At 72.1% G+C, this 56092-nt stretch carries 54 protein-coding genes and 1 riboswitch (1 of these 55 running past the window's edge); of the genes, 31 read left to right on the plus strand and 23 right to left on the minus strand.

Features of this window, described 5'->3' with window-relative positions:
* Positions 1–366: the start of an SDR family oxidoreductase gene (locus tag ABZ454_RS20170; RefSeq protein WP_359539611.1), read on the minus strand. Its footprint begins 555 nt before the window's first position; the window shows 366 of its 921 coding nt (coding positions 1–366); it begins with the start codon at positions 364–366; the stop codon falls past the left edge of the window.
* A gap of 200 nt (positions 367–566) precedes the next feature.
* Here ABZ454_RS20170 and ABZ454_RS20175 point away from each other — a divergent pair, with 200 nt between their 5' ends.
* The 4 genes from ABZ454_RS20175 to ABZ454_RS20190 are packed head-to-tail and all read left to right on the plus strand — an operon-like array spanning position 567 to position 4025.
* A complete protein-coding gene (locus ABZ454_RS20175; RefSeq protein WP_359539613.1) occupies positions 567–1322 on the plus strand; it encodes an enoyl-CoA hydratase family protein in 756 nt (251 codons plus the stop codon).
* A 14-nt stretch (positions 1323–1336) separates the two neighbouring features.
* Positions 1337–2185, plus strand: a complete 849-nt coding sequence (locus ABZ454_RS20180) for a CoA-transferase (protein ID WP_359539710.1) — start codon at positions 1337–1339, stop codon at positions 2183–2185.
* Positions 2182–2961, plus strand: a complete 780-nt coding sequence (locus ABZ454_RS20185; RefSeq protein ID WP_359539615.1) for a CoA-transferase — start codon at positions 2182–2184, stop codon at positions 2959–2961. The genes ABZ454_RS20180 and ABZ454_RS20185 overlap by 4 nt, the downstream gene beginning before the upstream one ends.
* A complete protein-coding gene (locus ABZ454_RS20190) occupies positions 2958–4025 on the plus strand; it encodes a nitronate monooxygenase (protein WP_359539617.1) in 1068 nt (355 codons plus the stop codon). Before ABZ454_RS20185 ends, ABZ454_RS20190 begins: the two co-directional genes overlap by 4 nt.
* A 139-nt stretch (positions 4026–4164) precedes the next feature.
* On the opposite strand, the gene ABZ454_RS20195 is transcribed toward ABZ454_RS20190, so the two are convergent.
* On the minus strand, positions 4165–4626 hold the full coding sequence (locus tag ABZ454_RS20195) for a nuclear transport factor 2 family protein (RefSeq protein WP_359539618.1): 462 nt from the start codon (positions 4624–4626) through the stop codon (positions 4165–4167).
* Between the two features lie 87 nt (positions 4627–4713).
* Here ABZ454_RS20195 and ABZ454_RS20200 point away from each other — a divergent pair, with 87 nt between their 5' ends.
* Positions 4714–5280 (plus strand): TetR/AcrR family transcriptional regulator, encoded by a 567-nt coding sequence (locus ABZ454_RS20200; protein WP_359539619.1) that lies wholly within the window; start codon positions 4714–4716, stop codon positions 5278–5280.
* Between the two features lie 37 nt (positions 5281–5317).
* Here the strand turns inward: ABZ454_RS20200 and ABZ454_RS20205 are convergent, their stop codons facing one another.
* Complete coding sequence (locus tag ABZ454_RS20205) at positions 5318–6754, minus strand: helix-turn-helix domain-containing protein (RefSeq protein ID WP_359539620.1); 1437 nt, start codon at positions 6752–6754, stop codon at positions 5318–5320.
* A gap of 236 nt (positions 6755–6990) precedes the next feature.
* Between ABZ454_RS20205 and ABZ454_RS20210 the strand changes: the two genes are divergently transcribed.
* The gene (locus tag ABZ454_RS20210) at positions 6991–8358 is read left to right on the plus strand and encodes a M64 family metallopeptidase (RefSeq protein ID WP_359539621.1); all 1368 of its coding nucleotides are present in this window, start codon (positions 6991–6993) and stop codon (positions 8356–8358) included.
* A gap of 99 nt (positions 8359–8457) precedes the next feature.
* Here ABZ454_RS20210 and ABZ454_RS20215 read toward each other — a convergent pair whose 3' ends face one another.
* The gene (locus tag ABZ454_RS20215) at positions 8458–8901 is read right to left on the minus strand and encodes an ATP-binding protein (RefSeq protein WP_356317520.1); all 444 of its coding nucleotides are present in this window, start codon (positions 8899–8901) and stop codon (positions 8458–8460) included.
* Positions 8902–9120: 219 nt separating this feature from the next.
* Here ABZ454_RS20215 and ABZ454_RS20220 point away from each other — a divergent pair, with 219 nt between their 5' ends.
* Positions 9121–9996, plus strand: coding sequence for a helix-turn-helix transcriptional regulator (locus ABZ454_RS20220; protein WP_359539624.1), 876 nt, complete (start codon positions 9121–9123; stop codon positions 9994–9996).
* Positions 9993–10193 carry a DUF397 domain-containing protein gene (locus ABZ454_RS20225; protein WP_359539627.1) on the plus strand — a complete coding sequence of 67 codons (201 nt, stop codon included), beginning with the start codon at positions 9993–9995 and terminating at the stop codon, positions 10191–10193. The genes ABZ454_RS20220 and ABZ454_RS20225 overlap by 4 nt, the downstream gene beginning before the upstream one ends.
* Before the next feature lie 16 nt (positions 10194–10209).
* On the opposite strand, the gene ABZ454_RS20230 is transcribed toward ABZ454_RS20225, so the two are convergent.
* Genes ABZ454_RS20230 through ABZ454_RS20245 form a run of 4 tightly spaced genes read right to left on the minus strand, consistent with a single transcriptional unit; the run spans position 10210 to position 13983 of the window.
* Positions 10210–11367 carry an acetyl-CoA C-acetyltransferase gene (locus tag ABZ454_RS20230; protein ID WP_359539630.1) on the minus strand — a complete coding sequence of 386 codons (1158 nt, stop codon included), beginning with the start codon at positions 11365–11367 and terminating at the stop codon, positions 10210–10212.
* 32 nt (positions 11368–11399) lie between these two features.
* On the minus strand, positions 11400–12002 hold the full coding sequence (locus tag ABZ454_RS20235) for a TetR/AcrR family transcriptional regulator (RefSeq protein ID WP_359539632.1): 603 nt from the start codon (positions 12000–12002) through the stop codon (positions 11400–11402).
* Positions 11999–12784 carry an SDR family oxidoreductase gene (locus ABZ454_RS20240; RefSeq protein WP_359539634.1) on the minus strand — a complete coding sequence of 262 codons (786 nt, stop codon included), beginning with the start codon at positions 12782–12784 and terminating at the stop codon, positions 11999–12001. Before ABZ454_RS20240 ends, ABZ454_RS20235 begins: the two co-directional genes overlap by 4 nt.
* A complete protein-coding gene (locus ABZ454_RS20245; protein ID WP_359539637.1) occupies positions 12781–13983 on the minus strand; it encodes an acyl-CoA dehydrogenase family protein in 1203 nt (400 codons plus the stop codon). The genes ABZ454_RS20240 and ABZ454_RS20245 overlap by 4 nt, the downstream gene beginning before the upstream one ends.
* A 46-nt stretch (positions 13984–14029) precedes the next feature.
* Between ABZ454_RS20245 and ABZ454_RS20250 the strand changes: the two genes are divergently transcribed.
* The 12 genes from ABZ454_RS20250 to ABZ454_RS20305 all read left to right on the plus strand — a co-directional run bounded on the left by ABZ454_RS20250 (position 14030) and on the right by ABZ454_RS20305 (position 28199).
* Positions 14030–14878, plus strand: a complete 849-nt coding sequence (locus ABZ454_RS20250) for an enoyl-CoA hydratase (protein WP_359539639.1) — start codon at positions 14030–14032, stop codon at positions 14876–14878.
* Positions 14878–16053 (plus strand): acyl-CoA dehydrogenase family protein, encoded by a 1176-nt coding sequence (locus ABZ454_RS20255; RefSeq protein WP_359539642.1) that lies wholly within the window; start codon positions 14878–14880, stop codon positions 16051–16053. Before ABZ454_RS20250 ends, ABZ454_RS20255 begins: the two co-directional genes overlap by 1 nt.
* A complete protein-coding gene (locus ABZ454_RS20260) occupies positions 16053–17045 on the plus strand; it encodes an acyl-CoA dehydrogenase family protein (protein ID WP_359539644.1) in 993 nt (330 codons plus the stop codon). Before ABZ454_RS20255 ends, ABZ454_RS20260 begins: the two co-directional genes overlap by 1 nt.
* Positions 17042–18115: an acyl-CoA dehydrogenase family protein gene (locus ABZ454_RS20265; protein ID WP_359539647.1), complete on the plus strand. Its 1074-nt coding sequence runs from the start codon at positions 17042–17044 to the stop codon at positions 18113–18115. Before ABZ454_RS20260 ends, ABZ454_RS20265 begins: the two co-directional genes overlap by 4 nt.
* Before the next feature lie 35 nt (positions 18116–18150).
* Positions 18151–18939: an SDR family oxidoreductase gene (locus ABZ454_RS20270; protein ID WP_359539649.1), complete on the plus strand. Its 789-nt coding sequence runs from the start codon at positions 18151–18153 to the stop codon at positions 18937–18939.
* A 207-nt stretch (positions 18940–19146) separates the two neighbouring features.
* Positions 19147–19344: a hypothetical protein gene (locus ABZ454_RS20275; RefSeq protein WP_359539650.1), complete on the plus strand. Its 198-nt coding sequence runs from the start codon at positions 19147–19149 to the stop codon at positions 19342–19344.
* A gap of 82 nt (positions 19345–19426) precedes the next feature.
* Entirely contained in the window at positions 19427–20242 is an 816-nt protein-coding gene (locus ABZ454_RS20280; protein WP_356317496.1) for an ABC transporter ATP-binding protein, read from the plus strand.
* On the plus strand, positions 20239–22743 hold the full coding sequence (locus ABZ454_RS20285) for an ABC transporter permease (protein ID WP_359539652.1): 2505 nt from the start codon (positions 20239–20241) through the stop codon (positions 22741–22743). The genes ABZ454_RS20280 and ABZ454_RS20285 overlap by 4 nt, the downstream gene beginning before the upstream one ends.
* A gap of 208 nt (positions 22744–22951) precedes the next feature.
* Entirely contained in the window at positions 22952–23572 is a 621-nt protein-coding gene (locus ABZ454_RS20290) for a TetR family transcriptional regulator (RefSeq protein WP_356324807.1), read from the plus strand.
* Positions 23573–23728: 156 nt separating this feature from the next.
* Positions 23729–25330 carry an MDR family MFS transporter gene (locus ABZ454_RS20295; protein WP_359539655.1) on the plus strand — a complete coding sequence of 534 codons (1602 nt, stop codon included), beginning with the start codon at positions 23729–23731 and terminating at the stop codon, positions 25328–25330.
* A gap of 178 nt (positions 25331–25508) precedes the next feature.
* A complete protein-coding gene (locus tag ABZ454_RS20300) occupies positions 25509–27674 on the plus strand; it encodes a prolyl oligopeptidase family serine peptidase (protein WP_359539657.1) in 2166 nt (721 codons plus the stop codon).
* Positions 27675–27746: 72 nt separating this feature from the next.
* Positions 27747–28199: a Rieske (2Fe-2S) protein gene (locus ABZ454_RS20305; RefSeq protein WP_359539659.1), complete on the plus strand. Its 453-nt coding sequence runs from the start codon at positions 27747–27749 to the stop codon at positions 28197–28199.
* A 27-nt stretch (positions 28200–28226) separates the two neighbouring features.
* Here the strand turns inward: ABZ454_RS20305 and ABZ454_RS20310 are convergent, their stop codons facing one another.
* The gene (locus tag ABZ454_RS20310) at positions 28227–28877 is read right to left on the minus strand and encodes a cysteine hydrolase (RefSeq protein WP_356324799.1); all 651 of its coding nucleotides are present in this window, start codon (positions 28875–28877) and stop codon (positions 28227–28229) included.
* A 112-nt stretch (positions 28878–28989) separates the two neighbouring features.
* Here ABZ454_RS20310 and ABZ454_RS20315 point away from each other — a divergent pair, with 112 nt between their 5' ends.
* Entirely contained in the window at positions 28990–29466 is a 477-nt protein-coding gene (locus ABZ454_RS20315; protein ID WP_359539660.1) for a pyridoxamine 5'-phosphate oxidase family protein, read from the plus strand.
* 33 nt (positions 29467–29499) lie between these two features.
* Here the strand turns inward: ABZ454_RS20315 and ABZ454_RS20320 are convergent, their stop codons facing one another.
* Positions 29500–30420, minus strand: coding sequence for a LysR family transcriptional regulator (locus ABZ454_RS20320; RefSeq protein ID WP_359539662.1), 921 nt, complete (start codon positions 30418–30420; stop codon positions 29500–29502).
* Positions 30421–30494: 74 nt separating this feature from the next.
* Here ABZ454_RS20320 and ABZ454_RS20325 point away from each other — a divergent pair, with 74 nt between their 5' ends.
* The gene (locus ABZ454_RS20325; RefSeq protein ID WP_359539663.1) at positions 30495–31751 is read left to right on the plus strand and encodes a DMT family transporter; all 1257 of its coding nucleotides are present in this window, start codon (positions 30495–30497) and stop codon (positions 31749–31751) included.
* Between the two features lies 1 nt (position 31752).
* Here ABZ454_RS20325 and ABZ454_RS20330 read toward each other — a convergent pair whose 3' ends face one another.
* Entirely contained in the window at positions 31753–33084 is a 1332-nt protein-coding gene (locus tag ABZ454_RS20330) for an aminotransferase class I/II-fold pyridoxal phosphate-dependent enzyme (protein ID WP_359539664.1), read from the minus strand.
* Between the two features lie 35 nt (positions 33085–33119).
* On the opposite strand from ABZ454_RS20330, the gene ABZ454_RS20335 reads away from it, so the two are divergent.
* Positions 33120–33815, plus strand: a complete 696-nt coding sequence (locus tag ABZ454_RS20335; protein WP_359539665.1) for a pyridoxamine 5'-phosphate oxidase family protein — start codon at positions 33120–33122, stop codon at positions 33813–33815.
* A 53-nt stretch (positions 33816–33868) separates the two neighbouring features.
* Here the strand turns inward: ABZ454_RS20335 and ABZ454_RS20340 are convergent, their stop codons facing one another.
* From ABZ454_RS20340 to ABZ454_RS20350, 3 genes are all read right to left on the minus strand, one after another.
* The gene (locus ABZ454_RS20340; RefSeq protein ID WP_359539667.1) at positions 33869–34825 is read right to left on the minus strand and encodes an EamA family transporter; all 957 of its coding nucleotides are present in this window, start codon (positions 34823–34825) and stop codon (positions 33869–33871) included.
* 159 nt (positions 34826–34984) lie between these two features.
* Positions 34985–35989 (minus strand): EamA family transporter, encoded by a 1005-nt coding sequence (locus ABZ454_RS20345; protein WP_359539668.1) that lies wholly within the window; start codon positions 35987–35989, stop codon positions 34985–34987.
* 99 nt (positions 35990–36088) lie between these two features.
* Positions 36089–36622 carry a Clp protease N-terminal domain-containing protein gene (locus tag ABZ454_RS20350; RefSeq protein WP_359539669.1) on the minus strand — a complete coding sequence of 178 codons (534 nt, stop codon included), beginning with the start codon at positions 36620–36622 and terminating at the stop codon, positions 36089–36091.
* A gap of 357 nt (positions 36623–36979) precedes the next feature.
* Here ABZ454_RS20350 and ABZ454_RS20355 point away from each other — a divergent pair, with 357 nt between their 5' ends.
* The 3 genes from ABZ454_RS20355 to ABZ454_RS20365 all read left to right on the plus strand — a co-directional run bounded on the left by ABZ454_RS20355 (position 36980) and on the right by ABZ454_RS20365 (position 39770).
* Complete coding sequence (locus ABZ454_RS20355; RefSeq protein ID WP_359539670.1) at positions 36980–37411, plus strand: SRPBCC family protein; 432 nt, start codon at positions 36980–36982, stop codon at positions 37409–37411.
* 834 nt (positions 37412–38245) lie between these two features.
* Complete coding sequence (locus ABZ454_RS20360) at positions 38246–39103, plus strand: hypothetical protein (protein WP_359539672.1); 858 nt, start codon at positions 38246–38248, stop codon at positions 39101–39103.
* Between the two features lie 49 nt (positions 39104–39152).
* On the plus strand, positions 39153–39770 hold the full coding sequence (locus tag ABZ454_RS20365) for a class F sortase (protein ID WP_359539673.1): 618 nt from the start codon (positions 39153–39155) through the stop codon (positions 39768–39770).
* A gap of 242 nt (positions 39771–40012) precedes the next feature.
* On the opposite strand, the gene ABZ454_RS20370 is transcribed toward ABZ454_RS20365, so the two are convergent.
* Positions 40013–40645 carry a PadR family transcriptional regulator gene (locus ABZ454_RS20370; RefSeq protein ID WP_359539674.1) on the minus strand — a complete coding sequence of 211 codons (633 nt, stop codon included), beginning with the start codon at positions 40643–40645 and terminating at the stop codon, positions 40013–40015.
* Positions 40646–40812: 167 nt separating this feature from the next.
* Here ABZ454_RS20370 and ABZ454_RS20375 point away from each other — a divergent pair, with 167 nt between their 5' ends.
* Positions 40813–41634: a PhzF family phenazine biosynthesis protein gene (locus ABZ454_RS20375; RefSeq protein ID WP_359539675.1), complete on the plus strand. Its 822-nt coding sequence runs from the start codon at positions 40813–40815 to the stop codon at positions 41632–41634.
* Between the two features lie 64 nt (positions 41635–41698).
* On the opposite strand, the gene ABZ454_RS20380 is transcribed toward ABZ454_RS20375, so the two are convergent.
* On the minus strand, positions 41699–42478 hold the full coding sequence (locus tag ABZ454_RS20380) for a type II CAAX endopeptidase family protein (RefSeq protein WP_356324776.1): 780 nt from the start codon (positions 42476–42478) through the stop codon (positions 41699–41701).
* Between the two features lie 184 nt (positions 42479–42662).
* Here ABZ454_RS20380 and ABZ454_RS20385 point away from each other — a divergent pair, with 184 nt between their 5' ends.
* Positions 42663–44450, plus strand: a complete 1788-nt coding sequence (locus tag ABZ454_RS20385; RefSeq protein ID WP_359539677.1) for a substrate-binding and VWA domain-containing protein — start codon at positions 42663–42665, stop codon at positions 44448–44450.
* 242 nt (positions 44451–44692) lie between these two features.
* On the opposite strand, the gene ABZ454_RS20390 is transcribed toward ABZ454_RS20385, so the two are convergent.
* The gene (locus ABZ454_RS20390) at positions 44693–46198 is read right to left on the minus strand and encodes a glutamate-cysteine ligase family protein (RefSeq protein WP_356324772.1); all 1506 of its coding nucleotides are present in this window, start codon (positions 46196–46198) and stop codon (positions 44693–44695) included.
* 480 nt (positions 46199–46678) lie between these two features.
* On the opposite strand from ABZ454_RS20390, the gene ABZ454_RS20395 reads away from it, so the two are divergent.
* A complete protein-coding gene (locus tag ABZ454_RS20395) occupies positions 46679–47272 on the plus strand; it encodes a hypothetical protein (RefSeq protein WP_359539678.1) in 594 nt (197 codons plus the stop codon).
* Between the two features lie 318 nt (positions 47273–47590).
* Positions 47591–47797, plus strand: coding sequence for a DUF5999 family protein (locus ABZ454_RS20400; protein WP_148015119.1), 207 nt, complete (start codon positions 47591–47593; stop codon positions 47795–47797).
* 85 nt (positions 47798–47882) lie between these two features.
* On the opposite strand, the gene gcvP is transcribed toward ABZ454_RS20400, so the two are convergent.
* Complete coding sequence (gene gcvP, locus ABZ454_RS20405; RefSeq protein ID WP_359539680.1) at positions 47883–50768, minus strand: aminomethyl-transferring glycine dehydrogenase; 2886 nt, start codon at positions 50766–50768, stop codon at positions 47883–47885.
* A 193-nt stretch (positions 50769–50961) separates the two neighbouring features.
* Positions 50962–51059: riboswitch (glycine riboswitch) on the minus strand.
* Between the two features lie 113 nt (positions 51060–51172).
* Here gcvP and ABZ454_RS20410 point away from each other — a divergent pair.
* Positions 51173–51541: a PRC-barrel domain-containing protein gene (locus tag ABZ454_RS20410; protein ID WP_356325573.1), complete on the plus strand. Its 369-nt coding sequence runs from the start codon at positions 51173–51175 to the stop codon at positions 51539–51541.
* Here ABZ454_RS20410 and ABZ454_RS20415 read toward each other — a convergent pair.
* The 5 genes from ABZ454_RS20415 to ABZ454_RS20435 form a co-directional block, all read right to left on the minus strand.
* A complete protein-coding gene (locus tag ABZ454_RS20415) occupies positions 51466–52926 on the minus strand; it encodes a DNA polymerase IV (RefSeq protein ID WP_359539681.1) in 1461 nt (486 codons plus the stop codon). The genes ABZ454_RS20410 and ABZ454_RS20415 overlap by 76 nt on opposite strands.
* Before the next feature lie 94 nt (positions 52927–53020).
* Positions 53021–53638, minus strand: a complete 618-nt coding sequence (locus tag ABZ454_RS20420) for a MerR family transcriptional regulator (RefSeq protein ID WP_359539683.1) — start codon at positions 53636–53638, stop codon at positions 53021–53023.
* A 166-nt stretch (positions 53639–53804) separates the two neighbouring features.
* A complete protein-coding gene (locus ABZ454_RS20425) occupies positions 53805–54278 on the minus strand; it encodes a bifunctional nuclease family protein (protein WP_006123076.1) in 474 nt (157 codons plus the stop codon).
* Positions 54279–54331: 53 nt separating this feature from the next.
* The gene (locus ABZ454_RS20430) at positions 54332–55075 is read right to left on the minus strand and encodes a MerR family transcriptional regulator (protein WP_359539685.1); all 744 of its coding nucleotides are present in this window, start codon (positions 55073–55075) and stop codon (positions 54332–54334) included.
* 40 nt (positions 55076–55115) lie between these two features.
* The gene (locus tag ABZ454_RS20435; RefSeq protein ID WP_359539687.1) at positions 55116–55904 is read right to left on the minus strand and encodes an FHA domain-containing protein; all 789 of its coding nucleotides are present in this window, start codon (positions 55902–55904) and stop codon (positions 55116–55118) included.
* Positions 55905–56092 lie beyond the last annotated feature (188 nt).

The following is a 56092-nucleotide window of genomic DNA, read 5'->3' on the forward strand; positions in this document are numbered from 1 at the left end:
GGCGTCCCAGTCGTCCTCGTCCAGGTTGACCAGCATCCGGTCGCGCAGGAAGCCGGCGTTGTTGACGAGCGTGTCGAGCCGGCCGAACGAGTCGAGCGCGGTGGCGACGAGCGAGGCCGCGCCCTCGGAGGTCGCGATGTCCCCGTCGTGGGCGACCGCTTCACCCCCGGCGGCGCGGATCTCCCGCACGACCTCCTGGGCGGGACCGGTGCCCGGGCCCGAGCCGTCGAGGCCCACACCGAGGTCGTTGACGACGACTTTCGCGCCCTCGGCGGCGAGGGCCAGGGCGTGGGCGCGGCCGAGCCCCCGGCCGGCGCCGGTGACGACGGCGACACGTCCGGCACACAGGGCGGTGGGTGAGGTCATGACGAGAGTCCTTTCGACGGGCGACAGCCGGTGCGCGGCGGCCGGCGGGCGGCGCGTGACGCGGACGCACGAGGGGCGCCGCCCGCTGTGCGGGAACCGGGGCGCCGGTACCACTGCGGCATGACGCCCTCCCGCGGCGTTCGTATCGCTGCTATCTTCGGGCCTAACAAACGTTTGGTGGAAAGGTAGCTGATCCGCTCATGGGTGTCTCCACCTCCGTCCCACGCGACGGCGTCGCCGTCGTCACCGTGGACTTCCCTCCGGTCAACGCCCTGCCCGTCCAGGGCTGGTACGACCTGGCCACGGCGGTACGAGCCGCCGGGGCCGACCCGGACATCCGCTGCGTGGTGCTCACCGCCGAGGGACGCGGATTCAACGCGGGCGTGGACATCAAGGAGATGCAGCACGCGAGCGGGCCCGAGGCGCTGATCGGCGCCAACCGGGGCTGCTTCGAGGCGTTCGCCGCGGTCTACGAGTGCGAGGTCCCGGTGGTCGCCGCCGTGCACGGCTTCTGCCTGGGCGGCGGAATCGGCCTGGTGGGCAACGCGGACGTGATCGTGGCGGCGGACGACGCGTCCTTCGGGCTGCCGGAGCTGGACCGCGGCGCGCTCGGCGCGGCCACGCACCTGGCCCGGCTGGTCCCGCAGCACCTGATGCGGACCCTCTACTACACCTCGCGCACCGTGACGGCCGCGGAACTGCACCGGCACGGCTCGGTGTTCGGCGTCGTGCCGCGGAACCGGCTCACCGGGGCCGCCCTGGAGCTGGCCGGGGAGATCGCCGCGAAGGACGGCTACCTCATCCGTCTGGCCAAGGCCGCCATCAACGGCATCGACCCCGTCGACGTACGCCGCAGCTACCGCTTCGAGCAGGGCTTCACCTTCGAGGCCAACCTCAGCGGCGTCGCCGACCGGGTGCGCGACACCTTCGGCTCGGACAAGGAGCAGCAGACGTGACCCAGGACAAGACGATGACGGCCGACGACGTCGTCGGCCGGCTGGAGAGCGGCATGACGGTCGGCATCGGCGGCTGGGGCTCGCGCCGCAAGCCGATGGCCCTGGTGCGGGCGCTGCTGCGCTCGGACATCACCGACCTGACCGTGGTCTCGTACGGCGGCCCCGACGTGGGCCTGCTCGCGGCGGCGGGGAAGATCCGCAAGCTGGTCGCGGCCTTCGGGACGCTCGACTCGATACCGCTGGAGCCGCACTTCACGGCGGCCCGGCAGCGCGGCGCCTTCGAGATGGCCGAGATGGACGAGGCGATGATGATGTGGGGGCTGACGGCGGGCGCGCAGCGGCTGCCGTTCATGCCGGTGCGCGCCGGACTGGGCTCGGACCTGATGGAGGTCAATCCGGCGCTGCGCACGGTCACTTCGCCGTACGAGGACGGGGAGAGGCTGGTCGCGGCTCCGGCGCTGCGGCTGGACGCGGCCCTGGTCCACCTCAACCGCTGCGACGCGCAGGGCAATGGCCAGTACCTGGGCCCCGACCCGTACTTCGACGACCTGTTCTGCGAGGCCGCCGACCAGGGTTTCGTCTCCTGCGAGCGCATCGTCGAGACGGCGGACCTGCTCAAGGAGCACGGCCCCCAGACGCTGCTGGTCAAGCGGATGTTCGTGGACGGGGTCGTCGAGACGCCGAACGGCGCGCACTTCACCTCCTGCGTGCCCGACCACGACCGGGACGAGGCCTTCCAGCGCGCCTACGTCCGGGCCGCCCGCGACCCCGAGACCTGGCCCGCCTTCGTCGAACGGTTCCTGTCCGGGGACGAGGCCGCCTACCAGGCCGCCGTCACCGCGTTCCACCAGGAGGAAGCATGAGCGGCACCGAGACCACCGGCATCCGGACCGTGAGCCGCGCCGAGTACTGCGTGGTGGCCTGCGCCGAGGCGTGGCGGGACGCGGGCGAGATCCTCGCCAGCCCCATGGGCACCGTCCCGGCCATCGGGGCACGCCTGGCCAGGCTCACCTTCTCCCCCGAACTGCTGCTGACCGACGGGGAGGCGCTGCTGATGGCCGACACCCCGGCGGTGGGGGTGAAGCCGGGGGCCGTCGAGGGCTGGCTGCCGTTCCGCCAGCACCTGACGCTGACCGCCACCGGCCGGCGGCACGTGATGATGGGCGCCAGCCAGATCGACCGGCACGGCAACCAGAACATCTCCTGCATCGGCGACTGGGCGAGGCCCGCGCGCCAACTGCTCGGGGTACGGGGTGCTCCGGTCAACACCCTTAACAATGCGACGAGTTACTGGGTACCCAAGCACTCGGCGCGGGTATTCGTGGAGCACGTCGACATGGTCTCCGGCGTCGGGTACGCCCGGGCGGCGGCGGCCGGCGCATCCGCGACCCGCTACCACCGCATCCCCGAAGTCATCAGCGATCTGGGCGTCTTCGACTTCGAGACCCCCGATCGGACGATGCGGCTGCGCTCCCTGCACCCCGGGGTGAGCCTCGAACAGGTCACGGCGGCCACCGGGTTCGCGCTCACCGTCCCCGCCGACGTCCCGTTCACCCGGGAGCCCACGGAGGCCGAACTCCGCCTGATCCGCGAGGTCATCGACCCCCAGGGGCTGCGCGAGCGCGAGGTCCCGGCGTGAGCGGCCCCGTGTCGTTCCCGACCGCGCTCACCGAGCTGACCGGGGTGCGCTACCCGATCGTGCAGACGGGCATGGGGTGGGTGGCCGGCCCCCGTCTGGTGTCCGCCTCGGCCGACGCGGGGGCGCTCGGCATCCTGGCCTCCGCGACGATGACCGTCGAGCAGCTCCGCGCGGCGGTCCGGGAGGTCACGTCCCGTACGGACGCGCCGTTCGGCGTCAACCTGCGGGCGGACGCGGGAGACGCGGGCGAGCGGGTCCGGATCATCATCGACGAGGGCGTACGGGTGGCGTCCTTCGCGCTCGCCCCCTCCAAGGACCTGATCGCCCGCCTCAAGGACGCCGGCGTCGTCGTCATCCCCTCCGTCGGCGCCCGCCGGCACGCGGAGAAGGTCGCCGCGTGGGGCGCGGACGCGGTGATGGTCCAGGGCGGTGAGGGCGGCGGGCACACGGGCGACGTGGCCACCACCGTGCTGCTGCCCCAGGTGGTGGACGCGGTCGGCATTCCGGTGATCGCGGCGGGCGGCTTCCACGACGGCCGCGGCCTGGTCGCCGCGCTCGCCTACGGGGCGGCCGGGATCGGCATGGGCACGCGCTTCCTGCTCACCTCGGACAGCACCGTGCCCGCCGCGGTGAAGGCGAAGTACCTGGCCGCCACCGTCAAGGACGTCACGGTCACCACACAGGTCGACGGTCTGCCGCACCGCATGCTGCGGACCGCCATGGTGGACTCGTTGGAGCGTTCCGGCCGCGCCACCTCGACGCTGCGGGCGCTGCGGCACGCCTCGGCCTTCCGGAAGGAGACCCGCGCGAGCTGGCCCCAGCTGATCCGCGACGGACTGGCGATGAAGCACGGCAAGGACCTGACCTGGAGCCAGGTGCTGCTGGCCGCCAACACGCCGATGCTGCTGAAGGCCTCGCTGGTCGAGGGGCGCACGGACATCGGGGTGATGGCCTCGGGCCAGGTGGCGGGCCTGATCGAGGACCTGCCGTCCTGCTCGGAGCTGGTCGAGCGGATCATGGACGAGGCGCGGGCGGCACTGAAGTCACTGCCGGGGGCCGGCTGACGTCCCGGTTGTACGCGGGTGGTGGGGCGGTCCGGACCCTCGGGCCGCCCCACACCATGGGGCCACCGCCGGCCACCGCCGCCCCCGTCAGGCGATCGCGCCGACCGCTCCCGTGCTCCCACGCTCCCGCGACGGCGTGTCACTCGAGCGGGAGGTCCACCCCGTGCTCGTCCGCGGTCCGGGGACCGCGGATGCGCCGGTCGGTTTCCGCGATGCGGACGTCGTTGATGCTCGCCTCACGGCGTCGCATCAGACCGTGCCGGTCGAACTCCCACAGCTCGTTGCCGTAACTGCGCCACCACCGGCCTTCCGCATCGTGCCACTCGTACTGGAATCGGACGGCGATGCGGTCCTCGTGGAACGCCCAGAGGCTCTTGCGCAGCGCGTAGTCGCGCTCGCGCTCCCACTTCCGTGTCAGAAAGCGGACGATCTCCTCGCGGCCGTTGACGAACGTGTCCCGGTTGCGCCAGACCGAGTCCGGCGTATAGGCCATCGCCACCCGTCGGGGATCGCGGGTGTTCCACGCGTCCTCCGCGGCCTGGACCTTCCGCAGGGCCGTCTCCCGTGTGAACGGCGGGTAGGGCGGGCGATCCTCCGACATCACTGCCTCCTGGCATCGAGAACGTTCGTTCCCTATCGACGGAGGCTAAGGTAGGGAACGAACGTTCTCAATGTCAAGGAGCCCCCCATGCCGGCCCCCCTCACCGAGGAACAGAACCGCCTGGACCGCGAAGCGCTGCTCGACGCGGCGGAGGAGCTCTTCTACCAGCGGGGCATCCAGGCGGTGGGCATGGACGCGGTGCGCGCGGCCTCCGGTCTGCCGCTGAAGCGGATCTACCGGTTCTTCGCGGCGAAGGAGGACCTCGTCGTGGCCGTGCTCAGACGTCGTGACCAGTGCTGGAGGGGGGACCTCGCCGCCCACGTGGAACAGGTCGCGGATCCCCACGAGCGCGTACTCGCGGTCTTCGACTGGCTCGCCGAGTGGTTCGCACAGCCGGGTTTCCGCGGCTGCGCCTGGGTCAACGCCCACGGCGAACTCGGCCCGTCGTCCGAGGCGGTGCTGACCGAGGTCCGGTCGCACAAGCGGGCGTTCCACGACCAGGTCGCCACCTGGGTCCGCGCCACCGGGACACCCGTGACCGAGCCGGTCTTCCTCCTCGCCGAAGGAGCCATCGTGACGGCGGGCATCAGCGGCGACCCGGCCCCTGCCCGGCACGCCCGCGCGGCCGCCGCGACGCTCCTCGGCGCTTCGTGACCCACCGGCCACGAAGCCGGCGGCCGGCCGGCCCGCGTCAGGCCCAGGGTGCGAACGGCGGCCGGGCGGGGGCGGGGCCGAGGGTGGTGGTGCCCGGTTCGGCGCGGTGCCCGAGGCCCGTCCGGTAGGCGTTCAGCGCTGCTTCCGTCCGGCCCTCACTGCGCAGCAGGTCTCCCAGCAGCCGGCAGATGTCGGCGACGTCTCCGGCCGCTCCCGTCTGTTCGAGCAGGGAGAGCGCGGTGGCGTAGTGCAGCTCGGCCGCCTCGGCGTCCCCGGCCTCCTCGGCGATCAGTCCGAGGAGCCGGTGCGCGCCGCCGGCGTGCAGCGCACCGCGCCCGGGCTTGAGGCCGGCCAGCAGACTGTGCAGGAGCTCCGCGGCCTCCGTGGACTTCCCCCTTCTGCGCAGGACGTCGGCGAGTTCCACCTCCACCTGCGAGACGTACAGGGCGGCGCGCTTGGACACCAGCATCGAGTGCGCGGTGCGCAGTTCCCTCTCCGCCTGCGCGAGGTCGCCGTGCTGGGCGCAGACATAGCCCCGCATCCAGTGGCAGTGGGCGAGTTCGGTGCGGATCTGCAACTGCTGGTACAGCTCGGCGGCCCGCGCCAACGACGTCTGGGCGGCGTCGACCCTGCCTTCGGCGATCAGGGTGCGGGCCACCGTCCGGTGCATGTGGGCGACCAGGGCGGGGTCGGACACCTGCGCAACCAGGGCGAGCGCGAGTTCGGCGGCCTGCGCGGCGCGGGCATGGGCGCCCATGTCCATGTACGGGGCGATCGACGCGGTGTAGAGCTGGAGCAACGCGCCCGGGTCGTGCAGCCCCGACGTGTTCAGCTCGTCGATCGCGCTCTCCAGCACGTAGCACGCGTAGCGCAGTTCACCGGCCAGGTAGTGGGCGACCGAGCGGCCCCGGACCGCCCGCGCCCGGGCGGGGAGCGGTTCCCCGGCCAGCATGCGTTCAGCGGCCTCGAACCGGGCCAGGGCATCGGCCAGTTCGCCCGACTCCAACGCGCACTCCCCGAGGCCCACGAGCGCCGCCGCCCGTTCCTGCGTGAGTCCGTACTCCTCGGCCTGGTCCAGCACCCGTCGGTAGGCGGCCCGCGCGTCGTCGGCGTCCTCGACGGCCAGGACCCGATGGGCCTCGGCCAGCTCCATGCGCAGGGTGGCGGCGAGATGGGTGGGCTTGCCCGTGGCGAGTTCCTCGGGAGCGACGCCGAGCCGTTCGGCGATGTGCCGGAGCGCCGCTTCGGAGGGCCGCACCTTGCCCGCTTCCAGGGTGGAGACGTAGGCGGCGGTGTACACGGGCTCGGCGAGCTGCCGCTGCGTCAGCGCGCGTTCCTTGCGCAGGCGCTTCACCCGGCGGCCGATCGCGGCCGGCCCGGCCTGCTCCCCCGCCTGTTCCGGCAAAGGATGGGCGGGAGCTTCACCCCCGGGCGTCCGCTCCGGATCGCCCGTCGCCCTTCTGGTTTCCGCCATGGCTCCCCCTCGTCCTGCGTCCGTGACCACTGAGCGGGGATGTCGCCGATCGCCCCTGGCCCATACTGCCTGCCGGCCGGCGTCGCGGGCACCGCCGACCCCGGTCTCCCTCACCGCCGGAGCCGACGGGAGTGTTGCCAACAGCGCGCCGCCCAGCCTAGGTTATGCCGCACGTTAAGCATATTTACGTTGTCGCTTTCCTTCGCCCCGGGCCGGACAGCACAGTGAGGATTGGCATGCGCACATCCAGAGCGGCCGCGATATCCGTGGGTCTCACGCTCACGGCGCTCCTGGGGGCGGCCGTCGCCGCTCCCGCGTTCGCCGTGGACCCGGAGCCCACCCACGAACAGCGAGTCGGCGTCGAGTACTTCCCCCAGCCCGGCGGCGAGGGCCGGCGGACCGAGGTACCGCTCACCACAGAGGCGGCCACCGGCCGTGCCGCAGCCCGTAGCGCGGCACCCGCCGGGGCCACCACGGACGGGCAGGTCGGCAAGCTGTCCGTGACCGGCCCCTCGGCCGACCGGCTCGACGTGGTGATCGTCGGCGACGGCTACACCGCCGGCCAGCAGGACGCCTTCCACACCGCGGCGGCCACCAAGTGGGCGGCCATCACCGGCATCGAGCCCTATTCGAGCTATCAGGGCCTCATGAACGTGTGGACCGTCGACGCGGTGTCCGCCGAATCCGGCATCAGCGGTGACCCCAGCGCCGACGTCACCAAGGACACCGCCCTCGGCAGCTACTTCTGGTGCTCGGACACCGAGCGTCTGATCTGCGCCGACATCGACAAGGTCGCCTCCTACGCCGCCAAGGCCCCCGAAGCCGACCTGGTCATCGTCATCTCCCACTCCACCAAGTACGGCGGCGCCGGCTACTCAGGGCTGGAGGCGGAGGGCTACCCGTTCGACGGCGTCTCGACGCTCTCCTCGGACAACGCGCAGTCGAGCATGATCGCCGCCCACGAGATCGCCCACTCCGTGGGCCTCCTGGCGGACGAGTACGCGTACGACAGCTACGGCACCTGGTCGGGCGGCGAGCTCCCCGACATCAACTCCAGCATCTTCACCGCGGAGCGGATGGCCGCCAACCGGACCAAGTGGTACCGCTGGCTCGGCGAGAGCGACCCCACGGGCGGCACGGTCGGTACGTACGAGGGCAGCAGCTACTACCCGTTCGGGATCTACCGCCCGACCGCCAACTCCCTCATGCGCGCACTGAACATCAGCGACTTCAACCTCCCCGGCCGGGAGGCCATGATCGCGGGCTTCTACCGCGAGGCCAACGCACTGAGCAGCAAGCCCGGTGCGAGCGGTGCGATCCTCAGGACACGTCGCATAGAGGTCTCCCAGGCCGAGTTGACCGGCCTGGCGGCACCTGAGCTGAGCTGGTACGTCGACGGTGTACGGGTGAGGCGGGCACAGGGTCTCACCAGCGTCGTCCCCGCCGCGCTGGGGGTTCCCGCGGACGGCAGGACGCACACCGTCAGGGTCGAGTCCGTGGACCGGACCGAGTCGGTCCGCGACCCGAGGGTCCGGGCCGAGGCCACCGAAAAGCTGAGCTGGACCGTGAAGGCGTCCGGCCGCAAGGGCCCCGAGCCGCGCTGACGGCCGGGCGGCCCCGCCGCTGACGTCCCGCACTCGACCGACGGGCCCGTCGGCCCCGGCGCTCCCGGCACCGCCTGAGCCCCGGGGCCAGTTCGCGCCCTACAGCGAAACCTCCGCCCACACGTACTTGGTGCACGCGTCACCGACGGCCCACCCCCACCGAGCCGCGTACGCCTCGACGAGGAGCAGGCCCCTCCCCGCCGCCGCATCGGGATCACCATGTCCCCGTGCCGTGGCGGGGAGAAGGCGTTCGGGGCGGGCGTCGGTGACCTCGACGCGGACGGCCCGCGTCAGGAGCAGCACGGTCAGCCGGAAGTCCCGGCCGGAAAGGCGGCCGTGCGTGATCGCGTTGGACGCGAGTTCGGCCGTGACGAGGGCGACCGCGTGGACGGGATCGGAGTCGTACGGATCGCCGGACCACTCCATGACCTGCTGCACGGCGAGGGTGCGCGCCAGCCGTGCGCCACGCGGCGTACTGCTGAGCTGAAGGCGCAGGGCGCCGTGCGACGTACCGGATGCGCGGGTGTCTTCCTGTTGCTTCACGACGTCATGCTGGGACGCCGCAACCGGTCGTGACCAGGCACAACTGCCGTACGCGGCGCGGAGGTACGACCCCTGCGGGCAGCAAAGCCGCTTGGCTGTACGGGCCTTGTACGGGTGCTGTACGGGCGGCGGCCGTATCCGGGGGAACGGCCTTCCCGTTGAGCCTTTCCCCGCAGGAGCCGCGTCGACGGCCGTGGGTGGCGGGCGGAGGGAGAAGCGATGGCGGAGAGGGGCGTGAGGACGGTGCCGGAGACGAGGAACGGTGGTGCGGCGCAGGCGAAGGTGAGGGAGGACCACGACCTGCCGGGGGTATGGGTGGCCTACGGCACCCTCCTCGCCCATCTGCGCAAGCGCGCCGGGTTGACCCAGCAGACGCTGGGTGCGGCCATCGGCTACTCGCTGGAACAGGTCGCCTCGGTCGAGCAGGGGCGCCGCCCCGCCAAGGCGGCGTTCACCGAGGCCGCCGAGCGGGCCCTGAACGCGGGCGGCGTACTGGAGGTGCTCCAGGCCGAGGTGGACCGGGCGAAGCTCCCCCGGTTCTTCCGCAACTTCGCGGCCGTCGAGGCGGAGGTGCTGAGCCGCTTCTCGTACGATCCGCTGCTGGTACCAGGGCTGTTGCAGACGGAGGCGTACGCACGTGCCGTGTTCGCCGGGCACTGTCCGCCGTTCAGCGAGGAGATCGTGGACCAGCACACGGAAGCGCGGCTGGGCCGCCAGCGACTGCTGACGCGGGACCCGATGGCGGAGCTGTCGTTCATCATCGGGGAGGAGGCGTTGCGCGACCCTGTGGGTGATGCGTACGTCATGCGCGGCCAATGGCAACGACTGCTGGAGGTGAGCGGGTTGCGTAACGTGGAGGTTCAGGTGATGCCTGCGGGGCGAGGGTTCCACCCGGGGAAGAACGGCCCCTTCGTGACGGTCCAGACGAAGGAGCACCAGCACCTCGGGTACTTCGAGTCGCAGGGCGTCGGATGCACGGTGAGCGTTCCGGCGGACGTAAGCGCGTTCGGGTTGCGGTATGGCAAGCTGCGATCACAGGCGCTGAACGTCGAGGAGTCCGCGCGGCTCGTCGAACAGCTGGTAGGAGAGACATGAGCAAGGAGCAGGCAACCGGAAACGGGCTGGGCTGGTTCAAGAGCAGCTACAGCGGTTCCGACGGCGGCGACTGCGTTGAGGTGGCCGTGGCCCCGGGCGCGGTTCATGTACGGGACTCCAAAGCCGCAGGCGACGGCCCCGCGCTGAGGATCGGCCGCGACGAGTGGGCGGCGTTCGTGTCGCTCGCGCGGGGATGACGCCGCCCCGGACCGGTCAGAGGCGCTCGATGATGGTGACGTTGGCCTGGCCGCCGCCCTCGCACATGGTCTGGAGGCCGTAACGGCCGCCGGTGCGCTCCAGTTCGTGCAGCAGCGTCGTCATCAGCTTGGTGCCGGTGGCGCCGAGCGGATGGCCGAGCGCGATGGCGCCACCGTTGACGTTGACCTTGTCCGGGTCGGCGCCGGTCTCCTTCAGCCAGGCCAGGACGACCGGGGCGAACGCCTCGTTGATCTCCACCAGGTCGATGTCGGCGATGGACATGCCGGCCTTCTTCAGCGCGTACGCCGTCGCCGGGATGGGCGCCGACAGCATCCGGATCGGGTCCTCGCCGCGTACGGAGAGGTGGTGGATGCGGGCCCTGGGGGTGAGGCCGTGTTCGGCGACGGCCCGCTCGGAGGCGATGAGCATCGCGGAGGCGCCGTCGGAGACCTGCGAGGAGACCCCGGCGGTCAGCCGGCCGCCCTCGACGACCGTCCTGAGGGCCGCCATCTTCTCCAGCGAGGTGTCACGGCGCGGCCCCTCGTCCACCGTCACCTCCCCGTACGCGACGGTCTCCCGCACGAACCTGCCCTCGTCGATGGCGCGCAGGGCCCGCTGGTGGGAACGGAGCGCGAAGCGCTCCATGTCCTCACGGGAGATGCCCCACTTCTCGGCGATGAGTTCGGCTCCGTGGAACTGGTTGACCGGCGCGTCGCCGTAGCGGGCGCGCCAGCCGGCGGAGCCCGCGTACGGGCCGTCGGTGAGGCCGAGGGGTTCGGCGGCCTGGCGGCTTGCGAAGGCGATCGGGATCATCGACATGTTCTGCGTGCCGCCGGCGACGACCAGGTCCTGGGTGCCGGACATGATGCCCTGGGCGGCGAAGTGGACGGCCTGCTGGGAGGAGCCGCACTGCCGGTCCACGGTGGTGCCGGGCACCTCCTCGGGCAGGCCCGCGGCGAGCCAGGCGGTGCGGGCGATGTCCCCGGCCTGGGGGCCGACGGTGTCGAGGCAGCCGAAGACGACGTCCTCCACCGCGGCCGGGTCGACCCCGGTGCGTTCGACCAGGGCCTTGATGACGTGGGCCCCGAGGTCGGCGGGGTGGACGGCGGACAGGCCGCCCTTGCGCCGGCCGACCGGGGTGCGTACCGCTTCGACGATGTAGGCCTCGGCCATGACTGCTCCTTCGACGCAGAGATGATGGGGTGTCAGCTGGGGGTGGTGATGCCCGCGAGCACCATCGACAGGTACTGACGGGCGATCTCCTCCGGGCTGTGCGTCCCGCCGGGGCGGTACCAGAAGGCGGCCACCCAGACGGTGTCGCGGACGAAGCGGTAGACGAGCCGGACGTCCAGGTCGCCGCGGAAGTCCTGTGCGGCGACGCCGCGTTCCAGCGTGCGCAGCCAGGCGTTCTCGAACCTCAGCTGGGAGTCGGCGAGGTAGGCGAAGCGCGGCTGGGCGGAGAGGTGTCCGGACTCCCGCTGGTAGATGGAGACCGCGGGGCCGTGCCGGTCGATCTGCCGGAAGGACTGGGTGACGAGGGCGCCGATGGCCTCCCGGGGGCCGAGTCCGGCGGCGAGGACGGTGTCGTAGCCCGTCCACAGCTCGTCCAGGAAGGCCGAGAGGATCTCGTCGAGCATCGATTCCTTGGAATCGAAGTGGTAGTAGAGGCTGCCCGCGAGCATCCCGGCGGCGCCAGCGATGCGGCGGACGGTGGTGGCGTCGTACCCCTGGGCCGCGAACACCTCGGCCGCGGTCGCGAGGAGTTCGGCGCGGCGTTCGGCGTTCGCCGGGCCGGTGATCGTGTTCACCCCCTCTGGCTGCTGACGGAGACGGTCTCCCCGGTCATGTACGAGGAGTAGCCGCTGGCCAGGAACACCATGACGTTGGCGATCTCCCAGGGCTCCGCGTACCGGCCGAAGGCCTCGCGTTCGGTGAGTTCGGCGAGGAGTTCGGGGGTGGTGACCTTCACCAGGTGCGGGTGCATGGCCAGGCTCGGGGCGACGGCGTTGACGCGTACGCCGAAGTCGGCGGCCTCCAGGGCGGCGCACCGGGTGAGGGCCATGACGCCGGCCTTCGCGGCGGCGTAGTGGGCCTGGCCGCGCTGGGCGCGCCAGCCGACGACGGAGGCGTTGTTGACGACGATGCCGCCGGTGTCCTGTTCCCTGAAGCGGCGCAGGGCGGTGCGGGTGCAGCGGAAGGTGCCGTTCAGGGTGACGTCGAGGACCTTGGCCCACTGGTCGTCGGTCATGTCGACGAGGTCGGCGGTGCCGCCGAGGCCGGCGTTGTTGACGACGATGTCGAGGCCGTCATGGCGTTCGGCGGCGAGCGAGAAGAGCGCGTCGACCTGCTGCTGGTGGGTGACGTCGCAGGGCAGTGCGGCGACCTTGTCCGCGCCGAACTCCTCGGCGAGGGCGGCGGCGCTCTCCTTCAGGCGGCGCTCGTGGGCGTCGCCGATGACGATCCGGGCGCCCTCCTCCAGGAACTTGCGGGCGGTCGCTCCGCCGATGCCGGCGCCCGCGGCGGCGGTGATCACCGCGGTGCGGCCGTCCAGCAGGGAGTGGCCCGGTACGTAGGGCGGCTGCGGGGTCACGGGCGGATCTCCTTGGGCAGGCCGAGGACGCGCTCGGCGATGATGTTGCGCTGGATCTCGTTGGATCCGGCGTAGATGGTGTCGGAGCGGGAGAAGAGGAACAGCCGCTGCCAGTCGTCGAGTTCGTAGGGCGCCTGGGGGGCGTTCATGCCACCGGCGCCCAGGACTCTCATGGCGAGTTCACCGAGTTCCCGGTGCCAGGTGGCCCAGAAGATCTTCCCGATGGACGCCTCGGGGCCGGGTGCGCCGGCCGCCACGCCGTCGAGCATGCGCAGGGCGTTGCACCGGATGGTCTCCAGGCCCGTCCAGGCGCGGGCGAGGCGGTCGCGGATCAGCGGGTCGTCGGCGGCGCCGTTGCTCCGGGCGAGCTCGATGAGGGTCTCCAGTTCACGCCGGAAGCCGACCTGCTGGCCGAGGGTGGAGACGCCGCGTTCGAAGCCGAGCGTGGCCATGGCCACCCGCCAGCCGTCGCCGGGTGCGCCGACGATGTGCTCGGCGCGGGTGCGGGCGCCGTCGAAGAAGACCTCGTTGAATTCCGAGGTGCCGGTGAGCTGCTGGATCGGCCGGATCTCGACGCCGGGCTGGTCGAGGGGGACCAGGAGGTAGGACAGGCCCGCGTGGCGGGTGGAGCCCGGTTCGGTGCGGGCGATGACGAAGCACCACTGGGCGTCGTGGGCGAGTGACGTCCAGGTCTTCTGCCCGGTGACGACCCAGTCGCCCTCACTCCCGGCTCCGCTGGAGCGGGCGGCGCCCCCGTCGTCGCGCTCGGCCCTGGTCCTCACGTTCGCCAGGTCCGACCCGGCGTCCGGCTCGCTGTAGCCCTGGCACCACAGTTCCTCGACGGCGACGATCGGCGGGAGGAAGCGGGCCTGCTGTTCGGGGGTGCCGAAGGCGATCAGGGTGGGGCCGAGCAGTTGCTCGCCGATGTGGTTGACCCGGGCGGGGGCGTCGGCCAGGGCGTACTCCTCATGGAAGGCGACCTGTTGCTCGATGGTGGCGCCCCGGCCGCCGTGCTCCTCTGGCCAGCCCACGCAGGTCCAGCCCTCGGCCGCCATGTGCCGTTCCCAGCCCAGTCGTTCGGCGAAGGCTTCGTGCTCGCGTCCGGGTCCGCCGCGGCCCCGGAGACCCGCGAAGCCGCCGGTGAGGTTGGCGGTCAGCCACCCGCGGATCTCGGTGCGGAACTCCTCGACGCTGCTCATGGGGGTACGTTAATCTACCAAACACTTGTTAGGGAAGGAGGGGCCGATGTCCGCCGCCCACGACGAACCGGTGCGCTACGAGAAGCGGGGCCCGGTCGCGACAGTGACCATGAACCGGCCCGACTACCGCAACGCGCAGAACTCCGCGATGACCTACGCCCTGGACCGGGCGTTCTACCGCGCGGCCGACGACAACGAGGTGAAGACCGTCGTCCTGGCCGGGGCGGGCAAGCACTTCTCCGCCGGTCATGACATCGGCACCCCGGAGCGCGACGCGCACCTGCCGTTCGAGCGCCGGGCGGGGCTGTGGTGGGACCACTCGGACAAGGAGGGCGCGGAGAGCCGCTTCGCCCGGGAGTCCGAGGTGTATCTGGGCATGTGCCGGCGCTGGCGCGAGCTGCCCAAGCCGGTCATCGCGTCCGTACAGGGCGCCTGTGTGGCGGGCGGTCTGATGCTGGCCTGGGTGTGCGACCTGATCGTGGCCTCGGAGGATGCCTTCTTCGCCGACCCCGTGGTCCGGATGGGCATCCCCGGCGTCGAGTACTTCGCCCACCCGTGGGTGATGCCGCCCCGGATCGCCAAGGAGTTCCTCTACACCGGTGACCGGATGAGCGCACGGCGCGCGTACGAGGTCGGCATGGTCAACCGGGTCGTCCCGAGGGATGAACTGAGCGCGCGCACCGAGGAGTTGGCGCTGCGGATCGCGGAGATGCCGCGCATGGGGCTGGCCCTCACCAAGCGTGCGGTCAACCAGGCCGAGGACCTGCAGGGCCTGCACACCGGCATGGACTCGGTGTTCGGCCTGCACCACCTGGCGCACGCGCACAACGCCGAGACCGCACCGGACGCGCTCGGTGGCATGGACATCCGGGCGATGAAGAGGGCGGGCGGCTGATGGACCTCGATCTCGACGCGGCCGACGAGGCGTTCCGGACCGAGGTGCGCGAGTGGCTGGCCGCTCACGTCCCGGCCGCTCCCCTGCCGTCCCTGGAGACCGCCGAGGGCTTCGCCGCGCACCGGAAGTGGGAGGCCGTCCTGGCCGCAGACCGCTGGTCGGCGGTCACCTGGCCCGAGGAGTTCGGCGGGCGGGGGAGCTCCCTGCTGCGCTGGCTGGTCTTCGAGGAGGAGTACTACGCCGCCGGGGCGCCCGGCCGGGTCAGCCAGAACGGCATCAGCTTGCTGGCCCCGACCCTCTTCGAGCACGGGAGTGCCGAGCAGCGGGCCCGGGTGCTGCCCGCCATGGCCCGTGGCGAGGTCATCTGGGCGCAGGCCTGGTCCGAGCCGGAGTCCGGCTCGGATCTGGCGTCCCTGAAGTCGACGGCCGTACGGACCGAGGGCGGCTGGCTGATCAGCGGCCAGAAGACCTGGTCCTCCCGGGCGGCCTTCGCCGACCGGGCCTTCGGCCTGTTCCGCAGCGATCCGGACGCGGACCGGCCGCACCGGGGGCTCACGTATCTGATGTTCCCGCTGGACGCCGAGGGCGTCACCGTGCGGCCCATCGGGCGGCTGGACGGGAAGCCCGCCTTCGCCGAACTCTTCCTGGACGAGGTGTTCGTACCGGACGAGGACGTCATCGGCGAGCCCGGCCAGGGCTGGCGGGTCGCGATGAGCACCACCGGCAACGAGCGCGGGCTCACCCTGCGCAGCCCGGGCCGTTTCACGGCCGCCGCGGACCGGCTGACCGCCCTGTGGCACGCGTACGGCGACCCGGCGGACACGGCCCTGCGCGACCGGGTCGCCGACGCGGTGATCGGGGCCCGCGCCTATCGGCTGTTCTCCTACGCGGGGGCCTCCCAGGTCCTGCACGGGGAGGGCGGGCCGGCCGGGGCCGCCTCCAGTCTCAACAAGATCTACTGGTCCGAACTGGACATCGCGCTGCACGAGACGGCGCTCGACCTGCTCGGCCCGTACGGCGAACTCGCCGACCACGCCACCGAATCGCCGGACCACGGCAGCTGGGCCGAGGGCTACACCTTCGCCCTGGCCGGCCCCGTCTACGCGGGCACCAACGAGATCCAGCGCGACATCGTCGCCGAGCGGCTGCTCGGCCTGCCGAAGGGACGCCGCTGATGCGTTTCCTCCTGGACGCCGAGCAGCGGGACTTCGCCCGCTCCCTCGACGCCCTGCTCGCCTCCTGCGACACCCCGGCCGCCGTACGGTCCTGGGCCGCCGGCGACCACGGCCCGGGGCGTGCTGTCTGGGCCCGGCTGGCCGGGGCCGGGGTGTTCGCCCTCGCGGTCCCGGAGAAGCACGACGGGTTCGGCCCGCTGCCCCTCGAACTCGCCCTCGCCTTCGAGGCGCTGGGGCGGCACGCCGTCCCCGGGCCGCTGGTCGAGACGGTGGCCGCGGCGGCCCTCCTGGACCGGCTCGGCGACGACCGCGTCGCCGCCGAGCGGCTGCCCGGCATCGCGGCCGGGAAGTCGGTCCTCTCCCTCTGCCTGACCTCCCTCGGCCCGTACGCCCTGGACGCCGACGCGGCCGACGCGGTGTTCGTGGTGGACGGCGACACCCTGCGCCTCGCCACCGCGTCCGGTCCCGTCCAGCCCTCGGCCGACCCCGGGCGACGGCTGTCACGGCCGCCCGGCGGCACGGTGCTCGCCCAGGGCCCCGAGGTGACCGACGCCGCCGCGTACGCGGCCGACGTCGCCGCGCTCGCCACGGCGGCCCAGGCGCTCGGGGTCGGCCGGACCCTGCTGGCCCGTACCGTCGCGTACGTCACGCGGCGCACCCAGTTCGGAGTGGCGATCGGCTCCTTCCAGGCGGTCAAGCACCGGCTGGCCGACACCCTGCTGGCCCTGGAGTTCGCCCAGCCCCTGGTGCACGGCGCCGCGCTCTCGCTCGCCGCCGGCGACGACGCGGCGGGCCGCGACATCGCCGCTGCCAAGGTCACGGCGGGCGAGGCAGCGTACGCGGCGGCGCGCACGGCCCTCCAACTGCACGGCGCCGTCGGCTACACCGAGGAGCTCGACCTGTCCCTGTGGATCCGCAAGGCCCGGCCTCTGCGTGACGCGTGGGGTACCCCGGCCGCGTGCCGGGCCCGCGTCATGGGAGTGGCCCGATGAGACTCACGCAGGAACAGGAAGAGCTCCGGTCGGCGGTGCGGTCGGTACTGACGCAGCATCAAGCGAACGCCGCCTGGGTGCCGTTGGCCACGCAGATCGGTGCGGCCGGGCTGGCCGTGCCCGAGGAGTACGGCGGGGCGGGCGGCGGCGCCCGTGATGTCCATGTGCTGATGGAGGAGCTGGGCCGGAGTCTGAGCCCGCTGCCGTGCCTGGGCTCCTCGGTGCTCACGGTCGGGGCACTGCTCGCCTCCGGTGACAAGGAGGCCTGCGGGCGGCTGCTGCCGGGACTCGCCGAGGGCGCCTCGGTGGGCGCCCTGGCCTGGGCCGAGCAGGGTTCCTGGGACCAGGAGGCAGTACGCGCCGAGGCGGTGGCGCGGCCCGGTGGCGGCTGGCTGATCACCGGGACCAAGGAACACGTGCTGGACTGGCCCGGCGTGGACGTGCTGCTCGTCTCGGCCCGTACGGCGGACGGGGTGTCGCTCTTCGAGATGGCGCCCGACGCCGCCGGGGTTCGCCGGGAGCCCCTCGTGACCATGGACGGGACGCGGGCCCAGGCCCGTTGGGTGCTCGCCGGCGCCGAGGGGCGCCTGCTGGGCGTGGACGGCGACGGCGGGCGGTACCTGGAGCACGTGCGGGACCTGGCGTGCACGGCACTCGCCGCGGAACAGGTGGGGGCGGCCGAGCGCTGCCTGGAACTCACCGTCGGCTACGCCAGGGACCGGGTGCAGTTCGGCCGGCCCATCGGCTCGTTCCAGGCGGTCAAACACCGGCTGGCGGACGCCTACGTCCTGGTGGAGTCGGCGCGTTCGGCAGCGCTCGGGGCCGCGTTCGCCGCCGACGAGGACCCGGACGCGCTGCCACGGGCCGCCGCCGTCGCGAAGTCCGTCTGCTCCGAGGCCTTCACCGCGGTGGCCGGCGAGATGATCCAGCTGCACGGCGGGATCGGGATCACCTGGGAACACGACGCGCACCGCTACTTCAAGCGCGCGCACGGGGCGGGCGAGCTGTTCGGGCCGCCCGCACACCACCGGGCGCGGCTGGCGGCCGGGCTCGGACTGGCCGCCCGGTGAGCGGGTCCCAGCAGACACGGAGGGGCGTGCGGCGCATGGACATCGGGAGCCCGTTGGACTTCACGGGGCGCGTGGCGCTGGTCACCGGCGGCACCAAGGGCATCGGCGCCGCCATCGCCGGTGCGTTCCTGGGCGCAGGGGCGGACGTGGTGGTCTGCGGCCGCACCACCCCGAGGACGCTGCCCTCGGCGGCGGGCCGCCAGGCCGTCTTCGTCCCGGCCGACGTCCGCGATCCGACGGCGGCGTCCTCGTTGGTGGACGCGACGGTGGAACGCTTCGGCCGGCTGGACGTGCTCGTCAACAACGCGGGCGGCTCCCCGGACGCCGACGCGGCCACCGTCTCCCCACGCTTCGTGGAGAAGATCGTCGCGCTCAATCTGCTCGCGCCGTTCTACGTGGCGCAGGCGGCCCACCGTGTGATGCGGGCTCAGGACGGGGGTGGTTCCGTCATCAACATCGGCAGCGTCTCCGCCCATCATCCGCAGCCGGGCACCGCGGCCTACACGGCGGCCAAGGCCGGGCTGCTGGCCCTCACCAAGGCGCTCGCCCTGGAATGGGCGCCGGCGGTCCGCGTCAACCACATCACCACGGGGCTGATCCGCACCGAGAGCGCGGCGTCGGTCTACGGCGCCGACGGCGGGGCGGCGGTGGCGGGCGTCATCCCGATGGCGCGCATGGCGGCCCCCGACGACGTCGCCCGCGCCTGTCTCTTCCTCGCGGGCGGTCTGTCCGGCTATGTCAACGGGGCGGACCTGGCGGTGCACGGGGGCGGGGAGTTCCCCGCCCGCTACCTGGCGGCGAAGGCGGCCGGCGGACCGGGGTGACCACCGCGGGACGCGCCGGGGTGACCACTGCGGGACGGGCCGGGGCCGGCGTCTAGCGGGACGGGACGGGGTGACCACTGCGGGACGGGCCGGGGCGGGCGTCTAGCGGGACGGGACGGGGCCGGCGTCCGCCTCGTGGCGCCGGTGCCACGCCTGGTACTGAGGAGGCCGACGCGTCCGCCCCGGCCGGGTACCTCCGTTCGCGCTGTGGGTACAAGGCCCCCCGAGGACCAGCTGAAGGCCGCCCTGGGCCGCCCCCGCTCCGGCTGCCGCACCCCGGAGACCCCCGACGGGAACGGCGCATCGCCCAGGGGCCGGCTCCCGGAGGCCGAGGCCCTGCGGGTCGTCCGCCGACCGGCGGTGGGGGGCGACGAGGGCCTGGCCTCGGGTTATCCCCACCCCTGATCCGCCAGCAGCCGCCATGGTCCGTGCTCACCGTGATCCGTAGCGTCGAAGCATCGGCTCGAAGGATCACGGAAGGACGGACATGAGGCTGCGCGGCGGCGAACGACAGCAGGCGGACGACAGGCGGCAGGGGCAGGACGCGTCCGGCCCCGCCGTGGAACTGCGGGGCGTGCGGCGGCAGTACGGCCGGGGCGCCGGTACCGTGCACGCCCTCGCCGGCATCGATCTGGCGCTGCCACGCGGCTCGTTCACCGCCGTCATGGGCCCGTCCGGCTCCGGCAAGTCCACGTTCCTGCAGTGCGCCGCCGGCCTCGACCGGGCGTCTTCGGGCTCCGTGCGCCTCGGCGGCACGGAGATCACCGGCATGGGCGAGAACCAGCTCACCGAGTTGCGCCGCAGCCGCGTCGGCTTCGTCTTCCAGGCCTTCAACCTGCTCCCCTCCCTCACCGTGGAGCAGAACGTGCTGCTCCCGATGCGTCTCGCCGGTCAGCGCCAGGACCGCCGGCGGGCGGAGGCGGTCCTCGCGCAGGTCGGCCTCGCCGACAAGGCGAAGCGCCGGCCCGGCGAGCTCTCCGGCGGCCAGCAGCAACGCGTGGCCCTCGCCCGCGCCCTGGTCACCGGCCCCGACGTCGTCTTCGCCGACGAGCCGACCGGAGCCCTCGACACCGTGACCGCCGCCGAGGTCCTCGGTCTGCTCCGGCACGCGGTGGACTCGCTCGGCGCCACCGTCGTCATGGTCACCCACGACCCCGCCGCCGCTGCCTGGGCCGACCGGGTGCTGTTCCTCGCGGACGGCGTCCTCGCCGGCGGCCTCGACCGCGGCTCGGCGGAGCAGATCGCGGCGCGCATGGCCGCGCTCGCCTCCCGCGGCGCCGCGATGGCGGGGGCCGCGGCGTGAGGAGCCTCGCCCCCAACGGCCTCGCCCGCGCGGCCGTGCGCTTCAGGCCCGCGTCGTTCCTGGGCACCTTCGTCGCGCTGATGATGGCGGCGCTGATCGTCTCGGCCTGCGGCATCCTCCTGGAGACGGGCATCCGCGCATCGGTGCCGGCCCAGCGGTACGCGAAGGCGCCGGTCGTCGCGGCGGCCGACCAGTACGCCCGCCTCGTCACGGGCAGCGGGGAAGGCCGCTCCGAGTCGGCGATCCCGCTGCCGGACACCGCACGCGTGGACACCACGCTGGCCGGCAAGGCGGCTCGCGTGCCCGGTGCCGAGGCGGCGGTCGCGGACTTCACGTTCCCGGTGCGCCTGGGCGACGGCGCGATGACGGGCCACGGCTGGGGATCGCACGTCTTCACCGGCACCGCGCTCATCGAGGGGGCCGCGCCCCGGACCGGCGAGGTCGTGCTCGACGCCGGCGCCGCAGGGGCCGCGAGGGCCGGCGTCGGTGACACCGTCACGCTCGAGACCGCAGCCGGGCGGGCGGGCTTCCGCGTCTCGGGGCTGGCGAAGGCCGGACCCGGTGAGGGGGCCGGGGCAGCCACGGGCTGGTTCGCCGACGCCCGGTCCCCCACGCTCGCCGGTCATCCCGGCAAGGCCGACGCCATCGCCGTACTCGCGAAGGACGGGGCGTCCCCCGACGACACGGTGGCCCTGGCCGCCGACGTGAAGGAGGCGCTCGCCGGCTCGGGGGCCGAGGTGCGCACCGGCGACGGCCGCGGTGCGGTCGAGGACCATGGCATCGCGTACGCCAAGGAGACGCTCACCGGGCTCGGTGGCTCCTTCGGCGGGATCGCCGCGCTGGTCGCCGTCTTCACGCTGTCCGGCACGGTCGCACTGTCCGTCGCCCAGCGCGCGCGGGAGTTCGCGCTGCTGCGTGCCGTCGGCGCCACTCCGCGGCAGATCCGCCGCGCGGTCGCCGCCGAGGCGCTGCTCGTCGCGCCCCTGGCCGGAGTGATCGGCTGTCTGCCGGGGATCGGGCTCGCGCACTGGTGGTTCGGGCAGCTGAAGGACCGGGGGGCCGTTCCGGGCGCCGTGGAACTGCGGGTCTCCTGGCTCCCGCTCCTCGTCGCCGTCGGCGCGGGGGTGCTGACCGCGCTCACCGCCGGCTGGGCGGCCGGGCGGCGGCCCGCGAAGACGAAGCCGGGCCAGGCGCTCGCCGCCGCTGCGGTCGAACGCCTGCGGCCGGGGGTGATCCGAACCGCGCTGGGACTGGTCGCGCTCGTGGGCGGTGGGTTCTTCACCGTGGTGGCCGCCCGTTCGGCCGGGGACGACGCGGCCGATGCCGCCCTCGGCGTCGTCATGCTGTTCATGCTCGCCGTCGCGCTGCTCGGCCCGCTGGTGGCGCGGCTGTGCGCGGAACTGTTCGGGCTTCCGCTGCGGGGGCGCGGCGCCGCGGCCGGGCTCGCCGCCGCCAACTCCCGTACGAACGCACGCCGGCTGGCCTCCGCGATCACCCCGATCGTGCTGGCCATGGCGTTCACCTCGACGCTCGCCTTCATGCACACGAGCGAGAGCCACGTCGCGGCGGAGCAACTGCGGGCCGGTGTCACCGCCGACCACGTCGTCACGCACCCTGCCGGGCTGTCCGCCGACGCCGTGGCCCGGGCCGCCCGCGCGCCCGGTGTCGGCGCGGCGGTGGGTCTGCTCGACACGCAGGTGCTCGTGCCCGTCGGGTCGGGCGGCGACCGGTGGCTGCAGGGCTCGTCGGTCCAGGGCGTCTCGGGTTCCGGCGCGCGGCTCGCACAGGTGCAGGACCTCGATGTGCGCAGCGGCCGGCTGGACCGGATCGGCGAGGGCCGCATCGCCATCGACCGGACGCTCGCCGCGTCGGCGAAGGCCGAGGTCGGCGACGAGCTTCCGATGTACCTCCCGGACGGCACCAGGACGAGCCCCGAGGTCGTCGCCGTGTACGGCCGCGGGCTCGGCCTCGCGGCGGTGACCATGGACCGCGCGTCGCTGGCCGGCCATGTCACCTCGGGCTTCGACACCACGCTGCTGGTACGCGGCGGCGACGCGAAGTCCCTCGCCCCGCTGGGGACGGTCACCGGCGCGTCCGGCTACGCGGTCGAGCAGACCACCGACCGCGAACTCAACGCCTGGGCCAACTACACGATGGCCGCAGTCCTGGGCGGCTTCGCCGCCCTCGCCGCCGCCAACACCCTCGTGATGACCGTGCTCGACCGCCGCCGAGAGCTCGGCATGCTCCGCCTCGTCGGCGCCACCAGGCGTCAGGTGAGGGGCATGCTGCGCTGGGAGGGACTCCTGGTGGCGGTGGCCGGCATCGTCCTGGGCACGGCCATCGCCGCGGCCACCCTGATCCCGATGATGCGCGGCCTGACCGGCGAGGCCCCGTACGTGCCCCCGCTCGTGTACGGGTCCTTCGCCGCGGCAGCGGTGGGCCTCGCGCTCACCGCCGTCACCGTCCCGGCGCGCGCGGCCCTGCGCCACCGGGAGGGCTGACGGCGGCCCGGGAGGCGAGGGCCACTCGTCCGGACGTTGGGGGCTCGCGGGCCCGGCACGGTCCGGACGAGTGGCCCGGGCCAGACCGGACCGGTCGTGGCCCCGGTAGCCGTCGGCGGTGATCTCCTCGGCGGTGTGGTGCGCCTCGTCGACGCGCACGCGGATTAAAATTTTGCCCAGGGTGCAAAATTGCATAGCATGCACCTTCATGAGTGCCGACGACCCATCCCTCGGGCTGCGCGAACGCAAGAAGCGCGCGACGCGCGACGCCCTTGCCGACATGGCTCTGCGCATGGCCGCGGACCGCGGGATCGAGAACGTGACCGTGGAAGCGGTCACCGACGCGGTCGGCGTCTCGGTGCGCACGTTCTTCAACTACTTCCCGTGCCTGGACGAAGCGATCACCCGTCCCTGTCACGAGAACGCGGAACGGACCCGTCGGGCCGTGCTGAACGCCCCGGAGCACCTCACGGCTCTCGAAGCCCTCAGCGAGGCACTCGCCCAGGAGCTCGCCCAGATCGAGGAGGACCACGAGCGCTGGGAACTCCAGATGGCGGTGCTCCGGAAGAGCCCTTCGCTGCTCCCGGGCTTCCTCGCCGCCCAGGGCGCCGACGAACGCGCGTTGGTCGCCGTCCTGGCCGAGCGTCTGGGGCAGGACCCCGAGACCGGTCTGCAACCCCGGCTCCTCGCGCACGTGGCGACCGCAGCCGTCCGCGCCACCGTGGAGGTCTGGGTGGCCTCCGGCCGCACCCGTACGTTCCAGAGCATCTACCGCGAGGCATTCGCCTCACTGGCCAACGGCCTGAAGACCTGGGGCCCGGAGACCTGAACGGCTGACACGCGTCCGACGCCCCACCGGGGGCGCCCCGTCAGCACCCGGGCCCGGCCTCCGCAGACCCACTCCGCAGACCCACTCCGCAAGAACCCCTTTCCACCGAACCAGTCACCACCGAACCAGTCACCAGAGAATGAGGAACGACAGCCGATGACCGCTGCCGTCACACCCGAAGCCGGTACCGCCGGCGCACCCGAGGGGGACGCGTCCGGCATGACGCGCCGCCAGATACTCCAGGCCATGTCCGGCCTGATGGCCGGAATGTTCGTGGCCATCCTGGCCTCCACCGTGGTCTCCAACGCACTGCCCAGGATCATCGCCGACCTGAACGGCAGCCAGTCCTCGTACACCTGGGTCGTCACGGCCGAGCTCCTCGCGATGACGGCGACCGTCCCCATCTGGGGCAAGCTGTCCGACCTCTACGACAAGAAGCTGCTCATCCAGCTCTCCCTGTCGATGTTCGTCGTCGGCTCGCTCGTCGCCGGCTTCTCGCACAGCGTCGGGCTGCTCATCGTGAGCCGCGTCGTGCAGGGCATCGGCGCGGGCGGTCTCACCGCACTCGCCCAGGTCGTCATGGCGGCGATCATCCCGCCGCGTGAACTCGGCCGCTACTCCGGCATCTTCGGCGCCGTGTTCGCCGTCGGCACCGTCGCGGGACCGCTCATCGGCGGCGTGCTCGTGGACACGTCCTGGCTGGGCTGGCGCTGGTGCTTCTTCATCGGCGTGCCGTTCGCGCTGCTCGCCATCGTGCTGCTCCAGCTGACCCTGAAACTTCCCACGGTCCGCAGGGAAGTGAAGATCGACTATCTCGGTGCCGTCCTCATCATGAGCGGGGTCAGCGCGCTGCTGCTGTGGGTGACCCTCGCGGGCAACCAGTTCGACTGGGCGTCGTGGCAGACCGCCGCACTCGTCAGCGCCGGCGTGGTCCTGCTGGGGACCGCGGTCCTGGTCGAATCCAAGGTCCAGGAACCGATCATCCCGCTGGACATCTTCCGCAACCGCACCGTGGCACTGACGACGGTCGCGAGCCTCCTCGTCGGCGTCGCCATGTTCGGCGGCACGGTCTTCCTCTCCCAGTACTTCCAGATCTCGCTGGGCAAGACGCCGACCGTCGCGGGTCTGATGAGCCTGCCGATGATCCTCGGTCTGATGGTCTCCACGACCGTCGCCGGGCAGATCATCTCCTCCCGCGGAAAGTGGAAGGGCTTCCTGATCGCGGGCGGCATCATCATGACGGCGGGCATGGGCCTGCTGTCCACGATCGGGGCCGACTCCTCGTTCGGCGTGCTCAGCCTCTACATGGTCGTGCTCGGCGTCGGTGTCGGCATGCTGATGCAGAACCTGGTGCTGGCCGCCCAGAACGACGTCCCCGCGTCGGAGCTCGGCGCGGCGACCTCGGTGCTCTCCTTCTTCCGCAGCCTCGGCGGTGCGATCGGTACCAGCGCGCTGGGCGCGGTGCTCGGCCACCGGGTGGCCGAGGAGATGGAGAAGGGCTTCGGCGGGGCGGCCGGCAACGCAGGCGCCGGGGACGGTGTTCCCAACCTCAGCACCCTTCCGGAACCGGCCCGGGAGATCGTCGAGCACGCCTACGGCGTCGCGACCGCGGACGTCTTCCTGATCGGCGCCCCCTTCGCGTTCCTCGCCCTGATCGCCGTGCTGTTCATCAAGGAGAAGCCGCTCAAGACGCAGAGCGGCATGGAGCGGCTCGCGGAGGAGAACGCCGCGGCGCAGTCCGCAGCCCCGACGCACTGATCACCGGGTCACACCGCTCACCGGGTCAACGAGCCCCGCACCGGCGCCCGCCGGTGCGGGGCTCCGTCGTGACCGCGCCGGTGCGCCGCGCGGCTCCCGTCCCCCGGAACGGAACCCTGCATCATAGAGGGGCGGACCGGGATGGATCGAGCGGATTTCCACCTGTCATGGTGTCGCCATGACTCCCCCCTTCGACGTGCCTGCCGACGCGCCCGCGACCGCCGCGGAGCGCTTCCCCCTCCAGTTCGCGCGCACCCGGCGCTTCTCCCTCGGGGTGCCCCGGCAGTTCACCGTCTCTCCCGACGGCGAACGGGTGCTGTTCGTCCGGAGCACCTCGGGCACCGACCCGGTGAGCAGGCTCTGGCTGTACGAGAACGGTGCGGAGCGGCTGCTCGCCGATCCCCTCGGACCCGGCCTCGCCGACGACGCCCCGGGGACGGTGCCGCCCGAGGAACTGGCCCGGCGGGAGCGGGCCCGGGTGACCTCCTCGGGAGTGGTGTCCTACGCCACCGACGCCTCCGCGCGACTGGTCGCCTTCGCACTCCAGGGCGCCCTGTGGGTACTCGGCACGGACGGCGGGGCCCCGCGCCGGATCCCCACCGCCGGACCGGTCGTCGACCCGCGCCCCTCTCCCGACGGCGCCTGGATCGCGTACGTGTCCGGGGGCGCGCTGCGCACCGTACGGGCGGACGGGACCGACGACCGGCCGCTCGCGGAACCGGACGGCGAGCACGTGACGTACGGGCTGTCCGACTACGTGTCGCAGGAGTCGATCGGGCGCTCGCGCGGCTACTGGTGGTCGCCTCGCGGCGATGCGCTCCTGGTCGCCCGGGTGGACACGGCGGGGGTCGGGCGCCGGTACGTCTCCGACCCCTCGAACCCGGAGCGCCCGCCCCGCGTCATCGCCTATCCGGCCGCCGGCACGGCGAACGCGAAGGTGTCGCTGCATCTGGTGCGGATCGACGGGGAGCGGACCGATGTCCGCCTGCCCCGGGAAGCCGGCGACGGGCACCCGGAAGGCGCATGGACGGACCGGGCGTTCGAGTACGTCGTGGCCGCGGACTGGGACGACCGGGGGCCGCTCGTGTCCGTGCAGACCCGGGACCAGCGGTCGGTCCACGTCCTCGAGGTGGACGAGGAATCGGGCACGACCCGCACCTCGCACCGGGCCCACGACCCCGCCTGGGTCGCCCTGCGGCCGGGCACGCCGCTGCGTCTCGGCTCCGGAGCGCTCGTCGTCCCCGCGCGGCCGGGCGGCGACACCCAGGGGCTGGACATCGGCGGTGTCACGACCCCACCGGGGCTGGAGGTCCGCGAGGTGATCGGTGCCGCGGACGGGCGGGTGTTCTTCACCGCGGGGGAGGAACCGACCCGGATCCACGTCTGGTCGTACGCGGCCGGTGATCCCGAGGAGGGTCTCGTACGCGTCAGCAGCGTGCCCGGCGTGCACACGGCGGCGGTCGGCGGCGCGACGGTGGTGCTCGACAGCAGGACTCCGGACGGCCACACGGTGACGGTGCTGCGCGCCGGGACTCCGGCGGGCGGCATAGCGGTCCTGGCCGAGGAACCTCTCGTCATCCCGCGTCCGCTGGGCCTGAGCCTCGGCGAACGGGAACTGCGCAGCCGGCTCCACCTGCCGTCGTGGCACCGCCCGGGCGACGGTCCGCTGCCGGTGCTGCTCAGCCCCTACGCCGGCCACGGCATGCAGGTCGTCCTGGAGGTGCGGGCCTGGTGGACGGCGGTCGCCCAGTGGTTCGCCGAGCAGGGGTTCGCGGTCCTGGTCACCGACGGCCGGGGCACCCCGGGGCGCGGCGAGGCGTGGGAGAAGTCGGTGCACGGTGACCGCCTGACGGCCGTCCTGGAGGACCAGATCGACGCGCTGCACGCGGCGGCCTCCCTCCACCCGCAGCTCGACCTGACCCGGGTGGCGATGCGCGGCTGGTCGTTCAGCGGGTATCTCGCGGCGGCGGCCGTGCTCCGGCACCCGGACGTCTTCCACGCGGCGGTGGCGGGCGCGACACCCGCCGACCGGCGGCTCTACGACACGCATTGGGAGGAGCGCTTCCTCGGCCACCCGGATGTGCTTCCGGACAACTACACCCGCAATTCGCTGCTGGACGAGGCGGGCACGCTGACGCGGCCGCTCATGCTCGTGCACGGTCTTGCCGATGACAATGTGGCCGCGGCGCACACGCTGCGGCTCTCCGCGGCACTGCTCGCCGCGGGCAGGCCGCACACGGTACTGCCGCTGTCGGGCGCGGGCCACCTGGTCAGCCAGGAGCGGACGGCGAGCAATCTGCTGCTGCTGGAGAGGGACTTCCTGAGGAAGTCCCTGGGGCTTTGAACACGGGGTGCCGGCCGCGCGTACCCCTGGGCGAAGCGTCGGAGCCATGAACACCCGGAAGGAAACGCCAGCATGAGCGCATCGCAGGACCACGAGGTCCGTCTCGGACGCCGGGCCGTCGTCACAGCGGCCGGCGCCGTCTCCGTGGCCGCCGTACTGACCGCGTGCGGCGGCGCCCAGGAGGCGGCCGGTTCCGGTGCCGTCGCCCAGGCCGATGACGGCGGGGACGGCGGAGGCCGCGTCCTCGCGAAGACCGCCGACATCCCGGAGGGCGGGGGCAAGGTCTTCGCGGAGCAGGGGGTCGTCGTGACGCAGCCCGCGGCCGGCGAGTTCAAGGCGTTCTCGTCCAAGTGCACCCACATGGGGTGCGCCGTCTCGAGCGTCGCCGACGGCACGATCAACTGCCCCTGTCACGGCAGCGCGTTCGACGTGGCGACGGGCGCCGTCACGACGGGTCCGGCCACCACGCCGCTGCCCGCCGCCGCGATCAAGGTCGAGGGCGACTCGATCAGCCTGGCGTCGTAGCGTCCGCCCGCCCTGCCGCCCCTCCGCTCAGCCCCGGTTCCTGGTCCGTCCGCTCAGCCAGCAGCCGAGCAGGTCGTCGGTCGTGGTCACGGTGGCGACCAGGGCGAGGGTGTTGCGGATCATCGCGGGGGTGTACTCGGCGGGCACCCCCGCGATGGCGTCGGCCGGCACCACCGCGGTGTAGCCGAGGTTCACCGCGTCGAAGACCGCGTTGGGAATGGCCACGTTCGCCGATACGCCGGTGACGACCAGGGTGCGACAGCCGAGGTTACGGAGCAGGGCGTCCACGTCCGTACCCGCTATCGGCGACAGCCCGTGCAGCCGGCGGACGACGAGGTCCTGGTCCGCCACCTCGATGGGTTCGGCGATCCGCACCGCCGTGCTGCCCGAATGCTGCTGCACGGGGAGTCGCCCCGCGGCCCGGAAGAGGCGGGCGTTGCTGTTGGCGCCCCGGCCGTCCGGGCGGCGTTCGGCCACCGCGTGCAGCACTTGGACGCTCGCCTCGTGGGCGGCGCCGACCAGCCGCGCGACGTTGTGCAGGGCGCCGGATGACCTGGCCTGGGCGGCCAGTTCCGGCAGCGCGCTGCCGGGCCCCACCACGCCCTGCTGGCATTCCACCGTCAGCAGGACGGTGGTGGCCGGATCGGTCTGCTCGGCCAGCTGTTCCCTGGACGGCATGGCTGCCCCTCTCGACGACGGAACGGGCGCGCGAGGCTAACCCCCATTGCGTGATGAGGGAAGAGGCCTCATGATTCCTGACACCCAATCAGCCAACAGGAGGGGTCTTCCCATGGCCGTCAGTCAGCGGCGGGGCCGCCGGATCATGATGACGGACGAGGAGCGCGACGCCTACCTCGCCGGGCAGCGCACCTGCCGCGTCGCCACCGTCGGCGCGGACGGCCGGCCGCACATCGGCGCGCTCTGGTTCTGCTGGGACGGAACCTCGCTGTGGCTCTACTCCATCACCCGGAGCCTGCGCTGGTCGCAGCTGAGCCGCGACCCTAAGATCTCCGTCGTCGTGGACGACGGGGTGGAGTACGGGGAGCTGCGCGGCATCGAGCTCTCGGGCGACGCCGTCTTCGTCGGTGAGGCGCCGCGCACCGGTGAGCCCTGCCCGGAACTCGTCGTGCCCGAGCGGCTGTTCGCGGCGAAATACTTCGGCATGGAGACGATGCCGCACGACGGCCGGCATGCCTGGATGCGGCTGACGCCCGACGCCGTCACCTCGTGGGACTTCGGCAAACTGGCCGGTCCGGCCGGCCCGTGAGCGCCGCCGGGGCATCGGAGGGCGCCCCGGCCGCTACGCGTCCCCCCAGGGATCGTCCAGCTCCCGGCCCGCTTCCCTGAGTGCCGCGACCGCCGCCCTGATCGACGGACGCCGGTCCGCGTCCGCCCGCCACACCGCGTGGACGTGTCGGCGCATCTTCTGGCGCACCGGCACCAGCCGCACCCCTTCGGGCACCGGCCCACGCCCCAGCCGGGGTGCCACACAGACACCCATGCCCGCGGCGATCAGGGCAAGTTGGGTGTGGTGCTCGCCGGCGAGATGGGCGATACGCGGCTCGATGCCCTTGGAGCGGAGGGTGAACATCAGCCAGTCGTAGCAGAACTCACCTTCGGGCCATGACACCCAGTCGTCGTCGGCGAAGTCCTCCAGATCGACCTCGTCCCGGCCCGCGAGGCGGTGGTCGGCCGGCATGGCGATGTCCGGTGCGTCGTCGAGCAGCTGCGCGCGGGCGAGGCCGCCCGGGACCGGCAGCCGTTTGTTGCTCCAGTCCAGCACCACGGCGAGATCGAGGTCCCCCCGGAACACCGCCCGGATCCCGTCCTCGGGCTCCAGCTCCTGGGTACGCACCCGGAGTTCGGGATGGTCGGTGCGCAGGGCGAGAAGCATCGCCGGGAACAGCCCGCGCGCCGCGGTGGGGAAGGCGCCCAGCCGGATCTCCCCTACCACCTCTCCCCGCTGGGCCTCGATGTCGGACTGCGCGAGCTCGACCTGGGAGAGGATCCGGGCCGCGTGGTCGGCGAGCAACCGCCCCGCGTCGGTGAGCCGGATCCCACGCCCGTTCCTGGCCAGCAGTTGCTGTCCCACTTCCCGCTCCAGCTTCGCCATCTGCTGCGAGACGGCGGACGTCGTGACGTGCAGCCCCTCCGCGGCGCCGCTGACCGAGCCGAGCCGGGCGAGGGCATCCAGGGTGCGTAGGCGCTCCAGGTTCAACATATAAGCAATGCTACGCAGCCACTCGCACAAAGTCTCACTTGTGCTACGAGATTGTTTTCGTCATCGTTGCCCTCATGAGCGCACCGCCCGCACCGGGAAGCCCGGCAGCAGAGACCACCGCCGCACGGAGGACCGGAACGCCCCCGGCCGCTCCCACCCCGGGTGCCGAGCAGACCTCCCGGACCCCGATCCCGGGTGCCGAGCGGACCTCCCGGACCACCACCCCGGGTGCCGAGCCGTCCTCCAAGGCCAGGGCCCCGCAAGCCCCCCTCCCCCACCCCGCCGCCGCGGCCGTTGCCGTCGCTCCCGTCACCCGTCCCGCACTCGACTGGCGGCTGCGCTTCGCGGCGCTCTCACTCATCTGGGGCTTCAGCTTCCTTCTGATCAAGGTCGGGACCGATGGCTACGCCCCCTTCCAGGTCACGCTCGGGCGGCTGCTGTCCGGGACCGCCGTCCTGGCTCTGGCCATGGCGGTGAAGCGGGAGCGGCTGCCACGCACCGCCCGCACCTGGGGTCATCTGGCCGTCGCCGCCTTCCTCCTCAACGCGCTGCCGTTCTCGCTGTTCGCGTACGCGGAACTGACCATCCCGTCGACCCTGGCCGGGATCTGCAACGCCACCTCGCCGCTGTGGGGCATGGCGCTCTCGCTCGTCGCGCTCTCCGAGGACCGCCCGACCCGCCGCCGGGTCGCCGGTCTCGGGCTCGGCTTCCTCGGCGTACTGACCGTGCTGGGCGCCTGGCAGGGCTTCTCCGGTCTGGACTTCAGCGGTACGGCGATGGCGCTCCTGGCCTCCCTCAGCTATCCCATCGGCTGGATCTACGTCCGCCGGACCCTGGCGGGCAGCGGTTCCTCGGCCCTCTCCCTCACCGGCAGCCAGCTCTTCCTCGGTACGGTGCAGCTCGCCCTGGTGACTCCCCTGTTCACGTCGGCGCCGGACGGATTCCCCCTGTGGCCCACCCTGGCGGTCGTCGCACTGGGAGCCCTCGGCACGGGGCTCGCCGTGCTCCTCCAGTACGGCCTGGTCACCGAGGTCGGCCCGACGACGGCGCAGATGGTCACCTACTTCATCCCCGTGATCGCCACCGCGGCCGGAGTCGCTGTGCTCGGCGAGCACCTGAGCTGGAACACCCCGGTCGGCGCCCTCGTCGTCCTGGCCGGTGCCGCTCTGACGCAGAGCAGGCCCCGCGCCACCGGCGCACCGCCGGCCCCGCCGGAGCCCGCCCTTCGGCCCCAACTCAGCGGGGCAGCTGGGGCCCGCCCCGGCCCCGCCGACCCCGACCCGGCCCGGCCCCGGCCCCGGCCCCGGCCCCGGCCCCGGCAACTGTCGTAGTTCATCCGTAGCTCAGCGGGTCGGCGGGGCCCGCCGCTGCCGCCACCGCGTCCGCGAGCGGCCCGATGTCGGCGTCGGTGAGGGGCGACACGGTGATCCGGATGCCCTGGGGCGCGGTCATCCGGAAGCGCGCTCCGGGCGCCACCGCCCAGCCCGCGTGCAGCAGCCGCGCGACTGCCCCGGTCTCGTCACTCACGGGCACCCACACGTTCATCCCGCTGCGCCCGTGGGCCTCGACACCGCGGTCCACCAACGCGCGGACGAGCGCGTCCCGACGGCGCGCGTACGCCCGGGCCACCTCGCGCGAGTCGACCGCGCCCGACGTCCACAGGTGCACCACCGCCCGTTGCAGCAGCCGGCTGACCCAGCCGGGCCCCAGCCGCTGCCGTCCCGAGACCCGGTCGGCCGTGACCGCGTCCCCGGTCAGCACGGCGACCCGGAGGTCCGGCCCGTACGCCTTGGCGACGGACCGCACGAACGCCCACCGGTCCGTGGCGCCGGCCAGGGGGTGCAGGGGCAGGTCGACTATGGCGTGCCCGTGGTCGTCCTCGATCAGCAGCACGCCCCGGTACCCGGCGAGGACCGCCCGCAGTTCGGTCGCGCGCCCCGCGCCGATCGCCGCCCCGGTCGGATTCTGCGCCCGGTCCGTGACGACGGCCGCCCGCGCACCCGACCTCAGCGCCGCGTCGAGGGCGTCCGGCAGGGGGCCGTCGTCGTCGACCGCGACGGGAACCGGACGCATGCCCAGCGCCGGGACGAGATCCAGCAGACCGCCCCAGCCGGGGTCCTCGACCGCCACCGCGTCGCCGGGCCTCAGATGGGCGACCAGCACCCTTTCGATCGCGTCCAGCGAGCCCGAGGTGGCGATCACCGGCCCCGCCGGAACACCGTCCGCGTCCAGCCCGGCGCGCGCCAGGGCCGCGAACTCCGGGTCCACGGACGCCTGCGCGTACATCCCCGGTGCCCGTGCGTACGCCTCGGCGACCGAGGCGAAGGCTTCCCCCAGCGCGGGCAGCAACGCGGGGTCGGGGTTGCCGTCCCCCAGATCCCGCACCCCCGGCGGCGCCTCGACCCGCACCGACCCGCGCGAGGTGCTCGCCGGCCGCGGCCGGACCCGACTGCCCCTGCGCCCCGCCGTCTCGATCACGCCCCGCTCCCGCAGGGCCCGGTAGGCGGCCGCCACCGTGTTGGGATTCACCTCCAGCCGACTCGCCAACTCCCGCATGGGAGGCAGCACTTGTCCGGGCGCCAGCTCACCCGAACCGACTGCCCGCTCCACACTGGCAGCAATTTCCGACGCACGCCGCCCACTGATCCGATACTCTCCTAGCACAAAGCCAAGTATGCACTAGTGCAATGGAGTACGCAATGCCGGAGACCGCCCCCGCGCAGACCGCAGCCCCGGACGCCGCAGCCGCTTACGGCCCGACCGGGCGCACGGTGCCGACCCGCTCCCGCGAACGGGCCTCCTACGACCGGGAACAGGTCCACGCGATCCTCGACGAGGCGTACGTCTGCCATCTCGGCTTCATACGGGACGGCGCACCCGTCGTCCTTCCCACGCTCTTCGGCCGGGTCGGCGAGCGGCTCTACGTACACGGCTCGACCGGCTCCCGCCCGCTGCGGGCGGCGGGCGGGAGCGACGAGGGACTGGCCGTGTGCCTGACGGTGACGCATGTCGACGGGCTGGTGCTGGCCCGTTCCGCTTTCCATCATTCCCTGAACTACCGTTCCGTGGTCGTCCACGGCGTGGCGCACACGGTGACCGACCCGGAGGAGCGGCGCGCCGCCCTCGACGCCATCGTGGAGCAGGTCGTGCCCGGACGGTCCGGGGACGCCCGGCCCGCCGACGAGAAGGAACTGGCGGCCACCGCCGTGATCCGGCTGGACCTGCGGGAGGTCTCCGCCAAGATCCGCACCGGCGGCCCCAACGACGACGAACGGGATCTCGCGCTGCCCCACTGGGCGGGCGTCGTCCCTCTCGCACCCGGTCACTCGGTGCCCGTTCCGGCGGACGACCTCGACCCTTCGATCGCCCTTCCGGAGTATCTGAAGGCGCTCTGAACCCAGGAGCGGCGGGGCCGTGCGACAGCTCACCACCCCGCCGCCCGTGGCGGTCACGCGGGGGCGGCCGCCTCCCGGCGGGCGTGCGCGGCACCGCGCGTCTCGGCGACGGCCAGCCCCACCACGGCCGTGAGCAGCAGCAGCGTCCCGGCGACCGTGGCCGGCGTGAGCTGCTCGCGGAGCACGACGACGGCGATGACCGCCGCGCTGACCGGTTCCAGCAGCATGACCACCGACACGGTGGCCGCCCGCACCACCGCGGCGCCCGCGAAGTACAGCGCGTACGCGAGCGCGGTCGGGATCGCCGCGACGTACACCAGCAGCGTCACCACCAGCACCGCGTGCCCCGTCTGCGGAACGAGCCCCTCTCCGGCCGCCAACGGCAGCAGCACGACCGCGGCGATACCGAACGCCCAGGCGCTGGTGGCGAGCGGGTCCGCGCCGCCGCCGTCCCGGCCGAGCCACCGGGTGAGCAGGGTGATCGCGGCGTATCCGGCCGCGGAGAGCAGCGCGAGCGCGATCCCGGCGGGCCGCACGGTGGCCGCGTCGCCCCCGAGGACCAGTACGGCGAGACCGGTCAGCGCTCCGGCCACGGCGGTGAGTCCGCCGAGTCCGAGCCGCTCCCCCATCGTCAGCCGGGCGCCGACGGCGATGAGGACGGGGCCGGCGCCGAGCGTCACCACGGTGCCGACCGCGAGGCCGGTGGCCTGGACGGCGGCGAAGTACGCGGTCTGGAACACGGTGAGGCCGACACCCGTACCGAGGATGCGCAGCAGCCGCCGGCGCCCGGACTCGACGACGGGGGCCGCCCGGCCGGGCCGCAGTGCGAGCGCGGCGAGCAGGAGCACCAGGCCGCCCGCGCAACGCCAGAACGACAGGGTGAGAGGGCCGAGATCGCTGGCCTCGAAGAGCAGTGAGGCCGCGGCTCCGGCCGTGCCCCAGGCCACTCCGGCGACGATCAGATAGCACAGGCTCCGCCCGACGGGCAGGCCGGAAGCAGGGTTCGACACGTGACTTCTCCAACGGAAGATCAGGAAGGTGGTCGCTCGACTCCGCACGCGGGCAGCGACGAACCGCTCGGGAACTGCCCGAGCCCGGTCTTCGTCAGATGGGGCGGCCCGCGCTAGGCGGCAGGCGGCGGAAGTACGGTCAGACGCATGATCGTCACCCTAGGAGGCGGCGCGCCCGATCGGCAACTCCGCCCCGGCCTCCCCCTGCTCCCCGCCCGCTCCCGAGGCGAGGGGGCCGGAGGGTGCCTTGGGCGTCGACGACTGCGCGATGAAGGCGCCGGTCAGCACGAGCGCACCGCCGATGAGCTGGGGTGCGGCCAGGTGCTCTCCGAGCAGGACCCACGCCAGCACGGTGGCGATGACGGCTTCGAGACAGGCGACGACCCCCGCCACCGCCGGAGACAGCAGCCGCACCGAGATCACGCCGGTCACGTACGCGAGGACGGTGGCGAGCAGCACGATCCAGACGAGCAGCAGCCAGGCGGGCACATCCGTGCCGTTCATGGTGGTGTCACCGCCGAGCACGGACCTGTCCATCCCCCACGGCCGTGCCACCACGGTGAGCACGGCGGCCCCGATCAGCAGTCCGTACGCGATGACACCGACCGGGTGCGGCGGTGCGGCGCCGTCGGCCGAGTCCGCGCTCCCCTGATCGGAGAGGACGAAGTAGCCGACCTGGCAGCAGGCCGCACCGAGGGCGAGCAGCAGTCCGACGGCGTCGAAGCTCAGCCCCGACCACACCTCGACCACGCAGGCCAGGCCGCCGGCCGCGAGGACGACGCCGACGGCGGCCGCCCTGGTCACCGGACGGCGCTGGACGAAGCGCACCCAGCCGAGGACGAGCGCCGGGGCCAGGTATTCGACGAGCAGTGCGACGCCGACCGGGATGCGGGAGAGGGAGGCGAAGTAGCAGGCCTGGACGCCCGCGACGGCGAGGAGTCCGAATCCCAGGAGCAGCGCGGGGCGGCTGCGGACCAGATCCCGGTGGCGCCAGGCCACCGGCAGCATGACGAGCGCGGCGCCCGCCACCCGGAGCCACACCACGTGGAGCGGGTCGAGCCCCGCCTCGATGAGCGGCTTGGCCGCCACTCCGGAACCACCGAACGCGAAGGCCGAGGCGAGGGCGAGTCCCAGGCCGGCGCTTCTTCCCTGAGACGCGTGCATCGGCACATCATGACAGCCGGCATCAGGAGCGTCACCCCTGTGACGCCTGACTCCGGTAACACTCCGATGTCAACAGCGCCCCTGACAGACCGGGGCCGCTCACCCCTGGCCGGACGCCTCCACGATCCGGTCCGCGAGCAGTGCCGCGTCGACGCCCGCCCGGTGCAGCACCTCGACGGCCCTGCACTCCCGGTCGGCGGCCAGCGCCGCGAGCAGATCGGGCCCGCCGGCCCGTTCGCGTCCCCGCCTCCCCGCCCGACGGGACGCACCCGCCATCGCGGCCGACGCCGAAGGCGACCAGCCCTCGCCGGCCGCCTCCGTCACCACCGGGATCGCGTCCGCGCCCTCCACCGCCTGCTGCCAGCGCAGCCCGTATCCGATGCTGCGCTGGACGAGGTAGCCGAGCACCCGGGCCAGCTGCGGGCCGCCGTCGAAGGCAGCGCGGACCACGGGGTCCGATTCGATGAGGGAGTGCAGCAGATGAGCCGTGTCGATCTGCCGGTCGCCGTCACGCAGGGCGCGCCTGCGCGCGCTCGCCACCGCGGCGGCCAGCTCTTCGGTGAGTCCGGCGTCGGACTCGGCACGGTGGTTCGGTGCGGGCTGCTGAGGCATCCGCGGCATCCGGTTCTGCACCTTTCCACCCCATCAGCCGCGACGGCGCGGAGCGTCCCCGAGGAGTCCCATTGCCGTGTCCCACCCGAGTTGGGCACACAGGGGCGACCCCTCCTTCTTACGGATGAGATCGCGCCGTTCCGGGACTCGATCCACGCAAACGGCGCGCGCCGCCTTGCCTCACACTCCCGGAGCCACCGGAAGCCTCGGCATGCAAGCGTCTGGGACCAGGGCACCCCGCGCGCGACCGGTTCGACGCGGCGTCGGCCCGGCGGGCCGGAACCGGCCGGGCATACCTGACGCCTCATCAGTATTGAATGTTCTCGCCGCTGCGGCTACGTTCCGCGACACCGTAACCCGTCGAGAAGGGGTGGTCGCATGGCCGAAGTCAGTGCAGAGGCGCGCATCGAGGCACCGGCCGGGAAGGTATGGGACCAGCTGACCGACTTCAGCACCTACGGGGAGTGGAACGCCACCCACACCAGCTTCCCCAAGGGCGGCCCGGGCACCCTGGCACTCGCGGGCACGTACGAGGAGAACCTGAAGCTCATGGGGTTCCCCGCCGAGGTGACCTGGACGGTGTCGGAGTTGGAGGACGGCCGGCTGCTGACCACCACGGGGAAGGGACCGATGGGCGTCAACCTGAGGATGAGTTACGTCCTGACGCCGGACGGGGATGCCACCACGGTCCGCATCGACGGCGAGTTCACCGGGGCAGCGGTCTCCCTGATGGCCGGAAAGCTGAAGGACTCGGCCACCGCCGCACTCATCGAGTCGCTGCGCAAACTGGACGGCCTGATCGTCGCCTGAACACCCGCGGGACGGCCGCCGCGCCACCGCCTCCCGCGCCACCACTACCCACACGATGACGACCGGCCGTCTTGAGGGGGCCGAGGCACGGCAGACAGCGGGCGAGGGGGACGACGGCGCGGCCTCCTCCTCGTACGGACGGGGCGGCCCTCCAAGCAGACCCTTCACCCGCCGAGTGCGACGGCCGTTTCAGCTCAGCGAGCTCGACGGCCGTTTCGGTACGTCGAGCGCCCCGGCCGTTCAGCTCGTCGAGTGGGTTCCGGCTTGCCTGCTTCCTTCCGGGGGAGCCCGTACAGACAGGCCCCTCGCGCCCCACCCCGCCGGAGACCGGCGCGCGGGGGATGCGGGCGTAGCGGCGTGACCTCCGAGACATCGTGCGGGTCGGATGCTGAGGGCGCACCGCCGGGCCGACCGACAGACAGGCGGCAGGTCGCCCCCTTCGAGGCGCGCCCGTCCGCCGCAACTCCACACCGCCGGCGGCCCGGCCGGGCACCTCACGGCAAAGGGCCACGCCGGCGAGAACGCCGCCCCGCCAGGACGCTCCTCACCCCGTAAACCTCACGCTCCGTCACCGGCGGGTCCGCACGAGAGGTCGCACACCGAGGCCTGGCCCCTGCCGATGTGCCCCCGTACCGCACCCAGAGGGCGGGGAGGCCGCGCAGGTGGACGGCTCATCTCACTCTTCCGAGCTCTCCCTCTGAGCCCACTATCGGCTACTCAGGGTACTCGTCGGCGTTTTGCGGGTGTTGGCACGCATTTCCTCCGTGACTCATGTCATCTCTTAGGCGATCGCCTGATCAGTACGACAATCATCCCGGCTCGAAGGAGTTCAGCATGCGCATTTCCGCTTCCATCCGCTCCCGCAGTGTCCGCGCGGGTACCGTCGTGGCGGCCACGGTGGCAGTCGCCGGAGCCACGCTGGCCGGGGCATCCACCGCCTTTGCCGCTCCGGGCGACAGCGGTGACATCGAGATCCATTCGGTCGGCTGGAACTCCCGCGGCAACGACGGAGTCGAGGTCTGCAAGTTCGTCCTCTCCGCCAGCAACTTCGGTGAACTCCTGGCCGTTCCGTGGACGATCACCGCTCAGTCGCCGAACGCCGCGGGCGACACCCTGCAGAGCACGCTGCCTCTCGTGAACGGCTCCGCGCGCAGCCAGGAGTACCTGCTTCCTGAGGGCACGTACCAGTTGGTGTGGGTCGTGACGTCCCCGAAGCAGAAGAGCTTCGTGGTCGACTGCGACAAGCCTGGCGACAAGGGTGGCCGTGCGGACGGCGCTGACCGGGGCTCGTCCGCGGCGGGTGCCGAAGCGGGTACCGGCGCGGGACGAGGTGCCGAGTCCGGTTCCGAGACCGGTTATGAGAAGGGTTCCGAGCAGAACTCCGAGAAGTCCCAGCAGGGTTCCCAGCAGAACTCCGAGAAGGGTTCCGAGAAGGCTTCCCCGCAGGGTTCCGAGCAGGGTTCCGAGAAGGCTTCCCAGCAGGGTTCCGAGAAGGGATACGAGGCGGGATACGAGCGGCCTTCCGGCGGAGTGCCCGCCGGCGGCGGCGGCGTCCCGGACATGGAGAGCACCGGCTCCGAGAGCGACTCGAACCTCGGCACCACCGCCGCACTGGCGGCCGGCGCGGCCGGAGCCGCGGGGCTGATCATGGTGCGCCGAGCCGCACGTCGCCGTGCCCGCCACGAGGCATAGTCCCCGCAGCAGACGGCGGCGAGGGCCCAGTCGCGCGTGTCGTCTCACGATGACTCTGTGCGTCTTCTCCTCGGTGGTGACCGGCGTCGTCTGGGCGAGTTCGGACTCGTCCGACGGCTCGTCGGTCACCACCGCCCGCGCCGGCGACGCCGCGGGCGGCGGCGACCGGCCCGTCCCGCGCGCTTCACACGAGCCTCTGGCGCGCTCACGCCCGGTGAAGATCTCCGTGCCCGCCATCTTCATCGAGGCCCCGGTCACCGGTCTGGGGCTCGACAAGAAGGGGCACCTCAGTGCCCCGCCGTTGAGCAAACCCAGGGTGGTGGGCTGGTACCGGAAGGGGCCCTCACCCGGCGAGGCGGGGACCTCCCTGATCGTCGGTCACCGCGACACCGAGACGGGGCCGGCCATCTTCCTCAACCTCAACGCGCTGCACCGGGGCGACACGGTGAAGGTCGCCCGCGCCGACCGGGTCACCGCGGTGTTCACCGTCGACGAGGTCAAGACGTATACGAAGGACAAGTTCCCGGACGACAAGGTGTACGGGCCCACCGGCCGGCCGGAGCTCAGACTCATGACGTGCGGTGGGCGTTTCAACAAGAAGAACGGCTACTCGGCCAATGTCGTCGTCTTCGCCCACCTGACGTCCTTGAAGAAGCAGGTGGCCTGAGGGCCGCGGACGGCAGGGAAGCGGCCGGTGCCTCGGGGGCGAGGTGCCGGCCTTCCACGTTGCCGCCCGGCCCGATGCGCGGGAGGGCGGAGATGCTCGAGGGCGCCGTTCCGGGGCGGCATGAGGGAGCGCACCCCGGAACACGCACGTCCCCGTGCCACGGCCAAAGCCCCGCGGCACGACCGCGGGGCCCTTCGGGAATTCCCCTGCTCAGTTCGCCCACCACCGGCTCGGCGCTCGGCTCAGTGCTCGTCGGCCAGGATGAGGTAGAGCTTCCTGCGGGCGTCGTTCATGACGGTCAGCGCCTTCTCGCGCTGCTCGGCGGAGCCGGTCTTCCAGACCTGGCCGTACGCCTCCATCAGTCCCGCACCCGTCTGCCGGATCTCGTTGACGGTCTCCCAGTCGACGCCGCGGCCCGCGTCCTCCCAGGGCGCGTCGGCCCCCGACTCCGCCTCGGTGCGGCCGGCGTCGGTGAGGGTGAACAGCTTCTTGCCACCCTCGCTCGCGCTGACGATCAGCCCCTCGTCCTCCAGCAGTTGGAGGGTCGGGTACACCGAGCCGGGGCTGGGCCGCCATGCCCCGCCGCTGCGCTCGCCGATCTCCTGGATCATCTCGTAACCGTGCATCGGCCGGTCCTTCAGCAGCGCGAGGATCGACGCACGCACGTCGCCTCGGCGCGCCCTTCCCCGGCCGCCACCGCGTCCGCGCCCTCCCCCGAAGGGGCCACCGCCGAAGGGGCCGCCGCCGAACGGCGGGCCGAACTGGCCGAAGGCCGCCCGGTGACCCTCGAAGTCGCCCCGCTCGTACTGTCCGGGCCCGCAGGGACCGTGCCCATGGCCGTGTCCGTGTCCGTGCTCATGTCCATGTGAACGCATGACCGTACTCCTTCTCGTACTGATCGTTTACCTATCGCCGTACTGTCGCGATGCTTCAACGATATATCGGAACCGATCGCCCGGCAATCCCCCCGCTGACGGTTTCCGAGCCGCCGACCTGGAATTGGCCTTGGCCTGCGGCTTCTCCCGGCCTCTACGGTCGGGCCATGAGGATCCGTATCGTCGACGCGTTCACCGACCGCCCCTTCTCCGGCAATCCCGCGGGCGTCCTGCTCCTGGGCCCGGAGGGCTTCCCCGATGACAGCCGGCTCCAGCAGATCGCCACGGAGCTGAACCTCTCCGAGACCGCTTTCGCCCACCCGCTTCCGCCGGGTGGCGCCGCCGACTGGGCTTTGCGCTGGTTCACCCCGTCCACCGAGGTCGACATGTGCGGTCACGCCACCCTGGCCACGGCCCACGTCCTGCACACCACCTCGACCGCGCGTGGCACGGTGCGCTTCGCCGCCCGGTGCGGGGTCCTCCCCACCACCGCGGACCCGGACGGCTCGATCACCCTCGACTTCCCCACCGCGCCGCTGACCCCCGAATCCCCGCCGCCGGGGCTGGCCACCGCTCTGGGCGCGGAGCCCGTATCCGTGCACGACACCGGTCCGGACGTCGGTGATCTGCTGGTGGAGCTGACCGACGAGGCTGCGGTACGGGGACTGTCGCCGGACTTCGCGGCGCTGGCCGTCCACTCGCGGCGCGGGGTCATCGCGACCGCCGCTGCCGCCTCGCCCGGCTGCGGCTACGACTTCGTCTCCCGCGGCTTCTTCCCCGCCGTGGGCATCGACGAGGATCCGGTGACGGGCAGCGCCCACACCGCCCTCGCGCCGTTCTGGTCGGCCCGCCTGGGCCGCGACGAACTGACCGGCCTCCAGGCATCCGCCCGCTCAGGACTCGTCCGCACGTCGCTGCGCGGCGACCGCACCCTGATGACGGGCAGGGCGGTGACGGTCGTGGACGGCGAACTGCTGGTCACCCTGTGACGACGACGGGAGGGGGTGTGCGGCCGGTCCCGCACACCCCCTCCCGTCACGCCCCTCCCCGGTCTCATGGGGTCGGCAGCCAGCCCACCTTCCCGGCGAGCAGCGCGTACCCGACGAACGCGCCGATGTCGAGCAGGGCATGTGCGGCGACCAGCGGACCCACCCGCTGCCAGCGGCGGTACAGGAGGACGAAGACGACGCCCATCACCATGTTCCCGATGAAGCCGCCGATGCCCTGGTACAGGTGGTACGAGCCGCGCAGGACCGAACTGGCCACCAGTGCGGCCATCGGCGTCCACCCCAACTGCCCCAGCCGGCGCAGCAGATATCCGACGACGATCACTTCCTCCACCACGGAGTTCTGGATCGCCGACAGGATGAGGACCGGGAACTTCCACCACACCTCGGGCAACGACTCGGGCACGACCGTGAGGTTGAAACCGGCGGCCCGGGCGACCAGGTAGAAGGCCAGACCCGCACTGCCGATGCCCGCCGCCACCACCGTTCCGCGCCCCAGGTCGGGCCACGGCCTCGTGCGGTCGAAGCCGATGGCCCGCAGCCCCGCCCCCTCACGGATCAGCAGGTGCGCCACCAGGGCGACCGGCACCAGCGCCGTCGTGATTCCGAAGAGTTGCCAGGCGAGATCCAGCCAGGGGCGTCCCGGCGCGTAGGAACTGTTGAGCGTGGCCGCCTGATGCTTCAAACCCCCTGGTTTCGTCAGGGATCCGACAAAACTGATCAGCGCAGACACCCCGCTGGCACCCAGCGAGAGGGCCAGCACCAACACCGTCTCGGACCGCAGAATCCGTCGTGACACGGCCTCTTGAGGAAAAGAATCAGCCACGCGCCCCGCCTCCACCTGTACACCTGCCCTCAGTTGTGCATTCGCGTCCCATGCCCCTCGCCGTCCCGCTAGGGTCTCGAATGCAGGTACGAAGATCATGCGCGACAGTCCGGGGGACGACCACCATTGCCGATGGTGTGGTCCCCCTTTTCCTTGTTCATCCTCAAGGAGGGGCACCACCGACATGGGACGTCACAGCTTGCCCGACGACTACGCCACGGCCGGAAGCGGGGACCGTCCACCGCGCCGCCGTCGCACCGTAGCCATCGCCACCATGCTCGTTCTCGCCGTGGCAGCGGGAACGGCGGTCGCGGCACAGGGCGGCCTGCTGTCGTTCTCGAAGTCGTGCGAGGACACCGCCGTGCACCTGTCCATGATGACCTCACCGGACATCGCCCCGGCCGTGCGTGCCGTCGCCGACAAGGCGCGCAAGGACAATCTGAGATCCGACGGCCGCTGCGTGGACGTGGACGTGGTGGCCCGTGACTCGTACAAGGTCGCGGACGCCCTCGCCCGTGGCACGCGTACGCCGGACTACCAGATGTGGCTCCCCGACTCCGATCTCTGGCTGAACCGGGCCAAGGGCACGGGGGACGCCATCCCGATCACGCCGGGCGACTCCGTCGCCTCGTCACCCGTCACACTCGCCATGGTGCCCACCGCCGCGAAGAGCCTCGGCTGGCCCGGGAAGAAGTACTCCTGGGCCGAACTGACGGCGGCGGCCATGAAGTCCGACCAGGTGCGTCTGGGCTCGGCCGACCCGGCGCGCAGCGCCACGGGCCTGCTGGCGCTCACGAGCATCGGAATCTCCTCCGACAAACTGGGCGGGGACAGCGACACCAGAGCCGCGGCCACCGCCAAGCTGCTCGCCCAGCGGATGTCGGACGGCGACACCCAGGTCGTCGAAACCCTGCCCCAGGACAGCTCCGGCGCGGAGCAGGGCAATCCGGCGCGCAATCAGGCGGTGCTTCTCTCCGAGCAGGCGGCGTTCACCCACAACGCCGAGTCGGCGGACGGGGGCAAGCTCGACCTCTTCTACCCCACGGACGGCGCTCCGCTCCTCGACTACCCGTTCACCCTGGTCAACGAGGAGGAGCAGACGACGGACGAGAGCCGGGCGGCCCTGCGGTTCATGACACTGCTGTCCGAGGACGCGTCCCAGCACACGCTGGAGGAGCACGGTTTCCGGACCGTCGAGGGCACCGCGGCCGACGCCTTGGTCGCCTCGGCCGGCGGCAAGTCGCCCCAGCCGTACGCCACCTCGCCCAAGGCCGCACCCTCGGACGACACCCTGCAGGAGACGCTCGGCATGTGGACGATCACCGTGCAGAGCGCTCGGCTCACCACCGTCGTCGACGCCTCCGGGTCGATGGCCACGATCGTGCCGGGCCGCAACCAGTCCCGGATGGACGTCACCAAGGCGTCCCTCATCCAGGCGCTCAACCAGTTCACCCAGAACGACGAGATCGGCCTGTGGGAGTTCGCCACCGAACTCGACGGCGACAAGGACTACCGCAGGCTGGTGGCGACCGGCCGGCTCGGCGACCCGGCCAAGGGCGGCGGCACGCACCGCGACAAGCTCACCGCGGCATTCTCCGCACTGCAGCCCGTGCCCGACGGTGCGACCGGTCTGTACGACACCGCGCTGGCCGCCTACAAAGAGGCGCAGCGCACCTATGTGAAGGGCAAGTTCAACGCCGTCGTGATCCTCACCGACGGCTCGAACCAGGACGAGCACTCCATCTCCCGCACCGCGCTGATCGCCGAGCTCAAGAAGATCACCGACCCGGAGCGCCCGGTTCCGCTGCTCGCCATCGCGGTCGGTCCCGACGCCGACCGCGACGAGGTGAACGAGATAGCGAAGGTGACCGGTGGCGGGGGCTATCAGGTCAGTGACCCGGCGGAGATCCAGGCGGTGATCCTGCAGGCCGTCATGACCGCGGGACAGAGCGGTGGCGGAGCCGGGGAGTAAGGCGCGCACCACCGCGGGCCGCCCCGCTCCGGGTCGGACCGGCCCGCGTACACCGGGCCTCCCGGTGCCCAGGGCCACCCCGTGGACAGGGCACGCCCGGCCGGCGAACGGCACACCGTCCGCTCACCGGCCCACCCCTCCGTACGGCACGGCCCACCGGCCAGATGCGCACGGGCTCACCGGCCCACCCCTCCGTACGGAGCGGCCCCCCACCCGGACGCACACGGGCCCACCGGCCCGCCTCACCCTGCGGGAAGGCCCACCGGCCAGGTGTGCACGGGCTCACCGGCCTGCATCAGTTCGGCGTACCGCCGGGTCATGGCGGCGAGGGCATCGGCCCGGCCCAGCCCGGCCTCCCGCGCGCGGTGGTAGGCGTCCGCCTGCCAGGAGGCCCCGTTCGTGCGCCGCCGGCAGCGCTCCTCGATGATCCCGAGGTAATGGTCCCGGTCCGCGGGTTCGATGTTCCAGCCGTCGAGGCCGGCGGCGGCCAGCGGCAGCAGTTCGTCCCGCACGAGTTTGACGGCCGGCACCCGCGTCAGGCCGCCGGAGCGGCCGGGCCGGGGCCAGAGCAGCTCGGCGTCGATGCCCAGGCGGCAGGCGGTCTCGAAGTTCTCGGCGGCGGCGGTGAAAGGCATCCTGGTCCACACCGGTCGCGACTCGTCGGCGAGGGCCCGTACGAGTCCGTAGTACAGCGCGGTGTTGGCGATCACATCGGCGACGGTCGGCCCTGCGGGAAGCACCCTGTTCTCCACCCGCAGGTGCGGGACGCCGTCAGCGAGCCCGTACACCGGGCGGTTCCACCGGTAGACCGTGCCGTTGTGCAGGACGAGCTCCTGGAGCCCGGGCACCCCGCCCTCGTCGAGGACCCGCAGCGGCTCCTCCTCGTCGCAGATGGGCAGCAGCGGGGGGAAGAAGCGGATGTTCTCCTCGAAGAGCTCGTACGCCGAGCCCACCCACCGCTCACCGAACCAGGTCCTCGGCCGCACCCCCTGGTTCTGGAGTTCGGGCGACCTGGTGTCCGTGGCCTGCTGGAAGAGCGGCGGCCGCGACTCCCGCCAGAGCTCCCGGCCGAACAGGAAGGGGGAATTGGCTCCCAGGGCCACCTGGACCGCGGCGACGGCCTGGGCCGCGTTCCACACGTCCGCGAAGCGTTCCGGAGTCACCTGCAGATGGAGCTGCACCGAGGTGCAGGCCGCCTCGGGGGCGATCGACCCGGAGGTGCAGACGAGCCTCTCCACGCCTTCGATATCCAGCAGGAAATTCTCGCCACGCGCCGCCACCATTTGATCATTCAACAGCGCGTAGCGATCCACGTCGGAGAGATTGGACCGGACCATGTCTTCCTGCCCGAGGGTGGGGAGTATTCCGATCATCATGATCCCGGCGTCGACCTCGGCAGCCTTCCGGTCGGCATATCCGAGACCGGTCCTCAACTCTTCGGCCAGTTGATCGAGAACGCGGCCTGACAGATTGTGTGGAACTATGTTCACCTCAAGATTGAACATCCCCAGTTCCGTCTGGAAATCGCGGCTGGCGATGCGCTCCAGAACCGCTCCATTCAACATCTTCGGCATACCGTCGGCACCGGCCAGATTCAGCTCGATCTCCATGCCCATGAGGTTGCGCGGACGGTCGAACCTCCGCTCCGCCAGGAGCCTCCCCAGCCCCTCCAGGCACTGGTGGAGCTTCCTCCGGTACCTCTGCCGGTCGGACAGGTCAAAGGCGCCCGCTACGACCTTCTCCCCCATCGAAGCATCCCTCCTCGCGTGGGCAGCCTCCGGCACGGGCCGCTCGTGTCACGATCGATAATGCCCCGACGGGGAGATCGATAACGCCCCGCGGACGCCGCGCACCCGCTAATCTGATGGCCGAGGCCCGGGGCACATTCACTCGGCATGACGCAGCGCGCAGTTTCCCCGTCGGCACGCCGGGAAAGAGGCGACACGTTTCAGCCTACCGCTGCGCGGGAAAAACTCGAGGCGGTGGCTGCGCCGCTCGCACCGAATGAGCACAATCTCCGCATAATTAAGTCTGGATACCGCCTTGCCGGCAATAGCCGTGGCGGCTAGTGGAAACACCGCGTGAACACGTGTCGTATAAACTCCGCGGACGAGGCAGAGAGTTGACGCACCGGCCCAGTCACCGGCCTCCTCTGGCCCCGCACGCCGACAGCGCCGTCTGCACCCGCCCACGCTCCACCGTGTCTCCGAAGTGAGAGGCGACCCACTATGCCGCTGCACGTACCTCCGGCTCCCGCGCCCGCTCTGCGCAGCGTTCTCGCGGCGCTCAGTTCACCGACCGCGGTCCGCGAGGCCCGCACCCCCGCTCTGCGGTCCGTCCAGGGACCTCTGAGCCCCGAACACCCGCTCCCCGTCCATGTGCTGGACCGAGGCGGCCCCGGCGGTCCCGCACCCACCACCCGGCTCGCCGCATGGCGCTTCCTGATCCGCAGCACGGAGCGGGCCGTCGCCGCGGCTGACACGATGCTCACCCCGGACGGCTGGGCCTTCTCGCACTTCTTCGAGGGCCCGTACATCGCCTCGACCGAACTCGCCCTGCGCCAGGCGGAAGCGGCGGCGACGCCCTACCAGCCCAGGCTGCTCTCCATTCCCGAGCTCTACATGATGGCACTGTGGCTGCACGGAGACATCGGGGCGGACGCGTCCTGCGGGTCCCCCGCCCCCGCCGATCTGCTGGTTCCGCTGGCTCCCGCCCCACCGGGTATCGCGGCACACCGTCCGCACCGGGTCGCCGATCTGCTCCCCGTGATCACCACCCGCATCACACCCGGCCCCGGCCCCCTGCTCGGCTCTCCCGCCTGAGCGCCGGCTCGCCCCCCACGTGACGGCACTGTGCCCCCGCCGATCCGGTGGGGGCACAGTGCCGTCACGCGGGGGCCCGTGTGCCCATCCGTACTAGCCCCATCCGACCACCCCGAACCACCCGAAGTGACAGTGCAGTTGCGTTGAACCGTCCGGCCGGGTGACGCGTCATGAGAGGAGAGGAAGCGCTGCTGCCAAATCCCTGCGGATCGAAGCCCGTGGGGCAACACTGGGACCGGACCGATTGATACGGGGGCGGCCATGAACACCTCTTCAAGCCGCAGGACACTCAACTCAACGCAGCGAAAGAACCCATCCATGTGTCAGCACCAGCCAGCCTGCCCGACAGCCGACTCAGCCGACCGGGAAGCCGCCCGTCTGGTGGCGCACCATCCCGAGCAGGGATGGAGCCTGCTGTGCAACGGCGTCCTGCTCTTCGAGGACACCGGTGAGCTGCTCCCGGACGGGCAGATCATCGCCCCGCACCGGCCGCTGGGAACGGGCCGGGTGGTGAAGGCGGCCTGAGCGGCCGGAACGGAAGGGGGCCGGTGCGGAGAATCCTCCGCACCGGCCCCCACGCGTATCCGCGTCACACGCTGTGTTCGTGTGCTCAGTTGTCGTACTCGTCCAGCGGCGGGCAGGAGCAGACGAGGTTGCGGTCACCGAACGCACCGTCGATGCGGCGCACCGGCGGCCAGTACTTGTCGGCGGCCGAGACCCCGGCCGGGAAGACGGCCACCTCGCGGCTGTAGCCGTGCTCCCACTCCCCGCCCAGCGCGGCAGCGGTGTGCGGGGCGTTGGCCAGCGGGTTGTCGTCGGCGCTCCACTCGCCCGAGGCCACCTTCTCGATCTCGCCGCGAATGGCGATCATCGTGTCGCAGAAGCGGTCCAGCTCCGCGAGGTCCTCGCTCTCGGTCGGCTCGATCATGAGCGTCCCCGCGACCGGGAACGACATGGTCGGCGAGTGGAAGCCGTAGTCGATGAGGCGCTTGGCGACGTCGTCGATGCTGACGCCGGTCGCCTTGGAGATGGGCCGCAGGTCCACGATGCACTCGTGCGCCACCAGGCCGGCCGGGCCGTTGTACAGGATCGGGTAGTGCGGCTCCAGCCGCTTGGCGATGTAGTTGGCCGCGAGTACGGCCACCTGCGTCGCGCGCTTCAGGCCCTCGCCACCCATCAGGCGTACATAGGCCCAGGAGATCGGGAGGATGCCGGCCGAGCCCCACGGAGCGGCCGAGATCGGTCCGACACCGGTCTCGGGACCCGCGGCGGGCTGCAGCGGGTGGTTCGGGAGGTACGGCGCGAGGTGTGCGCGCACACCCACGGGTCCCACGCCGGGACCGCCGCCACCGTGCGGGATGCAGAAGGTCTTGTGCAGGTTCAGGTGCGAGACGTCGCCGCCGAAGCGGCCCGGCTTGGCGAGACCGACCAGTGCGTTCAGGTTGGCCCCGTCGACGTACACCTGGCCGCCGGCGTCGTGCACCTCGGCGCAGATGTCGGCGACGTGCTCCTCGAAGACACCGTGGGTCGAGGGGTAAGTGATCATGAGCACGGCGAGCTCGTCGCGGTGCTGCGCGATCTTGGCGCGGAGGTCCTCGATGTCGACCTCGCCGTCGTCGGCGGTCTTCACCACGACGACCTTCATGCCGGCCATCACGGCGCTCGCGGCGTTGGTGCCGTGGGCGGAGGACGGGATCAGGCAGACGGTCCGGCCCTCGTCGCCGTTGGCACGGTGGTACGCGCGGACGGCGAGCAGCCCCGCGAACTCACCCTGCGAGCCGGCGTTCGGCTGGAGGGAGACCGCGTCATAGCCGGTGACCTCCGCGAGGCGCTCCTCCAGCTCACGGATGAGCGTAAGGAAGCCCTCGGCCTGCTCGGCCGGCGCGAATGGGTGCAGTGCGCCGAACTCGGGCCAGGTGATCGACTCCATCTCGGCGGTCGCGTTCAGCTTCATGGTGCAGGAGCCGAGCGGGATCATGCCGCGGTCCAGCGCGTAGTCACGGTCGGCGAGCTTGCGCAGGTAGCGCAGCATCGCGGTCTCGGAGCGGTGCTGGTGGAAGACCGGGTGGGTCAGGATCGCGTCGGTGCGCAGCAGCGCGTCGGGCAGCGCGTCGGCGGTCGTTGCGTCCAGCGCCTCGATGTCACCCTCGGTGCCGAAGGCGGCCCAGACCGCCGCGATCTGCGCGCGGGTGGTGGTCTCGTCGCACGCGACCGAGACCAGGTCGGCGTCGACCAGCCGCAGGTTGACCCCGCGTTCGCGGGCATCGGCGACGACCGCGGCGGCCTTGCCCGGGACCCGGACGGTGAGCGTGTCGAAGTGGACGCCGGTCACCACGTCGACACCGGCCGCCCGCAGGCCCTGCGCCAGGATGGCCGCGTAGCGGTGGGTGCGCCGGGCGATCGTCCGCAGGCCGTCGGGTCCGTGGTAGACGGCGTACATCCCGGCCATCACGGCGAGCAGCACCTGAGCGGTGCAGATGTTGCTGGTGGCCTTCTCGCGGCGGATGTGCTGCTCGCGGGTCTGCAGGGCCAGCCGGTACGCCTTGTTGCCGTCCGCGTCCACGGAGACGCCGACGAGGCGGCCCGGGAGGCTGCGCGCGAACTTCTCGCGCACGGCCATGAAGCCGGCGTGCGGTCCGCCGAAGCCCATCGGCACGCCGAAGCGCTGCGTGGTCCCGACGGCGATGTCCGCGCCGAGGTCGCCGGGGGACGTGAGCAGGGTGAGCGCGAGCAGGTCGGCGGCCACGGTGACGATCGCGCCGAGCTCGTGGGCCTGGTCGATGACGGGCTTGATGTCCCTCACGGCCCCGGAGGCGCCCGGGTACTGCAGCAGCACACCGAAGACACCGCGCTCGGCGATGCCCGCCGGGATGCCGTCGGTGAGGTCGGCGACGACGACCTCGACTCCGGTCGGCTCGGCACGGGTCTCTATGACGGCGACGGTCTGCGGCAGGGTCTCCGCGTCGACCAGGAAGACGCCCTTCTTGACCTTGCCGACACGCCGGGCCAGCGCCATGGCCTCGGCGGCGGCGGTGCCCTCGTCGAGCAGCGAGGCGCCGGAGGTGGGCAGACCGGTCAGCTCGGCGACCATCGTCTGGAAGTTCAGCAGGGCTTCGAGGCGGCCCTGGGAGATCTCCGGCTGGTACGGCGTGTAGGCCGTGTACCACGCGGGGTTCTCCATGACGTTGCGGAGGATCACCGGCGGGGTGAACGTGCCGTAATAGCCGAGCCCGATCATCGGGGCGAGGACCTGGTTGCGGTCGGCGAGGAGGCGCAGCTCGGCGAGGACCTCGGCCTCGGTCCGGGCGGCCGGCAGCCGCAGGGCCTCGGCACTCTTGATCACATCGGGCACCGCGGCGGCGGTGAGCTCGTCGAGCGAGCCGTAACCGACCTGGGCGAGCATCTTCGCCTGTGCCTCGGCATCGGGACCGATGTGGCGCTGCTCGAACGGGATTCCCTGTTCCAGCTGGGAGAGCGAAGTGCGGCGGGGGGTCATGATGGAGGCCTCCTGGTCTGTCACGACCTGCGAGGGGCACCACGGCGCGGGGTGCCCGAACGGCCTCCCCCTCTGTCATCTCAACCTGAGAGCTTCACCGGTGCCCACGGGGCGCACCGGCTTTCACCGTCGGTGAGGGAGAGACCCGGTCCGGCCGAGGCCGTACGGAACCCGCCCTGCTTTCCAGAGTGACCTCGTCCGTGCGGTACGGGGGCCTGAGAGATTCCGGGGAGGATTTGCTCCTTCGGCGCCTCCGGATTTTACTCCGGAGGACTCTCCCGCACGGGATCAGCAGCCATGGCCAGCGTACCAGCGGGGTACACGGTGGGAATCTCGAGTGGCCGACGCCACGGTTCTGCACTTCTGTAGTGCCTGTGGAGTAGCCGCGACCAGTGGGAGGGACCGTGCAGACCGACATCGATCCGCGCAACCTGATCGGCCGCAAGGCGTTCGACCGCAAGGGCACCAAGATCGGAACCGTGGACGAGGTGTACCTCGACGACGCGACCGGAGTGCCCGAATGGGCGGCCGTACGCACCGGACTGTTCAGCCGGGACGCCTTCGTCCCGCTGGAGCCCAGCGAGTTCGTCGAGGACGCGCTGCGCATCCCGTTCGACCGTGCCCTGATCAAGGACGCACCCGACTTCGGGGTCGGCCGCCATCTCTCGCCGGAACAGGAGCTTCAGCTCTACCGGCACTACGGTCTGGACGCGGCGCCGGCCGAGAGCGCGCCGGACCGCGACTTCGGCAGGCTGGCCGGCCAGGAGGAGTAGTCCACCGGGTTCCGCACGAGCGGCAGCGGATCGGCCGGCCGCAGCGCCGGATCGTCGATCCGGAACGTGCGGACCCGGCCGGGCGCCGATTCCGGCTCCTCGAACCGCACCGTCACCCGCCCGACCCCGCTCCCCTGCACCCAGCCGTGTCCGTACGTGTCGTGGCGTACATCGTGACCGGCGGGCCAGCGCCGCGCGGCGAGCTGCTCCGCACTCTCCTGCCCGGTCTCCTCCGTCTGCGGCCCCGCCTCATCGGCAGCGGCGTGTCCGCCCGGCTCGGCGGTGTCCGGGAGCTCGGCGGCCGCCCGCTCACCGGCTGCCTGGGCGAAGAGGTCCTCCTGGGTGAAGTCGGCGAGCCCGGTGACGCCGACGCCGAGCAGCCGCACACCCCCGGTGGTGTCCACGGACTCCAGGAGCCGTGCGGCGGCCTCTCTGACCACCGCGGGGTCGTCGGTGGGCCCGCGCAGCGTCTCGGAGCGGGTCAGGGTCGAGAAGTCGTAGCGCCGCACCTTCAGCACCACCGTGCGCCCCGAGCGCCCGGCCGCCCGCAGCCGCTGGACGCACCGGCCGGCCAGCCGCTCCACCTCGGTCCGCACCCGGACCCGGTCATGGAGATCCGTGTCGAAGGTGTCCTCGACCGAGACCGACTTCGCGTCGCGCTCGGCGACCACCGGCCGGTCGTCATGGCCGGACGCCATGCGGTGCAGAGAACTGCCGTGGGCCTTGCCCAGCAGCCGTACGAGCTCCGCCTCGCCCGCCTCGGCGAGGTCGTTGACCGTGGTCATGCCCGCGCGACGCAGATGGTCCGCGGTGGCCGGTCCGACGCCGGGCAGGGTCCGCACCGGCATGGGCGCGAGCAGTTCCCGCTCCGTGCCCGGCTCTATCAGCAGGATGCCGTTGGGCTTCGCCTCCTCGGAGGCGATCTTCGCCAGCATCTTGGAGCCCGCGAGCCCGACGGAACCGCTGAGCCCCGTGACCGCTTCGATCGCCCCGCGCAGCTGCTCGCCGATGGCCATCGCGGAAGCCGTGTCGTCCGCCGTCCCGCCCGCCTCCAGGTCGACGAAGGCCTCGTCGAGGCTGAGCGGCTCCACCAGGGGTGAGAGGCGGCCCAGCAACTCCATGACCTGGTCGCTCACGGTCCGGTAGAGCGTGAAGCGCGGCACCAGGTACGCCGCGTTCGGCGCCAGTCTCCTGGCCTGAGCCATCGGCATCGCCGAATGCACCCCGAAACGCCGCGCCTCGTACGAGGCGGTGGCCACGACTCCCCGGGGGCCGAGTCCGCCCACCACGACCGGCTTGCCGCGCAGACTCGGTTTCGCCGCCTGCTCGGCGGACGCGTAGAAGGCATCCATGTCCAGATGCAGGATGGTCGGCGCGGCTCTCACATCAACCGATGGTGCCCTACGGCACTGACAGTCGCCCTGTCACCGCAGACGGCCGACCCCGGATTCCCCGGGGCGCGGCCGTGCCGCCACCCGGTCAGCCCGCCCGGTTGCGCCGACGGGCGAGCTCATCGCCCGGGTTGTTGCCGATCAGGGTCTCGCCGGTGTCCACCCGCTCCCCGTGGAGCGTCGACAGTGCGGCGTCCACGTCCCGCCACACCACGCCCACGGCGATGCCGAAGACTCCCTGGCCCCCCTGGAGGAGCTCGACGACCTCCGCGGGCGAGGAGCACTCGTACACGGTCGCTCCGTCACTCATCAGCGTCATGCGTTCGAGATCCTGGAAACCGCGGGCCCGCAGGTGCTGCACCGTGGTGCGGATGTTCTGCAGGGCCACCCCGGTGTCGAGGAAGCGCTTCACGATCTTGAGCAGGACGACGTCCCGGAAGCTGTAGAGCCTCTGGGTGCCGGACCCGTACGCCGGCCGGACGCTCGGCTCCACCAGGGCCGTACGGGCCCAGTAGTCGAGCTGCCGGTAGGTGATCCCCGCTGCCGCGCACGCCGTCGGCCCGCGGTAGCCGATCTCGTTGGCCGATGTCACGCCGTCCCCCGCCACCAAATCCGGCGCAGCCGGTTGCCTGATGGTGCGGCCGGCCGTACTCCCCTGCTGCGGATACGGCCCGCCCGCTGCCGTACCGTCGCCGCTGCTTCTCACGCCGACCTCCGTCCTTGACCTGCCCACTCGAAGGTAGGCAGTCACCCGGGGTGCGTCAACGATCGCCACACTCGGCACGCCGAGTGATAATCACCCTGAGGGTGGTTTCCCGTGACTCACAACCGGGAAAGGCTTGCCGAATGCGCTGGCGGGGCCCCTTGGGACGTCACTGACTGTTCGTACCGAAGTCCTCCGGCGAGATCTGGTCGAGGAACTCGCGGAACTTCTCCACCTCGTCCTCCTGCTCGTCGGGAATCGCGATTCCCGCGTCGTCGAGCACCCCGTCACTGCCGTAGATCGGCGTGCCGGTGCGCAGGGCGAGCGCTATGGCGTCGGAAGGCCGCGCGCTCACCTCGACTCCACTGGCGAAGACCAGCTCCGCGTAGAAGACCCCTTCGCGCAGATCCGTGATCCGGACCTCGGTGAGCTCCTGGCCGACGGCCTCGAGCACATCCTTGAAGAGATCATGGGTCAGCGGCCTGGCCGGAGCCATGCCCTGCTGGGCGAAGGCGATCGCGGTCGCCTCACCAGGACCGATCCAAATGGGGAGGTACCGGTCGCCTCCCACTTCACGCAGGAGCACGATCGGTTGGTTGGAGGGCATTTCCACCCGGACACCCACAACGTCGAGCTCGTTCACACAGCAACCCTAGGACGTGCTCGGCAGGTTTGGGTAGTCGGGCCCCGCCGGGATCAGGTGAGACGGATCTGCAGAGCGGTCCGCACGAGGGCCGAGTGCAGCCGTACGGAGAGCTCGGCGAGCTCCTTCGCGGTGGCCTCGGCATGGGCTCTGGTCTGCGGATTCCGGTGCCGGCGCAAGGGTGCGACGACCTGCTCGATCAGCCCGGCCTCCCGGTCCGCGGCCGCTCGCATCGGGCGCAGATGACGCGGTTCCAGACCGAATCGCCCCAGATCCGCCACAAGCCTGGCGATCGTGACCGTCTCGGCGTCGTAGCCGCCCTCCGCCGATGGCGCGACCAGACCGTACGCCTCCCATGCGTCGAGGTCACTCTCGGTCACCTCGGCGGCGGCGAGCAGCTCGGCACGGCCGATGCGGGCAGCGGTGGCCCGGCCCGGTCCCCCGGTCGGGCTGCCGTCGCCGGGATCCGCCTCAGCGCCCGGGGTGGGCAGTGCCGTCTGCTCGCCCCGTGCGAGGGCGTCCAGGTGCTCCCGGATGACTTTCAGGGGAAGGTAGTGGTCCCGCTGCATCCGCAGCACCTGAGCCAGCCGCTCGACGTCGCGGGGAAGGAACTTGCGGTACCCGGACGGCGTCCGCTGCGGCTCGACGAGCCCCTCGGTCTCCAGAAAGCGGATCTTGGAGATGGTGACTTCAGGGAACTCGTCCCGCAGCTGCAGGAGCACCGTGCCGATGCTCATCGGGCGGCCGTCGGCGGTGGCGGTGCCGTGTCCGGCACCGCCCGTCGGTGTTCTCAGCATGGACCTTCCTGGGGGTCCCCCGACGCGGTCAGGGGGCGGGTCAGATGCCGCGCTGGCTCGCGTAGAAGACCAGCCGGTACTTGCCGATCTGCACTTCGTCGCCGTTGGACAGTGCCACGGAGTCGATGCGCTCACGATTGACATAGGTGCCGTTGAGGCTGCCCACGTCTCCCACGGTGAAGCTGCCGTCGGGGCTCCGGCGGAACTCCACGTGACGGCGCGACACCGTCACGTCGTCGAGGAAGATGTCGCTCTGCGGGTGGCGGCCGGCCGTGGTCAGCTCGCTGTCCAGGAGGAAGCGGCTGCCCGAGTTGGGCCCCCGCCGCACCACCAGGAGCGCCGAACCGAGCGGCAGGGCGTCCACGGCGGCCTGCGCCTCGGGCGAGAGCGAGGGGACGGACGTCTGTCCCGTCGCCTCCGCCTCGTAGGCTTCCAGGCCCGAGATCGAGATGGTCGACGTCGTCTCCGAGGCCCGCTCGGGGATCCCGCCCCGCAGCGGCGCACCGCAGTTGGAACAGAAACGGCTGGCCTCGGCATTGCGGTGCCCGCACCTCGTACAGACCGGCATGGACGAAGCCTCCTGCCTCGGGGCGAACCCTCCACCCGTACTCGAGGTCGACAGTTCTCCGAAACCTATGCGGCCGGGACCGGTGGGGTCAACGGACGACGCGCCGGAACCACCCGCGTTGCCACCCCCCGAACCTGGCATCTGATCGCGGAAGAGGGGGCGCTCGCCGCCCTGCTCCTCGGTCTGGCCATGGCGCGGTGCGCGATGGCGTGCGGCTTCATCGCGAGCGCTCTTGCCGAACAACTTCCCAAACAACTTCACGGGCGATTCCCCTTGACCGAAACAGACCCGCCCGTGGGGCAGGACGAACCCTGAATGAACACACCTGCCGACCCGGACATCTTCACAACGTCCGTATCCACTCGACAGTTTCCACCACGCACCACGATTACGATGCGGCGACCCCCCGCAACCACCTGCCCGTGTCCTCCCACGCCCACGCGTCCCGG

Source organism: Streptomyces sp. NPDC005803 (assembly GCF_040630435.1).
GTDB lineage: Bacteria > Actinomycetota > Actinomycetes > Streptomycetales > Streptomycetaceae > Streptomyces.

Coding starts and splice junctions, on each gene's coding strand:
- ABZ454_RS20175 (WP_359539613.1), top strand. CDS start 567: ATGGGTGTCTCCACCTCCGTCCCACGCGACGGCGTCGCCGTCGTCACC.
- ABZ454_RS20180 (WP_359539710.1), top strand. CDS start 1,337: ATGACGGCCGACGACGTCGTCGGCCGGCTGGAGAGCGGCATGACGGTC.
- ABZ454_RS20185 (WP_359539615.1), top strand. CDS start 2,182: ATGAGCGGCACCGAGACCACCGGCATCCGGACCGTGAGCCGCGCCGAG.
- ABZ454_RS20195 (WP_359539618.1), bottom strand. CDS start 4,626: ATGTCGGAGGATCGCCCGCCCTACCCGCCGTTCACACGGGAGACGGCC.
- ABZ454_RS20200 (WP_359539619.1), top strand. CDS start 4,714: ATGCCGGCCCCCCTCACCGAGGAACAGAACCGCCTGGACCGCGAAGCG.
- ABZ454_RS20205 (WP_359539620.1), bottom strand. CDS start 6,754: ATGGCGGAAACCAGAAGGGCGACGGGCGATCCGGAGCGGACGCCCGGG.
- ABZ454_RS20210 (WP_359539621.1), top strand. CDS start 6,991: ATGCGCACATCCAGAGCGGCCGCGATATCCGTGGGTCTCACGCTCACG.
- ABZ454_RS20220 (WP_359539624.1), top strand. CDS start 9,121: ATGGCGGAGAGGGGCGTGAGGACGGTGCCGGAGACGAGGAACGGTGGT.
- ABZ454_RS20225 (WP_359539627.1), top strand. CDS start 9,993: ATGAGCAAGGAGCAGGCAACCGGAAACGGGCTGGGCTGGTTCAAGAGC.
- ABZ454_RS20230 (WP_359539630.1), bottom strand. CDS start 11,367: ATGGCCGAGGCCTACATCGTCGAAGCGGTACGCACCCCGGTCGGCCGG.
- ABZ454_RS20245 (WP_359539637.1), bottom strand. CDS start 13,983: ATGAGCAGCGTCGAGGAGTTCCGCACCGAGATCCGCGGGTGGCTGACC.
- ABZ454_RS20250 (WP_359539639.1), top strand. CDS start 14,030: ATGTCCGCCGCCCACGACGAACCGGTGCGCTACGAGAAGCGGGGCCCG.
- ABZ454_RS20255 (WP_359539642.1), top strand. CDS start 14,878: ATGGACCTCGATCTCGACGCGGCCGACGAGGCGTTCCGGACCGAGGTG.
- ABZ454_RS20260 (WP_359539644.1), top strand. CDS start 16,053: ATGCGTTTCCTCCTGGACGCCGAGCAGCGGGACTTCGCCCGCTCCCTC.
- ABZ454_RS20265 (WP_359539647.1), top strand. CDS start 17,042: ATGAGACTCACGCAGGAACAGGAAGAGCTCCGGTCGGCGGTGCGGTCG.
- ABZ454_RS20270 (WP_359539649.1), top strand. CDS start 18,151: ATGGACATCGGGAGCCCGTTGGACTTCACGGGGCGCGTGGCGCTGGTC.
- ABZ454_RS20280 (WP_356317496.1), top strand. CDS start 19,427: ATGAGGCTGCGCGGCGGCGAACGACAGCAGGCGGACGACAGGCGGCAG.
- ABZ454_RS20290 (WP_356324807.1), top strand. CDS start 22,952: ATGAGTGCCGACGACCCATCCCTCGGGCTGCGCGAACGCAAGAAGCGC.
- ABZ454_RS20295 (WP_359539655.1), top strand. CDS start 23,729: ATGACCGCTGCCGTCACACCCGAAGCCGGTACCGCCGGCGCACCCGAG.
- ABZ454_RS20300 (WP_359539657.1), top strand. CDS start 25,509: ATGACTCCCCCCTTCGACGTGCCTGCCGACGCGCCCGCGACCGCCGCG.
- ABZ454_RS20305 (WP_359539659.1), top strand. CDS start 27,747: ATGAGCGCATCGCAGGACCACGAGGTCCGTCTCGGACGCCGGGCCGTC.
- ABZ454_RS20310 (WP_356324799.1), bottom strand. CDS start 28,877: ATGCCGTCCAGGGAACAGCTGGCCGAGCAGACCGATCCGGCCACCACC.
- ABZ454_RS20315 (WP_359539660.1), top strand. CDS start 28,990: ATGGCCGTCAGTCAGCGGCGGGGCCGCCGGATCATGATGACGGACGAG.
- ABZ454_RS20320 (WP_359539662.1), bottom strand. CDS start 30,420: ATGTTGAACCTGGAGCGCCTACGCACCCTGGATGCCCTCGCCCGGCTC.
- ABZ454_RS20325 (WP_359539663.1), top strand. CDS start 30,495: ATGAGCGCACCGCCCGCACCGGGAAGCCCGGCAGCAGAGACCACCGCC.
- ABZ454_RS20335 (WP_359539665.1), top strand. CDS start 33,120: ATGCCGGAGACCGCCCCCGCGCAGACCGCAGCCCCGGACGCCGCAGCC.
- ABZ454_RS20345 (WP_359539668.1), bottom strand. CDS start 35,989: ATGCACGCGTCTCAGGGAAGAAGCGCCGGCCTGGGACTCGCCCTCGCC.
- ABZ454_RS20355 (WP_359539670.1), top strand. CDS start 36,980: ATGGCCGAAGTCAGTGCAGAGGCGCGCATCGAGGCACCGGCCGGGAAG.
- ABZ454_RS20360 (WP_359539672.1), top strand. CDS start 38,246: ATGCGCATTTCCGCTTCCATCCGCTCCCGCAGTGTCCGCGCGGGTACC.
- ABZ454_RS20365 (WP_359539673.1), top strand. CDS start 39,153: ATGACTCTGTGCGTCTTCTCCTCGGTGGTGACCGGCGTCGTCTGGGCG.
- ABZ454_RS20370 (WP_359539674.1), bottom strand. CDS start 40,645: ATGCGTTCACATGGACATGAGCACGGACACGGACACGGCCATGGGCAC.
- ABZ454_RS20375 (WP_359539675.1), top strand. CDS start 40,813: ATGAGGATCCGTATCGTCGACGCGTTCACCGACCGCCCCTTCTCCGGC.
- ABZ454_RS20385 (WP_359539677.1), top strand. CDS start 42,663: ATGGGACGTCACAGCTTGCCCGACGACTACGCCACGGCCGGAAGCGGG.
- ABZ454_RS20390 (WP_356324772.1), bottom strand. CDS start 46,198: ATGGGGGAGAAGGTCGTAGCGGGCGCCTTTGACCTGTCCGACCGGCAG.
- ABZ454_RS20395 (WP_359539678.1), top strand. CDS start 46,679: ATGCCGCTGCACGTACCTCCGGCTCCCGCGCCCGCTCTGCGCAGCGTT.
- ABZ454_RS20400 (WP_148015119.1), top strand. CDS start 47,591: ATGTGTCAGCACCAGCCAGCCTGCCCGACAGCCGACTCAGCCGACCGG.
- gcvP (WP_359539680.1), bottom strand. CDS start 50,768: ATGACCCCCCGCCGCACTTCGCTCTCCCAGCTGGAACAGGGAATCCCG.
- ABZ454_RS20430 (WP_359539685.1), bottom strand. CDS start 55,075: ATGCTGAGAACACCGACGGGCGGTGCCGGACACGGCACCGCCACCGCC.